Origin of the sequence: Erythrobacter sp. MTPC3, from assembly GCF_042854385.1 — a bacterium.
GTDB lineage: Bacteria > Pseudomonadota > Alphaproteobacteria > Sphingomonadales > Sphingomonadaceae > Erythrobacter.
The window spans coordinates 1-57,671 of the sequence record NZ_BTGP01000009.1 but is presented as its reverse complement, the minus strand read 5'-3'; the positions used below and the strand labels follow the sequence as shown (position 1 = coordinate 57,671).

Below are 57,671 nucleotides of genomic sequence, written 5' to 3'. Positions count from 1 at the left end.
TTTTCCAGCCGGATCGCCTCTTCGACGAGGTCGCGGGCGATCTGTTCGACATCGCGCCCGACATAGCCAACCTCGGTAAACTTGGTCGCCTCGATCTTTACGAACGGCGCCTCTGCCAGTTTGGCGAGGCGGCGGCTGATCTCTGTCTTGCCGCAGCCGGTCGGACCGATCATCAGGATGTTCTTGGGCGTAACCTCGTCGCGCAAATCCGCGCCCAGCCGCTGACGCCGCCAGCGATTGCGCAGCGCCACGGCAACCGCGCGCTTGGCTTCTTTCTGGCCAATGATGTGATCGTCAAGAGCGGCGACAATCGCCTTTGGTGTGAGGTTATCGGTCATAATTTCCTGAAGTTTGCGGGGTGGCGGAGAGGTTAAACCGTCTCAAGCGTCACATTGCCGTTGGTGAACACACAGATATCGGCGGCGACTGCCATTGCCTTACGCGCGATCTGTTCTGCATCGTCTTCGTAATCGGACAGTGCGCGGGCAGCCGCCAGCGCGTAATTGCCGCCCGAACCGATGGCCGCAATGCCGCCTTCGGGTTCAAGCACATCGCCATTGCCGGTCAGCACCAGCAGGCTTTCTTCGTCGGCGACGATCATCAACGCTTCGAGATTGCGCAGGTATTTGTCGGTGCGCCAATCCTTGGCCAGTTCAACAGCGGCGCGCATCAGCTGGCCGGAATACTGCTCCAGCTTGGCCTCGAGCCGTTCAAACAGGGTGAAGGCATCGGCGGTGGCGCCCGCAAATCCGGCAACGACTTTTCCGCCATCGCCGATCCGGCGCACCTTGCGCGCGTTCGGTTTCATCACGGTGTTGCCCATGGAAACCTGCCCGTCGCCTGCAATCACGGTTTTGTCGCCGCGTTTGATGCCGACAATGGTGGTGCCGTGCCACTGCGTAAGGCCGTGGCTCGCCTGATCATTGCTCATGCCCAGCGATATGGGCGCTCAAATATTGAGGTCAAGCGCGGCGCAGCAAGGACGTTATTGGCCGGGACCGCCGCCGCCGCCCAGTCCGCCGACCTGACCAATATTGCCGAACAGGTCTTCGAGGAAGCCGCGTTCCCGCCCAAGCGTCGGCGTTTTGTCACCATCGGGCTGCAGGTAGACCACCTCATCAAGGCCGCTGGTGTCGACTGTGGCAACATTGCCTGCCTCATCAAACCGCACGGCCAGCACCGAATGGCTCTGGATACGCGGGCGCACAAATGGCTTACGCCCCGTTACGCTGGAAATGTAATACCACACCGGCTCACCATACTGGCTGGTAAAGGTCGGACGGCCAAGCGTGCCTTCGACAGAACGCTGGTTGTCGATGCCCGGCTGGATGGAATTGAGCAACGTCGTGTCGATCACATAGCCGCGCGATTCGCGGATCGAAGAGCAAGCGCCCAGCGCCAGAAGCGCGCCCGAAAGCAGCGCGATCCGGGCGGTGCGTCCGCCTGAGAATTCCCAAACCCGATTACGTTGACCCATAGTGTTAGTCAGTTCCCGTTTGCTCTGTCATTGCCGCGGCGTGGCGGCTAACTATATCAATCACACACGGCCTTACGGTGAAGCCTGCGCCCTTGCAATATTGCAGGCGCGCAGAACTGGGGTGAACAGGTTGAATTGCGGCTGAATGGCCCTGCAATGCGTATCTGGTCCGTCATTCGCCGGAACGGGCGATCCGGTCGCGGGTTGGCCAGAGGTGTAACAGTCAACAGGCGCCGGTATCGCACCGCGTGCCGGATCAGAAAGAATGCCAGACCCAATGTCCTTCCTCTCCCGCATGCTTGGCACTGCCCCCGACCCGCGCGAAGGGCTGCGCCCGCTATGGCACCGCGTGATCGAACTGGCGCGAGAACCGTCGTTCTACAGCGATTGCAAGGTGGCCGATAATGTTGCGGGACGGTTTGACCTGATCACCGCGATCCTGTGCACCGTGATGGTGCGGGTGGAGGCGTCCGATATGCGCTCAGAAAGCGCGCTGCTGGCGGAATTATTCGTCGATGACATGGACAGCCAGCTGCGCGAACTGGGCATCAACGATGTCGTGGTGGGCAAACATGTCGGAAAGCTGATGAGCGTGCTCGGCGGCAGGCTGGGCGCGTATCGCAGCGCGCTGACTGCGGGCGACAGCGATAAAATGAGCGCGGCCATCAGGCGCAACGTGACTTTTGCAGAGGGCGCCGATGAGGAGGCAGGCGCGCAGTGCGTCACCCGCAAACTGATGGCCCTATCACAGCGGCTTGCCGGTTTCAGCGACGAGGAGATGCTGAAGGCGAGCGGGATCTGGTGATGGACGGCGAACTCACCCGCCTGGTCAAAGCCCGCCCACTCCCGGCAGAACCGGTCGTAATCGAAGCCGACGAGGCAGAGCGCGCCGCGCTGGCCAAACGCTTCGGCCTCGCCTCTGTCGCCAGCTTGCGCGCAGAAATCGCGCTGGAAGACAAGGCACAGGCGGTCCGCGCATCGGGCCTTGTCACTGCGCAGCTCATGCAGACCTGCGCGGTATCTTCCGAAGATTTTCCTGTGACCATTTCCGAACCGCTCGACCTGCGTTTCGTCCCTGAAAACCCTGCCCATTATGCTGAAGGCACAGAGTTCGAGATCGAAGCGGATGATTGCGACGAGATCGAATATGCAGGCGACATGTTCAACCTGGGCGAGGCAGTGGCGCAGACGCTGGGCCTAGCCATTGATCCGTATGCCGAGGGGCCGAATGCCGATGCTGCGCGCAAAGCTGCCGGTATCGTCGAGGAAGGCCAGCAATCAGGCCCGCTGGCCGATGCGCTGGCGGCGCTGAAGAAAGACTGACCGCGCGCCGGAAACGAGCCAGAAACGAAAAGGCCCCGCAATCGCTTGCGAGGCCTTTTTTGATATTTGTCCGATCAGGATACGCCGATCAAAACGGGAATCACGGGGACCCCGCTGTAACTAGCGATGTAACTCAGTAATTTCCTAGAGAAATCAGTGGGCTACAGAATTCTTCCTTTGTGGCCCTGTAACTTGTTGCCAGTCAGGTGCCGAGCTAGCCCATCGCAGAGCGATGGGTCCATGGCTTAACCTGCGAGCATTGCACAATGGCAGGTCCAGCGCTACGCGATAATGGATGGCTCCACGCTGGCCCTGCCTCTTCCAGAGCAGTCAGCTGAAAGAATTGTCCTAACCATAGGGTTCAGCGCGAACCGCGAGGCGTTTTTTGTGGGCTGGCCAACGAGCCCTCGGCCAGTCCCGTCGGCGCTTCGTCTTCTAACCAGCGATCGAACCTAGCCGCTGCCTTGGTTGCCATTGAAGCTACCATGTTACCGGCGAACCGCACTGGTCGTGAAGTTGCGACGCCCACTACACCCTTGGTGGCCATTTCTGCCATGTTTACCGTCGTTCTCGCAGTGTGGACCGTTGCAGTGCTGAGGCCTTCCGCCAGCGACTCTAGCGCATCACCGGTTTCCTTGTATTTTGCAGACGCGCTGCGCACTCCGCTCAGGATAGCAAAGATCCCAACGCCGCCGACGCCCGTAAGCACGGCATCCAGTGCTGTATCGCTAATGTCTAACACTGTCCCGCCAAGCGCGAGATAAACCGTATCGGTCAGATCCTCATTGGAATACCCTCCATCGAGTGAACCGGTGATACTGGCGACCTCTGTCGTGCTGATAACGGGGATCCCATCGGCGACGGTATCAATATAACTGGCGCTATCGGTGGCCTTGATCTGATAGGCGACACCGTCGATCACGATGTCCGTGTCGGGATGGTTGAAGTGTTCGTGAAGTTCCCCTCCGAAGCTGGATTCTACGTGGGCCTCGAAGAGGGCGCCTTTGGTGAGGTTGGCCAAGCCAGCAAGTTCGGGTCCTGCCATGGTCAAGGTATCGAACCAGATTTCGGTATCGGTCATATCGGCGTAATTGCCGTTTACAGCGCGCAAGCTGTCGAAGACGTTTCCAGCCTGACTGATATCGCCCCACGCAGAAATTGGCACCGATAAGGCCGAGAGCATGAGCGCACCTTGCACAACGCGCTGATCGTCAAACTTGTCATGAGGACGCGCCGGAATAGAGGCGATAGCATCCTTTTGGATATCGCGTGTTCGACGTTCGACGCGGTCGGAAAGATCGCGAAAATAGCTTTCGGTTTTGGCGATGTCGCCTGAGGCGATGAGTTTCTGGCGGGCTCTCCGCAGCTCCTCAATTTTCTCCTCAACTTCTTCGAAATCCGGACGAGTTAGGTCGAACCACCACTTGAGACGCCGACTTTCTCGCTCTTCGTCCAACCGTTTCTCCGCATCGGCCTTGAGCTTGACGAGATTTTCAATCGCACCACTGATTGTTCGCTCAGCCTTGATCGCCGGCGATTCCGAACGCTGTAGTTCGATTTGTTGCCGAACTATCGTTCTGGCATTTTCGCAGAGCTCACGGACCCTCCGGCTACGTTCATTGCGAACCTCAACTTCTAAAACTCGCTCAAGGTGATGGGAAATTTGCGGACTAGAAGCGGCATATAGGTCGCGAATTGCTGGATCCGTCTCGGCGGACCTCCGAAGATCATGAACTATGTTTCGGATGTCTACGGAAGAGATCGAGCCTATTGCTGTAGCAATATCTCGTTCGGCTGAAATGAAGCGCTGAAGCCTAGATCTCGAACGACTGGCAACTAAGAACGCGGCGATAAAGGCCAAGCTGAACAACGCGCCAAGGACAATGATCAGGTGGCTATCGAGCGAGGTCCAGCCGAGCAGGGAAGCCAACGCGATCGACGTCATAGTTACACCAGCGATCGACCACGTGACGCGCCTCCAAAAAGTAGCTTTGGTCTGCAGGGCAGAGCGCACAGCGTTTTTTGCATCCATCTGGTTCACCTGAGATCGTTGGTCAGAAGCCCACGACATACTAAGAGATAATAACTCTCGGGATGACCTTCACTTCGAAAGCTGCGAAGCTCCAGCGAGCCTTTTTCCGATCATAGCTTATTATGGCACGTCCCTTGATCTGCTCCCCATCAGAGATCTGTGAAGCCGCAATGAGCGTCGGAGATATGAAGGTTCCGTCCTCCATGAAGCCCATTCCGTTACTTACGCGAACCGGCCCGCTGAACTCCTTCAAGAGATGCGCTGGGGCTGGCTGATCCGATGGTTCAATGGTGAGAAGGTTGGTCTTTTTTGTTCCAGCACCGGCCACTTGCTCAACGCGAACGGCTACAACATCGCCAACCTGTGGCTTATCGTTGTATTTCGAAAAGAAGCAGATCCCATCGGTGGTCTTGTCGACAGTGAAGTGGAACAGTTTCTTATCGGTGTTCAAGCGATCGATAACCGCCAGGCGAACAGGAATTTGCGCAACCAAATAATTGTCGGCGGGCGCGACCAACTGTTCGTAGAAGGCGGCTGAAGGCTCAACAGCTTGGGCATCGGCAAACCATGACCGTTCAGAAAGCTCCTCAGCCTTCCTTGGTATGCGCTGCCCTTTTTGCTGTTTGTGGCGGATGACCTGCTCAATCTCGCCGCGCGCCTGCCCTGGGTGATCACGGCGAATGCACTCGGCAAACTTCAAGCGTAGCTTGCCGATAAACTCCTCTTTTGGAGAGCAGAGAAGCGCCTTTGCATAACAGCCTTGTTTGATATCAGGATCCGGAACCAGATCTCCGAGAACCTCCCACGCCCAATACTCGCGCGACATGGAGCGAACGAAGGCCACCGCGCGGTCGCGAGCTTCATCGCTTCGGCCAATCGTGTGGAGAAGTTCGGCTTGGTATCTCTTCAGGTGCGCGTTATCGGGGAAGCGATCGGCAACCTTCTCCAGATGAGGAAGAACGAAGTCGACGCTGGCTTGATGCTGTGATCTGACAGCTTCCTTAGCCGCACGAAGGAATACGCTTTCTGCCAGAGCGGGAAGGGTTCGTTTTTTTCCTTGGACACCACCGCCACCGTCTTCCGCTTCCAGAACATCTCGCTGCCAATCTTCCGGTCGAAAGGAATCAACGCCCCACAGCTTAAGGAATGGGATGATGTCGAGTTGTCCCTCTTTGGCGAGCGCAAGTGCTTGCTGAAGTATGATGCTATGGAGAAGCTCCGGTCCGCTCAATCCAATCTTAAAATAGTAATTCAGGAATTTCTTAGCGCGCCCCACAGGAACGTCGGAGAAGTTTCCCTCTTTGCCGCGGTTCAAGATTGCTTGAATTGCTCGGGACAATGCCCATCCGAAAGAGAATGAATCCTGATCCTGAAGGTGGCCATTTTTTGCCAACTCCAGATAGAGGGAGATGGCATCTTCGTAATGGCCGGCTTGATAAGCATCCCGCGCTGCAAGCCGCTTGTCATTGAATTTGCGTCCCTCATCGCTGGTGAGCGCGAGAGCTTGTGAGCGATGCTCTGTCAGAAGCTCATCTGTAGCAGGGATGTCGAGTTCTCTAAGCTCACGTGCGAAACGCTGGAAGCTATCTGATTGAGGGTTTCTCGCCTCTCGCTTGACCAAGCCGATTAGGACCCAGCCCAGCGCCCCGATATTCCATTTAGTCGGATCGTCGGCAACCGTTCGGATGCCCAGGTCATAGGCTTCCTCTAGCTTGCCTTCCCTGCGTAGCGCCGTGATTTGCTTGTCGGGATACGAAGCGGAGCTTCTTCTCGAGTTGTTGAGAAACGTCATCGTCAACCCTCGGGTGCAGTAAACGGTGCGCGAGGGTGGGCAGGATGTCTGCAAACGAAAGCAAGGATCATACGACTATTTCCGTCGTCATGACCTTAAGAACATCGTCCAACAATTCGTCATCCCTAGGACTGGGAAATCCGCCAGAACGAAGAGGGACTACCTTTGTAAAGCGCTCTCTCCCGTCAAAATATATATCGACCGTCGCAGAGGCCTGATCACGCGAGGTGACATAGCGCAGGTTCCATTGCTTCTCGGCCACGGAGATAGTGTCGATGCCTCGATGTGTGAGCAACCCTTTCAGGCGAGTATCGAATTCGGCGAGAAATGGCCTGCTGAGCCTAGCCCCAGGTTTATCCTCATCCAAGCCCGTTGCTTCTTGGGCCGGGCTTCGACCAGCCAAAGATACAAGGCGCTGACGTAGCTCCTCCGCGAGATCAGTTTCGGACATGATAGAGACCGAACCCACCTGGAAGTTCTTATTGTAGCTGACGTTGACGCGACACTCGTGAACCCCTTTGCCGCAGTAAAAGACCTCCTGATAAGGCTTATGCGCAACGTCCTCGATCGTGATGTCACTACCCTCGAGGCGCTCACGAATTGCATTCCGAAGAGCATCTCTGAACTGGCTAATGGGAGATTTATTCGAATTCTCGAGACTGCCTTCGGGCCTCTTTTGCTGTTCGCGGAAATCTGCGCCAGATACTTTGAGCCGAACTTCAGGAGGGTTCACCAGAAATAGCATCGAGCTCGAGCGGGTCATTGCGGTGTAGAGCCAGCGGAAATAATCTTCGTTTCTGGGATCGCCTCCGCTCGGGCAGATCACAAATACGTTTTTCCACTCTCCCCCTTGAGCCTTATGTCCTGTCACTGCGTAGCCGAATTTGACCCGCATAGCGTTAAAGTAGGGATCATTATGAAGTGCGACGTGAAACTGGTGCGGGTCTTGGCCGCGCAGAACTGGGTGCCGTTTTAGGAAATCGACGTAGAGCGCCCGCTGTTCATCCGCCGAAAGATTGGCCTGACCATCGTGCAAGAGAGTGTCGAGCACCTTCACCCTCTGAACAAAATTCTCTTCGCCCTCAGCTCTTAGGGCAATTTCCAACTCCCTGAAAACCAGCGTTACCTCGCTAGTTTCTACTTCATCGGAATTGCCTACACGGGTGCGAAGCCTTACGCTTCGCCTTTCAACCATTGGCTCTGCGAAAACGACATCGACGAATTCGCCATTTGCCACGAAATGGCCGCCAACAATCGTGTTACTCGTAACGAGCAGCCTATCACCGGCGCAAACGGATCCGCGTCCGGGAAAAATCTGCGAGTGAACCGCTTTATTGAAATCGGCAGCTTCCGCATTGGAACGCGCAATCACAATCGGAAGCTCGTCGGTCTGATCGCGCACAATTTTCAGATATGCGGGAAGAAGATCTTCGGAGTCCAGGCGCACCACGTCTTCTGAAAAATTGAACTCCAGACCGCGGTAGACGCCTTGCTCCACGCCATCCCGCAGCTGCGCGACATTTGCAAGGATGCCGCTATCGGACTTCTGCCGAACGACTTCAGTCAAGCGATACTGGTCAGCTTCAAGGCCGAATTGTGCTTTAAGGTATTCCCGGTCAAGCGCCGGCGATGTGTTCATCCCGACGGGGGGAATTTGGACGGGATCACCGATGAAGATGATCTTTCGGTCATTCTCGCTCGCATTGAAACCGGCGAAGTTCATGATGTCGCGCAGGAGATAACCACTACCCGAGCGAAAGAAATCTGACTCTGAATAATCGTCAGAGACCAATGATGCCTCATCGATTAGGTATACAGCATTGGCAGGATCACGGTTTGCCGTGACATCCGCATAGAATTTGAACGTGGCAAGATCGGCGCCATCTTCACCATCGAACTCCCGCAAATTTCCGTAGTCATAAATGAGGCTATGGAGTGTGCGCGCATCCCGGCCGGTCTTATCAGCAATTATCTTGGCCGCTCTACCGGTGGGTGCGGCCAATCGATACCCACGACCTTGCGCGGAAAGATATTCCACCAGACCTTTCGCCATGAAGGTTTTACCGGCGCCGGCATCACCTTTAAGCAAGAACACTCGCGCGGATGGGTCTGCCAAGAACGCTTCGAGCTTATCTGCGCAGGCTTGCTGATCTTCGTTGAGATCCTCCAGAAACGCCTCACGCAATGTCATGCGTGTCCGCAGCTGTCTTACTCTGAGATCCACCTGAGACAGGGCGTGATTTACCTCGTCCTGTATCCGGCGAATCCGTTCTTCCGGAAAGCGAAATACGTTAGAAGGCGCCTCATCCTGATCGTTCTTTTCGGGAACAGCCTCTTCGGCCCCCTCCTGTGGGGTATGAACACCAGGACTGCCTTGCCCATAAGGACGGATAATCCAGTCAACGTCAGGGCGCACCAGTCTGGCGAACCAGCAACCCAGGGACCAGGCATCGATTGTCAGATCTTCGGCCTGAGAGGTTGTCACCTTGCGTCCGTGCGCACCCCGGTTTCCAAAGTTTCTGATGGCCTGAAGCTTGGCAAGCAGACGGCGGTTCAAGAAACCGCTTTTCTCGAGAAGATTTAGACGCTCTGAATGAGTCTGACTTGTCTCGAAAGTGAGGCCGTAATGATCGAACAACATCTCGACCATGCGCTCGGTATATGATCGTAGTCTGACCGCCGTGATATCCGGCTCATTGTGAGCAGCACTTTCGGCGCGCGAACCGAGATCATAAAGATCTGGCCAAACGCCTTTCAAAAATGCGAAATTATCAACGTTTTCAGGAGTCATTCACTGCTTCTAGGATGACAACCTTCCCTCGCCAACAGTTAACGCTCCAATCCCCATCGATAGCCCCTTTGAGCGGAGCATCACCGTCCCAAGCTTCCCGCGGGCATGAAGCCTCCGCTGTGAAGCAGTGATTACGTGAAGGGCTGGAGGTGCTTTACGATTGTAGCCTCGATGCGCGCGCGCTTGAGGAATAGTTGCCGCATACGCTGATTGTATTCCGCTCGAACTGTCTCACTTGCGGTGCCTCCGAAATGCGTGGACTGCCAGAGAAAGTCACCGTCGAGCATCAGACGCAAGCTTCGCTTGAACTCGGTGGATGAGCCAGCATAACGAAGATCATCGACAAGCAGCGGTTCAAGACATCTCAAGTCGACGCCCCTCCAGGATATTTCTCCGACGGGCTGACCGTCTGCGGGCATCTGAATGCTTTCTCCTGGGTCGACAGGCAAGCGTAGCTCCGTTGGGCCGAAGCGGGTCAACCTGTAAAGGGCGGCACCGCCGTAGATTGCGAGCGCATCTATGAAGACTTCGTCATGCAAGCTGACGCCAGAGACCCACTGCAGGGTCTGTGGGGGACGCCGGACCCCACGCTGGGAGGCAGGCGACTGTTTCATCGTTTCAGGCAAAGCGAGATCAGATTGCCACTCGTGGGCTTCGCTCCAGCCTTCGTGCAGATCAACTGGATCCCACACGGCATCAATGAATTCTTGTGGGTCGGTCTTGCTCGCGTAGAGCAACATAGCGGTAAGCTGATTGGTCTTGAACAGGCCGGCATCGGGCGCAGGACCGCCCCTCGTCCTCCACATTCGATCGCGGACGAGGAGTCCGAGCATACGATGTAGCTGAGCGATTGCCGATCCTGGTCCTTTGCGCCGATAATCCTTGTCGGGCAACGACAAGAAGGGAATGCCATTCGCCGTGGTGTTTTCCGTTCGGATGACCAATTCCCAGTCATTTTCCGATACTGAGATTATTTCCTCGTCACCGAATTCCAAGACCTTAGGGACAATCTGCCGCAGTTCATCGAACAGCGCCTCGCGGGCAGCCGCATAGCTTGAGGGCATAATACCTCCTTGGGCGCAGAAGCACCGGGTTGAAAAACGAAGATGATTTGTTGGGCGGGCGAGCTAACCTACCGCTGCGGGCGGCTAGTTACTCGCTGCTGGTGGCCGCAGCACGTGTTGGCAGAGTCGCTGCGGCTCAATTTGGCGCGTGAACGCCAGCCTTTTTCAGGCCGAGTTTTCGGTGTGAGAGATGAGGGGTGCGATGGGTCTTTCCAATCGATCAGCTGGAAATCCCATCAGTTTGGCATTGTGGCGAAAACGGATAACCATCTCTTGTAATTGTTCGACCTGAGCCGTCTTGTCAGCAAGGAGCTGCTCAAGACGTTTTATCCGCTGTTCTAAAACCACCGCTTCCGCTGATTTTGACTTGGCTGGCTTGCCCGCTTTCGCCTTGCGACGGTCGAAAGCGGTCTTGATAGCATCCTTCTTGAGCAAGCCCTGTCGGGTGCACCGAATACCGAGGCAACTGGCGACTTTTCTTTCAAGTGCCGAGGCGCTGAATGCCCCCCATTCCTCTTTCCATTCGTCGATGAGGAGGACGACACGATCTTGCACACCCTGGGTGAGGGCATCGCGCTTACGTCCTTTTCCGGTAGCGCTCATACTGTGTCCTCCAGTCCGGGGCCATCGAAGTGGCGGGGTGAAGCTGTTGTTGGTTGAACCAGCGTCCCGTCGGGAATGTCGGGATCCTGGTGAACAGCAAGGATGCGCTCGCAACCGGCAATCGATTGCTGAAGTGCATTACGGTGGTTGGATGCACCGATTGTGTCATCTTCGACTTCTGCCTGCACACGTTCCAGCAGCCAACGGTTATCGGCCAAGCGTTGCTCGGTTCGCAGCTTGCTATCTTCGTTGCCTTTTTCGACCAGACAGAACTCGCAGGTCTCGCAAGCCTGGAATTCCGGGCACGTGGAGCTGATCCAGTCAAGGTCGCAAAGCCCAATGTCCGTTACGTGCGCCGTGGCGAGCACCGTATCGCGAAAGGATGCTCGGTCTGCAGGCTCCTTTCGATCGTGTAGGTCTGCAAGTGCTCCCTGTATTTTCCCTTCATCCATCATTCCTCGAAACCGTTCTGCGATTTCAAGTCCAGTCAGATGATCGTATTCGCTGTTCTGTTGGATATCGTCTCGGCCGGACCATCTGGCCACCAAAGCCTGATCCAGCCCGCCAGCCTGCGCAAGGGTATTGAGCCAGTGCCTGAATTGGTGACTGGTCATACCCATTGCCGAACCGTCTTGCTGCAGCGGGCTCTCGAACTTTTCGAACACCGAAAGGGTGCGTCCACGTGTCGATCTGCGACCTCCAAGGAAATCGGCAAGGTGCTGGTCGCGGGTCAACGACAACAGGCAGGGATTGGTAGCCTTACGGCTATGGTGGAAGTTGAGATGCACAAGGAGGAGATGTTCGCTGAGCTTCATACCGCGGCGATCTTCGGTCACTTTCACGACTTCCTTCAGGAGGGCCTGCTCTAGATCCTGTCGCGAAATGCGAACGTCGCGTCCGCTTGCGTCGATGCCTCTCAACATTAGCCACTGACGTCCGGACTTGGCACACGAACCCATCCCGAACATTTCAGCGACCTCGGTCTTTGTATAGGTCTGCCACGGGCCTAGATCATAGCCGGGAAGCCAGGCGCGACCGGGATGCTCTTCCAACCAGCGTGCGAGCTCCCTTGCCGGCTCGGTATGACGACGAACGTCAGCAATCGCCCCGCGAGCGACATCGACCATCACAGTCGGGATCCATTTCACGTCGGAGTCGGAGGACTTCTCCTTCCAGTATCGCAGGCCGTAGCGCATGACTGGCTTGCCATCCTTGTCGAAAACGGGGCCGTTCTCGTCGACTTTCTGTTCCTCGACCTCGCAATCGGCATGGAGGGCAAGCACCTCGCCGATGCGCCAAGGCGCGCAGTGAAGCAGCTTGATTACGCTCATGCAGACCACATCACTGGGGTCTGTCACCAAGTGCGAGAGGCGGGCAAGTTCGTCGAGGACGTCGGACGTCGGCAGCTTGCTCTCGCGCGCATCGTTCGCGTGTTTGCTGATCCGGCTGAGTGCGTTGGTCTGGCGCTTCAACGGGTTGCGCCAGTTAAGGCGAGAGGCCGACAAGCTGTGCCGATCAATCGTGTCTGCGATCGTCTGAAGCGCGCAACCGAGCCTGTAAGCGGTCGTCGGGGATGAGCGTTTCTGAACTGCAACGACAGCCGCTGCGAAATCCGCGTGCGTCAAGCGGACCGGATCGTGCCCGCGATCACCGAGTTGGTCGTGGAGATCCCGCGCAGCGTTGATGATGCGGCTGAGCGGCCCATCTCCCTGCGGTCGACTATCCTGCTTTCGGCGGATGAGAGCCTTGATGAAACTGGCGAAAGGCTCGGCCATCGGCACGCGGCCTTCGATGCTTTTGGCCTCACCGTTAGCATGCGTGGTGAAGTAGAGGACCGCTTTCTGGGCCGCCTTACTCACCGGCCGGGGACAATGCGTCGTTACATCCCAGTCCGCACGATCCCATTCGAGGTTGGTGCCGAATGCGGCACAATCGTAGCGAGCCTGCGCGATGAAGGCCTCCAACCGTTCAAGCGCGTTGCGCTCGGGCCGGGTAATTAGCCGCTCAGCCATGCTGCTCCGCGCGCTTGTCAGCGATGCGCTGGATTACGCCCGCGACCTCAATGATGACGTGATCGTTCATTGCGATCACCTTCTGATTGAGTCCCTGCTCCACACTCTTTTCCCTTCTCCTCAATAGGCTCTCTAAAACCAAGTCATGAGGTCCATCCATCCACGGCTGAAACATTGGACAGGTGTAACATGCCAGCGGTGCCGCGCTGACGTTGCAGAAGCTGTGATTACCGCAGGTGCCGACAGGCTCGGTTAGATCTCTCTCACGGTCACCGTGGTAGACCCGGCTCCCGCTCACATCACCGCGGATTGCACTAGCCTCGTTCTCGACCAGCTTGGCGAAAGCCTGGGCGCGCGGTGCGAGCGCGACGGCCATTGTCTGGTCAAGGTGCTCAACAATGTTCGAATGCACGTCGAAATAGACACCGACATTCTGGAGGTCGGAATGGTCTAGGGCATCGGCCACCTCGTATGCTGAAGCCCCGGAATCGACCGCCCGGGTAGCGAGCGTATAGCGGAAGCGGCGCGTGGTAACATGCAACGGTTCGCCGGTCCGTGAGAGCACTCCTAGCTTCTTGACAGCACGCTGGAGCATGTTGTTAACGTCGGCAGCCTTTAGGTGCCATGCCCATTCGGCCAGCAGCTGATTGTGACCGTAACAAGGGCTACTGGAACGTAGAATTGGCCGTGCTGCGGGATTGCTTTCCATATCGGGGTAGTTGGCGCGGTTTTGAGCGATCAGATCAGCTAGTAGTTCGCCTACAAAACGCGTCAGCCTCCGCTCCTTAAATTCGGCGCGATGGTGCACGTGACCTTTTTTGTGCCGCGGCATTTGCAGAATGTATGCAACCACCTCATCCCCTAGCTTTTCTGCCCTAAGATCTTCTTCCCGAAGACAAGCATATTGAATCGCGTTGCTCCCCGTAGAGAGCGCAAGCCAGACCAGTGCTTGTTCTGCTAGCGGAATGGCATTGGTTAGGCGGGCTGCTCTCAATGCATTCGTCAGGGAAGCCACTTCCTGCGCATCGAGAGGGCCTTTTTTAGGGTTCTTCGACCTAACAGCCTGGCCTTTGGTGTTGCCGCCAATGACTAAGTCGTCGAGTTGGCAAGAAACTTCGAAATCGAAGTGGGGATAGCCCTGTGCCTCACACCAACGATAGAGCTGACGTGCGTAATGCAATTTCCAGCGGTCCGCTTTCTTCAGTGCGGCACTGGCTTCGCTGAACGCTAGATACGGGATCGCGATCGAGGCATCCTCTGCTGCGCGAAAAGCCGCAGTTCGTGTGAAACACGGAAGAAAGTGAAAGGCATTGCGCACACTGACCGGTGATTGCGTGGTGATAAGCCAGCCGAAATAGCGCTTGAAGGCATTTTCGATTTCCACATTGCGCAGCGCCAAGACTGACCAGTCCAAGACGATCTTCGAAGTGGGTTCATTGAGCTCCCAGCGATCGCCAGAGACATCTACCGGGAACCCTCGCCGATCTATAACGATGGGCCTTTCGTTCGGATCGACGGCCCGGCCGAAAGGCCTGTTCGGAAGAACGGCATTCATAAGGCAATCTCCGACAGTTGCTGTTGCATCCCTAGGAGGAGCTGCGATGCTTGGCGCTCAATTTCACGCTGCGAGTATTTGACCGATTGCTGCGACGTCTTCGCCCACCCCATGATGTAGTTGTTCACCTGCTGAGCGAGAGCGTCTTTCAGTCCGCTTGCCTTGGCATTTGCCATAAATCGGTCGTTCCAGGTATGGCGAAGAACGTGCGTGGAGAAGTCGGATGGAAAGACATCCGGAAAGCGCTCCCTAATGACAACGAACATATCGTAGACGCTTGCGAGCGAAAGCGGCTGTCCGTTCCGGCTTTCGAGGACGATGAAGGGTGATTTCTTGGCGCCGGGCACCTGAGAGCGGTGCTTGGTTATGTAGGTATGGATGGTCTGAGCAAGTAACTTGCTTATCGGCAATGTTCTGCCTGCCGTCTTCACAAGAGGCTGATCCTTTCGAGGATCGCTGGGATCTCCAGGATTTGGTTCGATTGTGATCCTGGTGTTTTGATGTAAATTTACATGGTTGGCCTTCAAGACCAACGACTCCGCTCGCCTTATCCCGAGTTCATAGAAGAGCAGGAACAGCATGAAATTGCGGTAGCGCGTCTCGGCATAGAACGGATTCTCAGGCGAGTCAGGCCGGACGATCTCGAACAGCCGGACTTGCTGCTCCTCCGTCAACCCGAGCCGCACTTTTCCAGCGCCCTTTCGTTTTAGCGCCTTCAGTTGCTTCTCGATCTGCAGAAACCGTTGGTTGATGGCCGGGACGCGCGGGTCATCTATCTTCATGGCCTGCGCAACGCCGGTCGCCCGCCAGCGGATGTAGTCTGTGACCCAGTCTACCCTGTTGGCCTGGGTATCACCGAGCACGTTGCCGGGCAGGACTTGGTCGCCAACAATTACCTTTTTACGCTTGCTCTGCCCCAAGGCGGTGGCAAGGCTCTCGATCTCAGCTTGACTAAAAAGATCGCCGCTTCCGAAACGCTCGTCGATGTCGATCAGACAAGCTTCGGCCCACTCGAGGAAAAGACCGATAGCTCCCACGCGGCTTTTGGTGGAGTTGATCGATTTAGTCCGATGGTAAGCGAGGCTGAAGTCAACGACGTCGAGCACCGGCAGTTCGGACTCACAGTCGACTAGCAGGGGAAAGCGTTCGCCACTGTCTAGGCGGATGGCTTTGGTGCGGTAGATCGTCTGCATTGATGTTCCCCCAATGTTCTGAATGACATGGGAGATTCATCAATGAACTTCAAGCGCTTGTTGGAAATGTCCCAGTCAAAGACATAATACAAGAAGGGCTTCCTACAGTTACACCTGCAGGAAGCCCTTACTCATTGATACTGATGCCGTTGAATTAGTTACAGTCGATTTGTAAGAATTCGTATAATCCTCAGGCCCTTACCTCAGGATAGTTACCGAACCTCACATACCCGTCGCTAAAACGGGATGTCATCGTCCAGATCATCATAGCCGCCAGCGCCGCCTTGGCTGCTGCCGCCTTGACCGCCGCCGCCGGAGCCTCCGCCCCCTTGGTTCCAGCCGCCACCGCCGCCGCCGCCGCCTTGGCCGCCGCCGCCACCGCCACCGCCATAACCGCCTGAGCTACCTCCGCCGCCACCACCACCGCCGCCGCCTTGCGCGCCGTCGAGCATGGTGAGCGAACCGCCAAGGCCGCGGATCACGACTTCGGTCGAATACCGGTCATTGCCGCTTTGATCCTGCCATTTGCGGGTTTGCAGCTGGCCTTCGATGTAAACCTTCGAACCTTTTTTCAGGTAGCGTTCGACCACGCCGACCAGACCTTCGGAAAAGATCGCGACCGTGTGCCATTCGGTGCGTTCCTGACGCTCCCCGGTGTTGCGGTCCTTCCACGTCTCGCTGGTGGCGATCCGCAGATTGGCGACCTTGCCGCCGTTCTGGAAGCTGCGGATTTCGGGGTCCGCCCCGAGATTGCCGATCAGCATTACCTTGTTGAGCGAACCCGCCATCGAAATATCCTCTTCGTATTCGTGCTGGCGCGGATGATCCCGCGCGATTCTCTGGGATGTAATAGGGCAGCACGGCAATTAGCGCACCAGTCAGAATAACCGGCGCGCAGCGTTTTCCACCTTTGAAATACGGGTTCCTACCGCGAAGGGTAGCGCAGCCGCCCCAAAAAGCGCGTCAGGCTGGGCAATTCGACATCGCGGCCGGTGAATTTCGCTTTCGCCTTTTCAAACTTCATCACGCCGTCGATCCGGCGGTCGAGAAATTCGTAGGTCTTTACCTTGCCCTCGCTATCGTCGTTGACGAACACGGCGAGCGTCGCGCTGTAAATCCCGGCGAGGATCGTGCGTTTTGTATAATGGTTGTAATCCGTCGCGGTGTCGCCTGCCAGCCGCCACATGATGTCGGCGGAGCGCCAACCCAATTGCAGCGATCGCGGCGCGTTCTGCGGCATTGCCATAATCGACATTGCACGGCGCACTGCCTCGTCGACATCGGTGACCGCTTCCAGCCGGAACGCGACCAGCGTGCGAATGCGCTCGCGGATTTTTAGCTCGGCGAGCTTTTCCTTGGGCCAGGCGGCTTCCATCTGCTGGTCAACGCTGGTGATCCACGCCTCGATCATGTCCATCGCGCGCCCGCCAAGCGGTTTGTCCGGGAATGCCAGCTTGGCAATGTCTGGATCGGCGCCTGCCATGTCGGCGGCGGTGACCAGCGCGGTTTCGTTCCACCCGTCAAAAATTGCAGAGGCTGCGATTTCGGGGGCGAGCGCAATGCGCAGCTCGTCGAGGGTCATGTCGGAAAAATCGGGAGAAGTGTTCATCGCAGGGCCCATATATGAAAGCTTGTCTTAGAAAGAAGGCCCGTACTGTTTTTCCGTTCCCTTTTCGCCGCGTTCCTCGTCCGCTTTTTCCAGTTCCATTTTCAGCAAAGTGTTCTGGCTCATCAATTCGATGTAATCGCGCGCAGAACGGCCTGAATTGTCATTGCGATCCGGGTCTGCGCCCTCTGCCAGCATCCGGCGGACAAGCGGCAGGTTGCGCTGGTGCACAGCCGAAATCAGCGGCGTTTCGCCCTGGCTGTCAGCCACATTGATCCGCGCGCCGCCTTTGATCAGTTCCTCGACACCGTCGACAAAGCCCAGCCGCGTCGCGATCTGGATCGGGGTTACACCCTTGGCATTGCGGATGTTGGGGTTTGCGCCGCGCTGGACCAGAAACCGGATCCACAGCGCATCGCGGCGTGCGGTCACGATATGCAGGCCGGTGTCGCCGCTGGTGATGTCGCGGGTGTTGACCAGGGTTTCGCCCGAACCGGGTTCATTCAGCATCTGGGTAACGGTGTCGCCGTCGCGGTCATCCACCGCTTTCAGAAATTCATATCCGGCCGAATACATCTGCGCCGCCACCGGCGACAGCGCCGCGCCCGCAATCAAACTTGCCAAAACCGCACTGGCAATTGCCCCTGTGCGTCCTATCTTGCGCCGAAGATTGGCGAGCGCGTCTTGAACCATCGTCATTACCTGTCACACCTGTTGTGAGAGCCCCGTTTAACGGCCCTCTTGGGTCACAGCCAGTTAGCAGAGCATGAACCGCATAGCCAAGCCCTCTCGCCGCAATCGTTTTGTAACCGCCATCGCCTGCGCGGCGCTGTTCGCTGGGTCCGCTTGCAGCGAACCAGAGGTGACGGACGGGCCGGTCGGCCCCTCGGCTGATGGGGTCGATTTGCGCGGTTCATCGCTCGGCGGCGAATTTGAACTGACCTCGCACACAGGGGAGACGGTGAAGTGGTCGGATTTCGACGGGCAATACCGGATGATCTATTTCGGGTTTACCTCCTGCCCCGCCATCTGCCCGACCGATGTGCAGCGCGCCACGCGCGGCCTGATGGCGTTTGAAGAAGCGCACCCGGAACTTGCCGGGAAAGTGCAGCCGATCTTTGTCTCGATCGACCCGGACCGCGATACGCCCGACGCGCTGAACCAGTTTGTCAGCGCGTTTCATCCCCGGCTGATCGGCCTCACGGGATCGCAGGAGGAAGTGGATGCGGTCATCGCGAAGTTCGGCGGGTCCGCTGAAAAGCTCCCGGCGCAGGAAAACGGGTGGTACGACATGCAGCACACCAATTTCACCTATCTGTTTGCGCCCGACGGCTCCCCGCTCGGCATCATTCCGACGGACAAACGGGTTAAAGGCGTCACCGCAGAGCTTGAACGATGGATTCGCTGAGGCCGGAATTCTGGAACCTGCCGCTCGCTGATCTGACGCGCGCGGAGTGGGAGGCGCTGTGCGACGGGTGCGGACGGTGCTGCCTGCACAAGATCGAGGATGCCGATACCGGCGCCATCGAAGACACCAATGTCGCGTGCAAACTGCTTGATACCGGGTCTGCCAAATGCAGCGATTATCGCAACCGCAAGGCTTTCGTCCCGGACTGTCTGCGCCTGACGCTTTCCATTGTCGAGGACGTGCCGTGGCTGCCATCGACCTGCGCGTATCGGCTGCGCGCCGAGGGCAGGCCGCTGCGCAGCTGGCATTACCTGATCAGCGGCGACCGCGAGGATGTGGTGCGCGCCGGTGTCTCTGTCGCGGGGCGCGTCGTTAGCGAACTGGATGCGGGACCGATAGAGCATCATATCGTCGAATGGGGCGAAGGCGCGGCTAGCTCGGCGGGCGGATCGGACACCGCAGACACGGCGAGCGAGCACGCATGATCGACTGGCTGAAGCCTGCGAGCGAGCGCCCGCCAGAGCCTCAGCCCCGGATCGATCTGGGCGGAACATCTGTGCCTATTGTCATTCGCCGCCATGCCGCGGCAAAACGGCTCACGCTGCGATTGTCGCCCGACGGCAGCGAAGTGCGCCTCACCATGCCGCGCTGGGCGCGCACGGCAGAGGCGCTCGCCTTTGCTAATTCGCGCGCCGAGTGGCTGGCCGCACAGCGCGCCAAAGTGCCGCAGCGCACCGCGCCAGTGCCCGGCTCGGCGATCATGATAGAGGGCGAAGAGGTGCGTATTGCGTGGGAAGAAACCGCGCCGCGCCGCCCTGCCCTTACCGGCGGCGAACTGCGCCTTGGCGGACCGGAAGCAGGCATTGCATCGCGTATTCAGCGATGGCTGGAACGCCGCGCGCTCGCTCATTTCGAAGCTGATGCCGTGCATTATTGCAGCCGCGCGCAGCTTGATCCGGTGCCCGTCGCGATTTCCCGCGCGCAAAAACGCTGGGGCAGTTGCAGCGAACGCGGCACGATCCGGCTCAACTGGCGGCTGGTGCAGGCGCCGCATCATGTCCGCCGCTCTGTCGTCGCGCATGAAGTCGCGCATCTCGTCCATTTTGATCACAGCCCGGCATTTCACGCCTTGCTCGCGGAGATATACGACGCTGATATTGCGCGCGCGGATCGCTGGCTAAAAGAACGCGGGCGCACGCTTTACGCCAGCTTTGGCTAGGATGCGCAGCTGACATCTGGCGCTGGCGCGCATTGCCCCCTATATTGGCGCGATGTCTTCACTGTCGCGTTTCAATCCCACTTCGGGCGTGCTCGATTTCTGGCAGGAATTTCGCAAGCCCAATCCGCTGCGCTGGCCGATCCTCGCCGCTTCGATGATCCCGTTCGGCATCATCTTTTACTGGCTGGGAGGAGAGACGGTCTACAAAGACCCCGAACGCCCGACAATCGCCTATATCACCACCTTTGAGCCGGGCCGGACCGATGCCGAAATCATCGCCACGAACGAGGCAAACCAGGAGGTGAAGGAGCTGCGCGAGGCACAGGCTGAACGGCTCGCCCAGCGGAAACGCGATCTTTACATGGCTTTGGGCGAAGCTGCCGGAATGGACGTGGACGAAATCGCGGCAGAGGCCGATGCCCGCCGCGCTGCAGAAGAAGCCGCCGAGGAAGAGCGCCGCGCCGAACTGTTCGGAGCCGACAGCGAAACCGGCGAAACCGGCGAAACCGGCGGGGACGGCGAGAATGCCCGCACCACAGGCGTAGGAACATCCAGCGGGGATGACACCCCATAAGCTCGCGCTCGAGTTTTGATCCGCCCAGCGACCAAGACTGGATGGCCGCAGCCGCAAGGCTGGCGGCAAGGGCGCGCCCGCTTTCCAGCCCCAATCCCGGCGTTGGCGCGCTGCTTGTAAAAGATAACCGGCTTATCGCGCGCGGCTGGACCCAGCCGGGCGGCAGACCCCATGCCGAGGCCGGGCTGCTGGACAGCGCCGGCAAGGGCGCCGCGGGAGCCACTCTCTACGTCACGCTGGAGCCGTGCGCGCACGAATCGCAGCGCGGCCCTGCGTGCAGCGATCTGGTTGCAAAGGCCCGCCCATCGCGCGCCGTGATCGGCCAGCTTGACCCTGATCCGCGCACATCGGGCGCCGGGATCGCGCGGCTCAAGCGCGCAGGGATTGATTCGGCGGTGCTGGAAGATGCCGCTTCCGCCGCCAGCCTCGCAGGCTATCTGACGCGGCAGAAACTGGGCCGCCCGCACGTAACGCTAAAACTGGCGGTATCACTCGACGGGTGCATCGCGCTGTCTGACGGAACCAGTCAGTGGATCACGGGGGAGCACGCCCGCGCCCATGTTCACGCACACCGCGCGCGCCATGAAGCGATCCTGGTCGGAGGATCGACCTGGCGCAGCGACCGCCCGCGCCTCGATGTGCGAATCCCCGGTCTTGAAGAACGCAGCCCGCGCCGCATCCTGCTCTCCCGCGGGGTTGCCCCCGAAGGCGTGACCGTCATCAATCGCCCAGACCAGATCGGCGCGCTTGAAGGCGTGCAATACCTTTATGTCGAAGGCGGCGCGCAGACCGCGGCGAGCTTCCTCGCCGAAGACCTTGTCGATGAATTGCACCTCTACCGCGCGCCCATCATAATCGGCGATGGGCTCCACGGTATCGGCGCGCTGGGACTAACCGGCGAAGCGGGCCTTGCCAGCGCGCATAAACGCTGGACGCTGGCCGAGCGGCGGCAGCTTGGCAGCGATGAATTCACCGCCTATCAGCGGACCCGCTAACAGGAGCACGCGCGATATGTTCACCGGTATTGTCACAGCCATCGGCACCATTTCCAGCATCGAGAAACGCGGCGATACGCGGGTGCGCATCAACGCCCCGCTGGACCCGGCACGCATCGATATCGGCGCGTCCATCGCATGTTCCGGCGTGTGCCTGACCGTCGTCGATCGCGGCGGCAGCGCAGGCGATGCGTGGTTCGATGTCGATGTTTCGGGCGAGACCATTTCGCGCTCCGTTTTCGGGATGTGGAAAGAGGGCCGCCAGATCAATATTGAACCTTCCCTACGCGTCGGAGACGAACTGGGCGGGCACATCGTAACTGGCCATGTCGATGCGGTGGGCGAAGTGGTGATTACAAAACAAGACGGCGATAGCTGGCGCGTGGTCATTCGCGCCCTGCCCAACATGGCGCCCTATATCGCTGAAAAAGGATCAATCACGGTCGACGGCGTATCGCTGACGGTCAACGACGTGCGCGACCAGCCCGACCGCACCTGCGATTTTGCGCTCAACATCATCCCGCATACCGGCGAAGTCACCACGCTCGGCTCGCTGAAGGAAGGGGACCAGGTCAATCTGGAGATCGACGTCCTCGCCCGGTATCTGAAACGGATGCAGGGTTTGGCATTGTAGGCAGCGCCATCGCTTCGTAGGCTTTGTCCGGCGCACGTGGCCGCCGGAGGGCAATATGAAGCTGATACGCACACTCGCGATTTTCATGGCAATGGTCTTGGCGGCCGCCGCGCCGCCTGTGACCGCGCAGGATTATGACGATCTGCTGGAGGTCCATGCGGAGCTGCGCGAATTCATGGTCCCCGGCTTCACGGCAAGTGTAGTGTTGGACAGCGGCGCTCGCGTTGGCGAAGTATACGGCGATGCGCTGATGCAGGAGAAGCTGGCCGGGCTTGATCGGTTCGAGGCCGATCTTGCCGCGTTGGACGTTGCAAACTGGACCCGCGCGCAGCAGGTCGATTATCTAGCCGTCAAATCGCTGCTCAATGGATACCGGTTCAATCTGGAGGTGCTGCGCCCGTGGAAACGCGATCCGGGCTTTTACCTCGATCCATTGATGAAAGTGGCCTTCACCGATCTGTCCGGCAGCGAAGACGATGTCGCCGTCCTGCGCGCCCGCCTGATTGCCGTGCCGCAAATGCTGGATGCCGCGCGCGCTAACCTGACCGAAGTTGCAGGCGATTTTGCCGATCTGGCGCTTCACAACCTCGAAAACAGTGACGGGGTGAACCATTATCACCCCTACCGCGCGGTGCCGCCGCCCGGAATTATTGGCTGGTATGATGACTTGCTTGAACGCAGCCTTACACAGCGCCCGGACCTCGCCCCGGACGTGCGCGCCGCCCGCGATGCGTTGACCGCGTTCAGGGACTGGCTGCGCGCAGACCGCGCCGCCATGACCGCTGCCGCCGGGGTCGGCGCGGCGCGGTATGACTGGTATATCCGCCATGTCCGCATGATCCCGCTGGACGCAGCGACCATGATAACGCTGGCCGAGCGCGAACATGAACGGATGACCGCCGCGCTCGCCCTGCTGCGCCATCGTAATCGCAATGAACCGGAACTCTCCCTTTCCGCCACCGCCGAGGAACAGCGGGCCAAAATCGCTGAGACGGACCAGATCGTGCGCGATTTTCTGGTGCGCGAAGATATCATCACGATCCCCGATTATGTCGGCGCGCTGGGCAGCAACACGCCCTTTATCGAACGCCCAGGCGGCCCCAATTTCTGGGAGCAGATCCAGTTCAGGGACCCGATTCCCGATCACCTGCACGCCGTCATTCCCGGCCACCGTTTCGATGCGGCTGTATCGGCGCGCGATGATCGCCCGATCCGCAGCCAGTACAGCGATGGCGGGCGCGCAGAAGGTTGGGCCACCTATCTGGAAGAGGCGCTGTCGATCACCGGAGCCACCGCGCATTCACCGCGCGCGGATGAATACATGCAAATCTTCGGCATATTCCGCGCCGCCCGCGTCCCCGCCGATGCGCGGATGCAGCAAAATGTCTGGGATGTGCGCGAGGCGGTCGATTACATGAAGGCCAAGACACCGTGGCTCGATGAGGATGTCGCGCGCGTCGATGCGGAGATTTATCTGCGCCGCCCGCCCGGTTACGGCGTCGCCTATACCATCGGCAAATTGCAGATGGATGCGCTGCTGGCGGACCGCGCCGTGCAGCTGGGCGAGGAGTTTTCGCTGCGCGAATTTCACGACCGGTTCCTCGCCAATGGGAGGCTCCCGATTGCGCTGACCCGATATGAAATGACGGGTGAGGCCGATGAGGTCGCGGCGTTCTGGAACACGCCGCCAATTCCGCAGCCATAGCGGTTCTTCGTAGCGGTCAGTGGGCGGGCGCAAACTTTCCTACAGGCTGCAAAACGAATAGCGGCAGGGTTGCTCTTTCCCATTGTCGATCGCCCATTTGCCGCAAACGCGCGCCTTTAAGATGCGCGCACTATGTTGGACAATTGTCACCCAGATCATACAACCACTATTCTGATATATTTCATAAGCTTAAGCCAAAAGGCCACGCATGACACCTGCGCCGATTTGTCACGCGTTCCCAACGGCGCAATGCGCTATGCGAGCGGGCCGGCCTCAAAACCGTCGCGCGTGATTTCGAAGATTTTGTGAAGCACCCGCGCGCCCTGATACCGCGTCAGCTCGGTTCGCCGCGTGCGTTCGGCTCCGATATTTTCAAGCGCGATTTGCGAGCGGTAATTCGTCTCGCCGACGCGGAAATCCACCCGCTCTACAAATTCGAAGGCATGGGCCAGCATCGCCCGTTTCACCTCGGCATTAATGCCCTTGCCCCAATATTTGCGAGCAAGAAACGTCCAACCGATCTCGACCGAGCCGCCCTCGTCCGCGTCATAATCCTGAAAGCGCGAAGATCCGATGATTTCGTCCGTCTGCTTGTCAATGATCGCCAGCGCCCCGCCCTTGGCCAGAGCGTCTTCAAAAAACGCGCGAAACACGTCGACCCGCCAGCGGTCATGCATGGGGTGCTGTTCCCAGATCGCTGGATCACTCGCCACCGCAAACAGCGCGTCCCAATCATCGGGGGTCAGCGGACGGATCAGCAGCCGCTCGTTTTCGAGGACCGGCTGGCGGTTCACGCAGAACCGGTTACGTCCGCCAAGGCGTCCACGAACTTGTCGATGTTGTTCGTGGTGAGGCCCGCAATGTTGATGCGGCCCGATCCGGCCATGTAAATGCCGTGCTTCTCCCGCAGCTCTTTGACCTGATCCTTGCTCACCGGAAGCGTGGAGAAAAGGCCGTTCTGGCGGCCCAGCGGGGTCAGATCGACGCTGCCCGCCGTGCCTGCATCGGCCAGCGCAGCGCGGACCTGCCGCATGCGTTCGCGCATCTGGTCAAGCTCGTCGGTCCACATCGCGGTCAATTTGCTATCCCGCAGGATCAGCCGGACCGCCGCTGCTCCGTGATCGGGCGGCATTGACCAGCTGGCGCGGGCCAGCGCGTTTGCGTTGGTAAACGCCTTGTCCAGCGTCTCCCCGCCATCGGCGAGGATGTAAAACGCGCCCACACGGTCGCGGTACATGCCGAAATTCTTGTCGCAGCTATAGGCGATGAATGCCTCCGGCACCTTGGCCAGAACGCTGCGTAGGCCCGTCACGTCTTCGTCCAGACCGTTGCCAAGGCCGTGATACGCTGTGTCGATAACCGGGAAAATACCGGTTTCCGCGATGGCATCGCCCAGCTTTTCCCAATCCTCTGCCGTGTAATCAATACCGCTCGGATTGTGGCAGCAGCCGTGAAGCAAAATCGCCTCGTCCGGCCCGGCCCCGCGAATTGCCGACAGCGCAGCCTCGACATTGGCGGTGCCATCGGGATTGGCGTGGTCAAACGTTTCGAGGTCGAGCGCAATATCATTGATAATCTGCGCGTGATTGGGCCAGCTTGGCGTGCCCATGTGAAGTTTCTTCAGCCCGGCCTTCTGCGCGAGCGCAAGTGCCAGCCTGACCGCGCCAGTCCCGCCCGGCGTCTGCATCCCGGCGATGCGTCCACCCATCGTCGCGTCCTCGCCGAAAATATACGGCATAAGCGCGTTGACGAAGCCCATGTCGCCTTCCGGCCCGAGATAGCTTTTGGAATCCTGCTCATCAACAAGCTGCTGCTCGGCCGCCTTGATCGAACGGAACACCGGCGTGTCGCCCTGCCCGGTGCGATAGACGCCAACGCCCAGATCAACCTTGTCGGGACGATCATCGGCGGCGTGCATTTTAATGAGCGCGAGCAGCGCGTCGGGCGATTGTTCTTCGAGTCGGTGCAGCATGATGCTCGCCGAATGCCGTGCGAAAGCGTGGGCCGCAACCGCCTTTTGTCAGGTAGTGCCGAATTCGCCCGCTTTTTGCAGTGCGATTATCGGCGATTGTGCAACCTCAGAAGGGCAACCAGCGCTGCTTCTTTGAGAATTTCATGTAGCCCGCATTGATACCCAGACGCACGCCCGCGCCCATGCGGATCGGGATCAGGACGATATCTCCTTTGCGCATGTAGCTCGCATGCACCCCGCCAACCAGATAGGCCTGACCTTCGCCCGCCGGAAAACGTTCAAACAATTCTTCGGTGTCGAAAAGGTTGTAGACGAGCACGAATGTGTTGGCGGCATTTGCGCCCGCATCAAAGCCGACCGACGGACCGGTCCAGTAAACCTTTTTCTCGCCCTCAACCTTGTGAAACAACGTGCCCGAACCGTACCGCGCGCCAACGATGAAGGCGCCGCCAGCTTCACGCCCCACGATATATCCGTTGGGTTCACCCTGTTTGCTGAGCAGGTCCTCGATCATCCGGGCAAGACCCTCGGCCCCCTTGCCAAAGACGCCTTCGGCTGCGCCGATCAGATCGTCTTCCCCGTAAGTGCTGGCCTCATCCACGCTGGAAACAGCGTCTGTCCCATCCGCCGGAGCGGCTGGATCGTAAGCGGGCGCAATGTCTGAAGCGGTGCCGGGTGTGGTGACGACCTCGGCAGGTTCGCTGCTTTCTGCCGGAACAGGCTGCGGGCCGCCGAGCGGCGGCAAGTCAGAGGGCTGACCGGAACGAAGCTCGCCCTGCTGGAGATCGGCGTCGATCGCGCCGCTTTGATCCTGGGCCGAGGAATAGGCCTCGTCAGGGTCGAAACTTTCCATCTCTTGCGCGTGGGCCGGGGAGAATGCGAGCGCCGCAGCGCCGATAGCGGCCGCCACATGGCCTGCCAGTTTCCTGTTCGCTGCGATGATGGTGCGGATGGTCATGGAAATCTTCCTTAAGGCGCGGACCTGATTGCCCGCACATCTCTCCACCGGAAAGAAGACGCGCTATGCCTGCGCACGGCAAGGGGGCGAGCGGCAGAGCGAATCGAAAATGCGGTGAAGCGAATCGCGGGACTAGGCTCACGTGCCTGCCAGCAAGCATCTGAACACAAGCGGAATCGCATAAAGAAAGCCGCGCAAATGCAAAAAGTGTCGCATCCGCGCTTGCCGCTGCGCATAACGCCCATTATAGCGCGCGGCTCGCAGTCCGAAAGCTGACGCGACATGCGGAGACGTGGGTGAGTGGCTGAAACCAGTTCCCTGCTAAGGAACCATACTCTTTAACGGGTATCGAGGGTTCGAATCCCTCCGTCTCCGCCACCTATACCATCCCAAGAGATCCCAGAAAGTCCCTGAAAGCCGCAGAATTCTGCGGTTTTCTGGACTTGCATCGGAATCTCTAGTTCTTATTTTGTTCTAACCCTTCCCACACTTTCTACCCACCATTGTGGGAGCAGATGTGGGAAGAGAACCAGGATGGATGGCTATGAGAAAACTTTCCGCTGCTCAGATTCGAGCTCTCACTAAACCTGGCCGCTACATGGATGGCGATGGCCTATCGCTGCTGCTCACCGCCCCAAAAAAGGGGTATTGGGTGCTGCGCGCGACCATAAACGGGCGCCGAAGGGACATCGGCCAAGGGCCACTAGACTTAGTTACATTGGCTGAAGCCCGCGAACGCGCGATCGACATGCGCCGCGATATTCAGCGAGGCATTGATCCGATCGAAGAGCGCAAGCGCCAGAAAATCGAAATCCTCACGTTCAAGGCCGCTGCCGAGAAGGTCCACTCCGAGCAAAAGGCGGCCTGGAAAAACGGGAAGCATCAGGATCAGTGGATCAATACGCTCGAAACCTATGCTTTTCCCAAGCTCGGCGACCGGCTCGTAAATGACATCGAGGGCCCACTCATCCGAGAAGTGCTCCTCGACATCTGGCTGGAAAAGCCAGAGACAGCTCGCCGCGTAAAGCAACGGATCGGCGTTGTGCTCGATTGGGCCTATGCAAACGGAATGCGCGCGACCGAAGCGCCGATGCGCTCGCTGAGTCGTGCGCTGCCACGGCAGCCCAAGCAGGACGGCCATTTCGCTGCGATGCCCTATGAGGATGTCCCAACTTTCTTGAAGCATCTGCACAAGCGAACGAGTGTCGCACGGCTCGGGCTTGAGTTCCTGATCCTGACTGCCTCTCGATCGGGCGAAGTGCGGGGTGCTAAATGGGCGGAGATCAATCTGGACGCAAAACTCTGGACTGTCCCAGCGGAGCGTATGAAGGTCGGCAAGGAACATGTGGTCCCGCTGACCGATGCGGCAATCGACGTGCTCGAACGTGCCAGACCTTACTACGCTGAATGCAGCGATCTGGTCTTCCCCGGTCGCAACGTCTTGCGCCCGATGTCCGACATGACGCTGCTCAAGATCCTCCGATATGCAAAACTGCCCTTCACCGTGCACGGCTTTCGATCTGCATTCCGAGATTGGGCGGCGGAGAAAACCAGCTATCCTGGCGAGGTCGCGGAAGCGGCGCTAGCGCACTCGGTCAGCAACAAAGTGGAAGCGGCCTATCGCCGTACCAACTATTTGGACAAGCGGCGTGAGCTGATGCGCGAATGGTCAGACTTCTGCGTCGGAAGGTGAATAAGCACTCGCGAAAGCACGGCGGCATTGCGCCCCATCCCGGTCATTCGAGTAGTCACGATTTTCGCCCAAAAGCTGCCGTTGGTTCAGACTAGCGTCGATGGCAGCTATGCGCCCCAATAGCGGCCATAAAGTCAGGCGAGGACACGCTTGAAAGCTGCCGTTCCAAAGTTTCGTCTGATTGAGGAAAATAAGCCTTCAATCGCAATAGGTCGAAAAATTTTCTTCGCGATGCGTCTTGGTCGCTGAAGTGAGGCGCATGAAATCCTCGTTAAGTTCGGCTTTGCCGTATCGTGACCGTGCACGAATTAAGTTGCTCCTTCATTATGACTTTCGGATGAGCACCACCCCAGCAATCACAAGCGCGCCGCCAGCCAGAAGCCAGGATTGATCGACAAGCAACGCGCTAGCTATGATCAATGCGGCAGCTAGAGGGCCTTTCAAGGACTGACGCTCATTGCGAAGTCCAGCGAGCTGCTCGATACTGAGCGGATCGAGCTGAACCGGCACATATCCTGACTTTGCGATCGAGTTCGCAGTGGCAAGTATGTCGGGCAAGGACGCCGACAAACCCAGCAGCTGACCGCGAAGTCTCTTCAAACCCGACCGAGCGCTGCCGAGCGAGAACCGCTCGGCGAGAAGCTCCGTGATGATCGGCCGGGTCTCTTCGGCGATGTTGTAGTCCGGTGCCAGCGATCGGACGAAGCCCTCTGCAGTCAACAAGGTACGCAGAAGAATGGCCAGATCAGGTGGCAGAACCAGTCGATAATCCCGCAACAGGTCGAAAGCGCGGGAAAAAATCTGCGAGAACTCGATGCCAGATAGCACGGTCCCCCTGAACTCTCCGATCAACTGATCCAGATCCACCGCGAGCGCATCGCGATCCACCTTCGGCTCCCCCGCCCATGCGAGCAGGACATTCGCGACATCGCTGGTTTCCTCACCAGCGATCGCAAGGACGAGGCGGACGATCTCGTCGCGCCTGGCCTTGGTGAGCGTCCCGACCGATCCAAAGTCGATGAAGCCGACATCCTGCTCGCCGATCATGAAGACGTTACCGGGATGGGGGTCGCCGTGAAATTCGCCGTTCAGGATGATCATCCGCAGGACAGCGTTGGCATAGCTTTTAGCGAAAGCCGCCACCCGCGGGTCGCCCGATGGGCTGCCCAGCGAAGACGCGGGCCTGCCGTACAGGCGTTCCTGAACGTTCACCCGCAGCCCGGTCAGTTCCCAATGGATGGCCGGGGACCTGACGCCGATGGTATCGAGATATGCGCCGATCCGCTCGCAGGCTCGGGATTCCGCAGCGAGGTCCATCTCCCAGGCAAGATTGCGGCCGAAGGTCCGCAGAAACTCGACTGGCCGGTAACGCGCGATGTCCGGCGACCGTGCTTCCACGATCCCGGCAAGGCGTATAAGGAGGCGCACATCAGCCTCCATCCGAGCGGCAGTGCCTGGCCGCCGAACCTTCACGATGACCTCGCTTCCGTCCCGCAGTCTGGCGGAATAGGTTTGCGCTATGGAGGCAGAGGCCAAAGGCTTTTCGTCGAACTGCGCAAAGTCGCTCCGCCAGTCCTCACCCCAGCTTGAAGCAAGTACGGGCTCGATATCTGCGAAGGGCACTGACGACACCTGATCGTGCAGGGTTGAGAATGCCGTGATCCAGTGTTCGGTAAACAGATCGCTTCGGGTGGCGAGGAGTTGCCCCAGCTTTATGCCGACTGGCCCGATGTCACGGAGGAACGCCACAACTGCAGCCGGATGAAATTCGCGAGGATCGATGACATTGCTCGAAGAGGGAATAAATCCGAGGGCTCCGGCGAGATTCTTCGCGCCGTGCCTCATTAGGATTTGGCCGATCTCCGCGGCGCGAGCGATGCTGCTGATAGGCTTTTCCGGGGGCGATGCCATGATTTTACTCAGCCTCGGCCCGGAGTTGGTCCAGATTTTCCGATACCCTTTCAAGAGTCTGCTGCAACGTTTGCTTCTCGTCGGCGGCAATGTCGCGCCAAAGCAGACCATGAAGCCTATCCGCGGAGCCTCTCAGTTCGGGCAGCAGATCGTCAAGCTGCTCCGTGAGGATGAGCTGCCACGCTCGCCGATCCGTCTCAGCTCGAAGCCTTTTCATCAGCCCGCGTGCGCAAAGACCTGCAACCGCCAGGCCGATGGTCGCCGATTCCAGTTCCAGTTTCTTGGCGATTTCAGCCTGCGTAAGGGCAGGATCGCGAAGAAGTTGTCCGATGATCCTCCACTGTGTCTGATTGAGACCGATCCTGGCGACCCTCGCATCGTACACTCTGCGCGCGCCGCGACTGATCTCGTCCATAAGATAGAGAATGCGGTCATCATCGGTGATGACCTTCTGCCGACGCTGAGACCGTGACATGGTATCTGGTTTTTCATCCATAGCGCTGTGTAGTCGGATAGCCTCGGATGCCCAAATGCAAACTGCTAAATGCCTTTACTATCTGACTCACGGCTCATAGGGCGCGAGACGCGTTCACCTTTTACTGAGGCTGCCGAAAGAGTCAGATGACCGATAACTCCAACCAACCGGAGCAGGAGGGCACAACCCCAACGAAACCGCAATCGCGGCGTGGCTTGCGCATCGTGCTAATCATCGTTGGTCTTGCCGTGCTGCTTGGCGGGATCTGGTGGTACTACCGGCACGTAACCTACGGACAGTACATGCAGACGACCGATAACGCCTATGTCGCTGCCGACAGCGTCGTTATCTCTTCCAAGGTAGCGGGATACGTCGAAGAGGTCTTCGTGGGGGAGAACGAGCAGGTTGCTCGCGGCGGAGCCCTCGTACAACTGGATCTGCGGGATTATCAGGCGCAAGCGCAACAGGCGCGCGCACAGATCGCTGCGACCCTGGCCGGTGCCGACACAATCCGTTCTCAGGTAGCCGAACAGGATGCAGCCATTCGCCAGGCGCGGGGCCAACTCGCCGCCGCGCGCGCAGCACTGGACCTCGCGAACGACCAGGTGGCGCGATATCGGCCCCTTGCCGCGACAGGAGCCGAACCGCGGGAAAAGCTAGACCAGTATGAGGCGCAGGCGCGGCAAGCGCGGGCCGAACTCGTCGCCGCGCAGGCGGCGGTGGCTGCCGCGACCGCGCGCCGAGGGACCCTGTTCGAGCAGATCAACCAGACCCAGGCGCAGGCGGACGCTGCTCGCGCTCAGCTGGAAACAGCCGACCTTACGGTTGAATCGACCTTGCTGCGCGCCAGCAAGGCCGGCCGCGTCGGCGATCTCTCGGTGAGGGTGGGCCAGTTCGTGCAACCGGGTCAACGTTTGATGACGGTGGTTCCGGTGAGGGCGATCTACGTGACGGCAAACTTCAAGGAAACGCAGGTCGGCCTGATCCGGGCCGGCCAAAGCGTCAGGCTCGAAGTTGACGCCCTACCCGACCTTGAGATCGCGGGACGAGTGGTCAGCATATCGCCGGGAACGGGCGCGGAATTTTCCATCCTCCCCCCCGAAAATGCCACCGGCAACTTTACCAAGATCGTTCAACGGATACCCGTCCGCATCGGTATCGATGCTCCCCCTGAAGTGCGGCGTCTGCTCGTTCCCGGCATGTCGGTAGTGGCTACGGTCGACACCCGGAATGCTGCCGGCGAATTGGAAGAGATCTCGAGTCGGACTCAATGACCGAGATACTGGCAGCGCAGGACACTTCGATCGGGCCGGCCGGGGGCCGAAAGAACGCAGACGTGACTGCCTGGGTCGCTGTGGCCGCGGGCGCGCTTGGCGCCATGCTCGCGACGCTGGACATATCAATCGTCAATTCCGCACTCCCCGTCATTCAGGGCGAGATCGGTGCCACAGGCGCCGAAGGCACCTGGATTGCTACGTCATTTCTCGTTGCTGAAATCGTCGTCATTCCGCTGAGCGCTTGGCTCGAACGGCTGTTCGGTCTGCGAACCCTCCTCATCATCGCGGTTAGCGCGTTCACCGCATTTTCGGTGCTATGCGGGATTGCAACCGACCTTACGACCATGATCATCGGCCGAACGGGTCAGGGATTCACGGGCGGAGTCCTCATTCCGACCGCAATGACTATTGTGGCTAAACGATTACCGCCGCACCAACAGCCAATCGGAATGGCCCTGTTCGGCATGACTGTGGTTCTTGGCCCCGTGATGGGGCCATTGATCGGCGGCTGGCTGACCGAGAACCTGAGCTGGCACTATGCCTTTTTCGTCAATGTGCCAGTCTGCGCAATCCTGCTGCTCTTGCTGTTTATCGGGCTGCCTCACGAGAAGCCCAAGTGGGAATATCTCACGGACGCCGATTGGGCTGGCATTCTCGGGCTGATCCTCGGACTGGGCGGTCTGACTGTTGTACTCGAGGAAGGGCACCGTGAGGAATGGTTCGAGTCCTCACTCATTCGCTGGCTAACGGTGGTGACCATTATCGGCTTTGCCTGTTTGATTTACGGACAGGTGAAGGCACGCAAGCCAGTCTTGAAGTTGCAGCTCCTGTTCAATCGACAGTTCGCCAGCGTCGCGATCATGGCGCTCGCCCTGGGCGTGGTGATGTATGGTTCGACCTATGTCATTCCGCAGTTTCTGGCGATCATCTCTGACTATAATGCTTTTCAGACGGGACTGGTCATCTTCTGGATGGGTGTCCCGGCCTTTCTCCTGATGCCGGTTCTGCCCCTGATGATCCGCAAGGTGGACATCCGCATTGCCGTCGGCACCGGAATGCTGCTGATGGCGATCAGCTGCTTTGTCAGCACGAGTCTGACCGCCGAATCCGGCGGCGCTGTCTTCACTGAAAGTCAGCTTATCCGCGGGGCCGGAATGATACTTGCGATGATGTTCCTGAATCAGGCAACGGTTGCGTCGGTGGCCAAGGAAGACGCGGGCGATGCCTCGGGCATTTTCAACGCGGCCCGCAATCTTGGCGGATCATTCGCCCTCTCGGCCCTCGCTTCGTTCCAGGACCAGCGAATTTGGCACCATACGAGGCGCATGGAAGAAACGCTGAATGCGAACAGCGTTTCGCTGCAGACCTATCTCGACGGACTGGCGCGAAGCTTGGGCGATATGGAACGAGCGATGGCGGCACTCGGCGGCACTCTCCAGCGCGAAGCGTTCATCATGACCTACAATGATGTCTTTCTGGTGATGGGACTTCTCACACTCGCGACAGTCCCGCTTGTTCTGTTCCTCAAGCCGCTTCCGGAAAATGTCTCCCTTTCGATGCACTGAGCCCGAGATTATGCGCCACTTGCTACCTCCGATTATCACTATCGCCTTGCTAGCTGGATGCACGGCTGGGCCCGATTATGCAGGCCCCCCGGAAGTTGTGTCAGCAGACACGGGCACTCGCTTTGTGCGCGCTGGCAGTGATGTGAGCGCATCTGATCCGGTTGTCGCTCAATGGTGGCTGCTGCTCGGCGATCCCGAGTTGACGCGGCTGGTGGAGGCTGCGCTGTCCGGCAACCCTTCGCTCGCCGCAGCGCAGGCGCGCATTGCCCAGGCACGGGCATCCATCAGGCAAGACCGTGCGGGTCGAATGCCATCGCTTGGGGCACAGGCCACCACCGTGCAGGGCCGGCTTCGTGGTCTCGACATTCAAGGCGGGGCGCCCCCCCCGTCAGAGCAAACCAATTCCGACGCAGAAACCGATGACTCGCTCAGCTTTTTCAATGTGGGCCTTAACGCCAACTGGGAGCTGGAGTTCGCCGGTGGCTCGCGCAGGCGCATTGAAGCCAGCAATGCCCAAGCTGCTGCAACGGTGGCCAATGCAGAGGACGCAAAGGTCCAGTTGACTGCCCAAGTGGCCAGCACCTACGTCAATTTGCGGGAGGCCCAATTCCGCGCAGAGCAATTTGAGGCGCAGATTTCGTTGCAGGAAGAGATCCTGGCGCTGACATACCAACGCTATCAGCGCGGTGCATTGCCGCTTTTCCCGGTAGGCACCGCGAATGCCGAACTGGAGATGCTCAAGTCACAACTTGCCGAAGCTGAAGCGGATATCGCAGTCCTGTCTGATGCACTCGCTATACTGACCGGACAGGTGCCGGGATCAGTTGATGCAGCGCTCACGACTGCGCATTCCATTCCCATGCCGCCAGAGCAGGTCGCGATCGGCGATCCGGCAAGCCTGGTGGCGCGTCGGCCTGACATAAGGGCGGCCGAACGGTCTCTTGCCGCGTCGACGGCGCGGATCGGGGTGGCCGAGGCGGCGCGGTTCCCGAAATTGTCCTTCACGGGGATCCTGGGCCTCGGCGGATCCTCGTTGGACGACGTTGTCGATGTCGGCGATTTCTCCGCACTCGCGATCCCACGCCTCCAGTGGAATTTTCTGGATTTCGGCAGGGTAGACGCTGCGATCGACCAAGCCGGGGCGGCGCGCAACGAAGCAGTCGCCAATTACCAGCAGACGGTGCTTCTGGCACTGCAAGACGCCGAACGTGCCTTGGCTCGCTTCGGCCAGCAGCGTGTGGCGCTCGCTGCCAGTATGCAAATCAAGAAGCAGGCTGACGGCGCGGCGGACCTGAACCGCCAACGTTTTGCCGCAGGAGCGATCTCGAAGGCTGACCTCAACCGGGCCCTGCGAGAACAGCAGCAGGCCTCAGCAGACCTCGTCCGGGCAAAAGGTGCCCTTACGCTGGCGTGGATCGCGCTGCAGAAGTCGCTGGGCCTTGGGTGGCAAGAGCCTGTTCGAGATCAATAGTCCCGCCGCGCTGATCAAGTGATCCGGTTGACGAGAAGTAGGCGCCCCTGCCGCTGGCGACCAACTTGTCGTCGGGCTCGAGAACCCGGGTTTCCGCCACCGGAATCTGTCGCCCGATCTTCACGATCTGTCCGTGAGCAGTGAGAGGTCCTGAGGTTGCAGGACGGTGGTAATCGACATGCAGATCGGCCGTCGCTCTCGCCGCGACTCCCCCGGCAAGCAGAGTATAAAGCCCGGTGAGGTCGACCAGTGAAGCCAGGATCCCTCCATGCGCCGACCCAATCATAGGGTTCGACACGATCTCTTCGCGCCATGGCATGGTGATCGCGATTCCCTGGTCGGAGCATGTTGCAATCTCCAGCCCAAGCCATCGATGAAACGGCGCGATATTCAGCATTTCCTGCAAGCGCTCTCGATCGATCATAGCTCCCTCGTCCCCTGTGGTTGAGCCGTATCGCAAGAGTGATGGGTTCGTAGGAAATCGACGATAGCGGCGGAGAAGGCATCGTTCGCATCGCCCACGACCATGTGCGTGGCATCGGCAATATCGGTGTATTCTGCATGGGGGGCGAGTTGTCGCAGATGCAAAACGGCCTCTTCGGAAACAAGATCGCTAGAGCCGCCTCGGATGAGGTGAAGCGGAAGCGTGAGATTCGCCGCAGCTTGGCTCAGCATTGCCGATTGACGTTCTTGGCTGTCTGGGTCGCCTTGTCTGGCTGACATTATATTACGGATAAACACCGGGTCCCAGTGCCAATAGAAGCGCCCATCCGACTTCTGCCGCAGATAGTTTTTCAGACCATCGCTCGCGCCCCGCTTGGGACGATGCGGCATGTAGCGAGCGATCACGTCGGCCGCCTCCTCTGGTGAGGCGAAGCCGCTATCGACATGCTCTTCCATGAAACCAACCACGCGCATCACACCGCTGGGCTCCATGCGCGGGGCAATGTCGACCAATGTGAGTGAAGCAAAGCTACCTGGAGCAAGCTCCCCTGCGGCAATCAGTCCAGCGAGCCCGCCCAGTGAAGCGCCAACCAGCGCTGGCTTCTGGTCCAGGCGCGACGCTGCAGCGACCAGATCCGCCGCGAAGTCGCGCATTTCATAAGCTCCGCATGGCGACCAATCGCTGTCTCCGTGACCGCGCATGTCGAAGGCGATTGCGCGAAAGCCGGCTTGAGCCAGCTCGCTGACCACCCTTCTCCACGCGCGCCGTGTCTGCCCGCCGCCGTGCGCAAGAAGGACGGGTTTAGCGTAGGCATCCCCCTCAGCCTCGGCTGTAAGAGAAATCGCGCCTGCGCCCTCAATCGTAAAGGTTTCTCTCGCCATCTCCGGATGGTAGGAAAGGCGCGCTAAATAGTAAACCAATTTAGTTTGTGGCTCTCGGCTCCGTGTTGGCTGTCCTGCAGGGGCGTTTCAACGACGGCAAAAGTCTATGCCAAGAGGGGTTTCTCCAGACCATTCTCTAATGCACCGGCTTGCGATTCGGTCAGCAGTCGCTGTCCGCTTAATCCGCTCAAAGATATAAAAGCTGCCTTTCCGCTTCCGGCCCAGTTTCAGTCATACCATCATAACCCAATCTCGAACGGCTTGATCCGCTCCTTAGTCAGGTCTGGTGCCTTCTCTCGCTCGACCTGCTGCTCTTTGTTAGGCGCTTGGATTTGACCCGCCTTGACTCCCTTGGCTGCCGCAGTCCCAAGCCGTTCGGTTGTCTCGGCTGCCGAAGACTTCTCGCCCAGATTGGTCGCAATCCCTCGCCCAACCTTGTCCCGATTGTCGACAATCAGCGTGAGCTCGTCTCGCAGACGTGTGATCGTGACGAGGAAATTGCGCTGCGAGAGCAGTCGCCGCTCGCGGCTGTCGAGCACGGCAATGCCCTTATCTGCTGTGAGGCCCTGCGCCATATGGGCGTTGAGCGCATAGGCGAGGTCGATCCGCTTCAGCATCGGGTCGTTCGGCTTCAGTTTATGCTCCATGCCGCTGGAGCTCGTGACCATCACGCCGTCCTGGTTGATCGCGGTCACTATTGCCCTGTCGGCATTTATCAATCCGCGTTTATGGTCGCTCGCCGTCCAACGGATGGCGTCCCCGTTATAGAGATCGAGATCCTTCTTCTCGAACAGCTGCAATGTTTGGTCGCTGCCCTTCGACGACAATTTCGCTGGCACGAAGCGGAGCAGATGCCCTCGCTCATCGCGAAGCGTAACAACACCCTTCTCAGTATCGACAGCGGCGACCTCATGACTTCCTCGTCCGAGACCATGCCGCGATTGGCGGCTTGCCACTTCGAGCACCATGCCCGGCGCGTAAATGCGCGCGTAGCGCAATTCCTCGCGTGTCGCGTTCACACGGGTTAGAACCGCAAGCCTTGCGCTCGCTGGTCCGATTTCGCCATTGGCGGCAAGCCCGGTTTGAACAGCGGTGTTGATCTCAGAGCGCAAACGACGCCCTGCAGCGAAGATCGACGTGCGTTCGCGCTCTGCTAGCGGAAGGGAAAGCCAGCGTTCCGCCGCAACGATTGCACTGTCCTCCTGGACCTCGACAATGTGATCCTTGAGATGATCGAGAGCATCGCTGGTTTTGCCCGACTGCGCTGCTTGCTGAGCTCTCTCCAGGGTATCGGAGCGCGCGCGAAGATTGTGGTCCATGCGCGCCGTTTCGGTCCCTGCGCGCTGCGCCAGAGCAAAGGGCTTGCCCGCTTCGACAGCTCCCAGTTGCTTTTCGTCGCCCATGAGCACGAGGCGATCGACCTTGAGCAGATTGGCAAGCCGGATCAGCCGGTCCTGGTCGCGGGTAGAAACCATTGAGGCTTCATCGAGAACGAGGACAGTGTCGCGATAGTCTTCGCGCGCAGCGGCGATCTCGGCTTTGCCAACTGAGCCATCCAGCAACTTTCGATGCCCACCGAGAAAGCGGTGCAAGGTCATCGAAGGAATGCCCGTATCCTTCTCCAGCATGAGGACCAGTGTGTTCTGGACCCCGAGGCCGATCACCCTCTTTCCGTGCTCCCCCAGCAGCTGGTTCATTGGCCGCAGCACGCTTGATTTGCCGGCCCCTGCCACACCCTGGACGGCTACAACGCGATTGGTCGAAGACAGGATCAACCGGCCTGCCGCTTCCTGACCGGCGTTGAGCTTCATTCCGTAATTAAGCGCTGCCGACGCTTGCAGATATGGCCCAGCGGTCTCGGCATCGAGGATCGGACGAACTGCGCCATTCCCCTTATCGATCTCGGCCAGCATGCGGGTCTCCAGCGTCAATGCATTGGATGTCGTCAGCCACCCTTTCTGCGCGCCTCGCCCGCGTAACAGCGCGCCCTGCTGCGCGAGTTGCCCAATGCGTTTTTCGACTGACTTCATTGTAGTCGGCAGCCCGAAATCGAGCGACGCCTTGGCAAGATCAGTTGCCGTAAATGCCGCCTCTCGTTCGGACAAATGCCGCACCGCCGATGCAACCGCGTGAGCCGTCGCAATTTCTTCCCGGCCTTTCAAATGAAGCCGCTTGGGAATGAGCGGATCGCCCTCCTTGATGCCCATTCGCTCGGCGACGCTGGCGATCATTGCCCTGCCCCGTTCAAGCAAAGTGGGGCGATCATTTGCCCGCTTCATTGCCGCAACAGTCAACTCGTGTGAACGCAGCTTCGCGTCGCGCACCATGCCTTCAAGGTCGAGCCTCTGATCCCAGGCCTGCCCTTCCCATTGGGCCATCAAGGCACCGCGATCGACATCGCTTTGCTTGGCCTGCCGTGTCGCCAGCGTCGCCACGACACTCGACGCCAAAGCGTTTGAGGCGATTCTGCGCGGAGAATTGCCCAACGGCGAACGTATCGGACACCAGGGTCAGTATCACCGCGCCGGGACAGATCTGACCTTTTCGCTGCCCAAAAGCTGGTCGCTTCTGGCGCTCGTCGGCAAGGATCAGCGGATCATTGACGCGTACCGTTCAGCGGTCGTCGAAACGCTCCAATGGGCAGAGAAGAATGCGGCCCAGTATCGCACCGAGAAGGGTGGCAAAGAGCGACTTCATGCCAGCGATAACCTGACCGTCGCGCTGTTCCAGCACGACACCAACCGCAATCAGGAGCCGAACCTGCACTTCCACGCTGTGGTCGCCAACATGACGCAGGACAAGGACGGCAAGTGGAGAGCGCTGCGTAACGACAAGCTGTGGCAGCACAATACCTTGCTCAATGCCATGACAATGGCGCGTTTCCGGATTGAGGTAGAGAAGCTTGGCTACCGGATCGGCGCATTCGGAAAGCACGGCAACTTCGAAGCCAAGGGTATAGACCGTGATGCGGTGATGGCCTTCTCGACGCGGCGGCAGGAGGTGCTCGAAGCCCGACGCGGCGGCGGGCTTGAGGCGACCGTGCCTGAAAGACCCAAGCGTTCGGCGCCTTCACCGACCCAGATCCCGGATCGATCAGCGTCCGCCTTGGTGTAGTAATTGTCGTTGGCGAAGTAGTTCGCAGCACCGCCAGCCGAGCGCACATTGGCAACCGAAAGCATCGCTCAGCGCCCCTCGCGCTTCGCGGCTTTGCGCTCGCGATATTCACGAATGCGTCGTTGGTAAGCGACCACCACGCGGTCCCGCAGTTCCTTATCCTTGTGCGTGCGAAGCCACCCATCAAGGGCGATCTTGGTGAAGAGCAGATCGGCCAGAACCTGATCGCGGAACGCCTCGTCCTGGGATTCATCAAGCGCCTCGATGACGGTGAGCTTCAGCCACTGGCTGACGCTCATATGGGCTGCATCAGCAGCGGCTTTAACAAGCGCATGAAGGTCTTCGTCGACATAGCATTGAAGGGCAAACCGCACGGCGTCACCTAACGTTTGGCCGCCCCTCCTCGGCCCAATGACCCCTCTCGACTGACATCAGTCTACGGCAGCGACCACCCTGTAGGAAAACGCTAATTTTCGATTTCAAATTAATAGCTTAGAGCCGAGCAACTCACATGTGAGTTGCGGATCGCGGAGTGACATCAGATGACATTACTTGGCGACAGATGCCGAAATATCGGCGAAACCCGCAGAAATCCTCGCCTTAAAGACACCGGATCTCCGGGTACGGTGTGCGCGAAGTTGTTCCCCATTTGGACCGTTGTGATCGACTAATTCCCCGACCGAATTTCGACGATAAAGGCATTGGTTTCACACGGATTCTGTAGCCCATCCGGCGCATGAAGGATAGCTAATCCTGCAAAGAGCCCCATTCGCAAACTGGCGTATTTGTAGCAGATGGCCATCGGATTGAGCTGATCTCACGCTCTGCATCTACGACACCCTACGGCGCTGGCAAAGTGGGTTGATCATCGGTCAGCGAACCTCCACAGATGCGAAATGCCTTATGCGGATGGGCGAGCGCTTCAGCCGATATGGGAAGTCGAACTAGTCCATTCGCTCGCCTCCCGTATGTGATCATTAGCAAATCCGGGATTGGTCAACATTTACCGGACTGAGAAGGTCGGGACGGACCTCTGATTCAGTCTTAGTATTGGCCCCATAAGGTCATCCTAAGCACCGATCCCTTCGCATGAAGCTCCAATATGTATAGAGCTTCCGAACACCCCTCACTCTTCCTTCATTTCCAGAACAGTTAGGCATAGCTCACCCAGTTTGTCGGCAGCTTTGCGCCCTAATTTCGGTCACTGAGACTGGATCGACTGTCTGTTGTGAGCTGACACTTGATTGCTAAGTATTGCACCACCGGCGCAACAGGAATTGGGGGACAAAGTGGTGCTTCAATTCCGGACAACTGAGCGAACGGATCTGAGGCACACGATCTTAGCTGATCCGCATGCGGCGATTAATCTGTGCTTCTTGGTCTTCTCGCTTTGCATCCCAAAGATAACGTTCCTCCATGTATCGTAAGATATCTGACACCCTCGGGTGGGTGTATTCGACAGCATCTGCCCAACGGCCATACTTGCTTGCCAGTTCTCTCTCTTGATCGCCACCTTCGCCGCGCCAATGCACGCCGCGTGAGTTAAATAGCGCAACAGTCATACCAGCCTTGATCTGTTCATTGGCGACCTGCTCCAAAGCATCGCAGACGACTGTGCATGGCCATGTCCCGTCATCATTAGCGGGTGAATGAGACAGCAGTTTGCCAATGCATTGGTCGCCCATGTCCGACCGCGAAAGTTCGCCGCATTTTTCTCTTACGTTCTCAATCCAATCTAGAAGGATTTCAGTTCTCAGATTTCCGTCTTCGTCGTGCCCAGGAATTCGCTTGATTGTATCGAGTAGGGTATAGCTCTGACGAGCCATAGCCATTCGTTGCTCTTCTTCCCCAATGCGAAGTTCAAGCGGATCTTGTCCGCCATCTTCACGTTTGAATGCCATTGCCACCGATTGAACGAACAACTCTGGGTGTTGCTCGATCCACTTCTCCAGGTTCTCAGGCCTGCCTTGATCGAGTCTAAAGATCTCAAGAAAATGGAATTCGATGACCGAAAGCTCCTCGACCGAGGCTGCCCCGCTATTCGTTACAATCTCAATCGCATCGCGGAGATAGTGGCCGTCCAATCTGCTGTGACCAGAAGGTTCTTCTGAACTCGATATGATTGCTCTGAGCAGTCGATATACTGTGCGAGGCTCCAGAGCCTTTAGCTTCCAATGCGCGAGGTCAAAAGCAAGACGCGGGCGTCTGGCTTCTACCAGTCGCGCAACGGCAAGACGGAGATCATCATCTTCGAAGCACATCCCCGGGACAATTTCCTTCCAATACTGCTCGGCGAAATCATCGCCCAGCTTGTCCAGAGCATCCCACGTTGATTTCTCAAAAGGAGCTATCAGCAAGACTGCGAGCTTTTTGGTCTTGTCCAGCTTTTCAACGAGCGGTCCGAGGAGCGGCCTTTTCTCCCAGTCGGAAGTGTGCAAAGCTCCTGCAACAATCTGCGCGATGTTCCCATCGAGTTTCTCTTGGTCTTGTACGAGCGTCAGCGCCTCTTTGAGCAAGTTTTCCTCGTTGAGGACTTTCACCAAGCAGCGCCCAATCGTCTGTGCGGCTTGCCCCAAATTAGCAAGTTCAACCACGCGATTGATACCCCCGTTTTCATATACCTCTTTGAGGGCCGACACTCTTTGCTTCTCAATTCGCTCGTCGCGCTTTTTGAAATCGAAGTCCTCGTCTTCAATTTCAAAGGCGGATTCGTCCACCCAAGTGGTTCGGAATAGCCACTCATGACGATACACAACGTCTGATGGCGCAAGCGCTTCATAAGCTGAAATTGCCCTGGCAAGGGCTTCTTCTTTCGGAGAGCACGATTGGCTGCGCTTAACCGCGCGCCGACTGAGGGCCGCCGTGCGAATCCTTTCGCGAAGCCACGACTTGTCGGCCTCACTTGCAGATTTCGCGAACTCATCGACTAGGTCCCAAACTCGACCTTTCATCTCATCGCTGACACCCGATAGACTTGTGACGAGATCAGCGAGAGTCTCGCGCGTATGATGGGGCCAATTCACGGCAATTTCAAAGGTCTTCAATGCGAAGTCGTTAGCCTCGCGATTAGTCGTCACACCGCCATATCCATGGCCATCAGGTCGCCACTTGGGTTTATGGGAGTAGTGGCCGGTCCGATGACCCGACTCAAACTGTGCCAGACCGATTGGCCAAGCAACCTTTGGGTGCTTCTCTACCAGTTTTTCGAACGCGGCGATCCTTTGGTTCAGATTCGCGGCTGTTTGCGGCATCCAGTTGCGGAACATCGCTCCTAGGCTATTCGACGGCTTGTTGAGCAGGTTATCATCAAGCGGCTTCTCGGCCAGCTTCCCAAGCACCAAGATTGTTCGCAAAAACCGCCTCGGAGACCATGCCAGTCCCTCTAGTGCCCAAAGGAGACCAGTCCTCGGAGAACTACTAAACATCGATGAACTCGAAGGCCTCATCAACGACATTGCATAAGAGTCGTCGGATTCAAGATCCTTCTCAATGATCGACAAAAACCTATCAGGCGCAGCCTCTGCATAGAGGGCGAGATTATCGATATGGGTTTCGAGCGTGGTGTCAGAAAGAGGCGTTAGCAAGCCTTCGACCAGCCTGTTCGCGCGAGACTCGCAGTCGAAGTTCAGGCGGTTCTCGAACAGTGAGTTGCCGTAGACCGCAAGGAGAACCAATGTCTCCGCGACGCCTTCTCTTATTGCGCCAGAAAGCTCTCTCGTTTTCCCATGAATGCCTGCTGCCCATCGCTCATCTTCTGGTAGCTCAAGGGACGGATCGGGTTCCGACAAAATGATTTCTGCCACATCGAAAAACCGCTCGAGATCAGCGGCAATTATTGAATTGTGGATCGCAAACAGGACATCGATCTTCGATACTACCCCATTAAAACTTCCCGCCGACCAGACAGGAGAAGAATCGAGCGGAAGTAGCTCATTGAAGTGCCTATTGACGGTCTCAATTTCTTGATCGGCTGCAAGGCACTCGATCATTGCGCAATCTGCCTGATTGTCAGTTCTCCAAACACCGGCAAACAATGCGGGCACCAACGTGCGGGCAACCTCTTTGTCGGTTGACCAGTCCGGCTTCTGAATGGCATCGAGTTTTGAGAGCCTACGCCTTAGCACAGTCAGGGAGCGTCCAGACTCACGCCCCAACTGGTCAATTCGATCCCGCTCCAATCCAAGGTCTTTGAGCGCCTCATCGAAATCCTCGTAGTTCAGTGTGTCCAGAAGGACGTCTGGCTCTTTGGAGGTCGCGTTCCGCGCATAGACAAGGAAGGACGGCAGTGAGTTTCGATATGGGGCGAGTGCTTTTTCGACATCACGAGACATCACGACAGGCACGAAGTTTGACACCTTGTTCGCCAATTTCGTCAGAGTTTCAGCGTTCTCAAAGACCACCACTTGGTCTCTTAGGTGGCCTAGGTCGTCGTCGTCATGCGAGAATACACAGCTAAGGAATGCCAGAGCCTCATCTCTCGAATCTGCAAGAATAAGCCCTGAGCTATATGGCTTTGTTTCGACCAATCGCTTCACCGAAGCCCGATGGGCTTTGACTGCACTTTGAAACATGGAGGGCTTGAGTTCAGGCTCGCAATCAGCAGACCAATCCCGCCAGATTTGATCAAGCGACTTGCAGCCTTGAGCAGACTGGTTCGTTTCATTCGCGAACCACACCTGAGCCGGAATAGATTGTTCCAACCATTGCTCTAGGTCGCTGGCATCGAGGGCACGAACGTCCTTCCACAGCTTCTTCTTTTGCTGCGCTTTGGCCCACTCAGCCTTGCCCGACCAGCGGCGCGGCGTCACAAACACAAAGGTGATGGCTTTTCGTTCAGTAGCATCGAGGGCTTTGACGCTCTTCGCGAAATCACCGTCAGCCTTGCCTTTGATGTCCTTATTGACACCGAATTCCCACACGGATTGTCCGTGGGGAATCCAAGGAGTGGCCTCACCTGACTCTACCTCGCCATCTGCTCCGGGAACTTCGCTGTCATCATTGCCAGGAAAGCTAACTCTTGAAAGCTGCATGCCAGTCGAATTTACCAACAGCCTGAGCAACACTGCCAGCCTTTGGCGAGGCTTCAGTCCCGTCGAAGCCCAACTTTCAATCGTGATCGATTTGATCTCAAGGAACGGCGGGACGTAGGACTGCACGGCTTCTGTGACGGCCTTTCCCTTTGCAATCTTGGCATCAAATGCGCTTTGAAGATTGAGCAGATCGCGAGCATCCGCGCCAAATGCCTTGGCGAGTCGCCCCGCCATGTCCGGGGAAAGATCGGCGTTGCCGTTCAGTAGGTTTGAAAGTGTGGGGCGACTGACCTCAAGGCGCTTTGCAGCCTCTGTGACGTTCATGCCTTTGGGAATGATGTGCTCGCGAATGTGCGAACCTGGGTGCTCTATGTTGCTCATTTGCATATCATAACCGAACTTACTGTCGATTGCAATATTGTGTAGCGTTACGCACTACAAATGAATAGATGGTCGGCCCCTAGTCGAAGTTGTCAGACTTCTTACCCGGTCCCAGAAGCCGGGACCCGCCTTTGGTGCGGTGTGCGTGATCGCGTGTCCGGTTGGCTTGATCTTAGCTCTTCTCTCCGTCGTAATAATTGATTGATCCTGTCGGCTTTGACCTTGCAGAGCCTCACAGGCGGACAGTCAACTACCGGCCCAGTTTGAGCCATCGCTAAACGTCGTAATCTGGGGGTGAAAGCGGACTTCAAGACCCGCAGCTGTGGAGATGCGTAAAGATGCTCGATCATGCTTTTGCAGACGCCCTGATTAAAGCTTGCCAAAGACTTTCTCAGGGAATGCCTCGTTTATGTGAGGAAGATGACGATTGGTGTCGTCTAGGTCCCGATGCTATCAAGACCCATAAACAAGTTCGCCGTTCTCGCAGTTGGCTTGCTAGCGCTTACGAGCATGCGCGACGGCGATCAGCCGACTGCGCTTTGCGAGTCCACTGTTCAGCCAGAGAACGAAATTTCCGTGCTCACCTACAATGTCAAAGGCCTTCCTTGGCCATTAGCCTCCGGACGTGAAGAGCCCCTGCGACGCATAGCAAGTGGTCTGCACGAATTGTGCGGGACCGCTGAGCGTCCGCACGTTGTGGTCCTTCAGGAAGCCTTTGGTGAAGCTGCCGATGATTTCATTCGACAGGCTGGCTATCGCCATGTTTTGCGCGGGCCAAACGTGGATGATGCAGAGTTCAGTTCGTTTGTTGATTGGGATGAGCAGTTCTTTGACAACGCTAGCGCGGCACTCGGCGAAGGACTTGGTCGCTACCTCAATAGCGGACTTGTAATCCTGTCCGACCGTCCGATCGAGTTGGTCGCGAAGGGGATTTTTCCGCAGGAAGCGTGCGCTGGATATGATTGTCTGGCCAGTAAGGGTATCGTGCTCGCACGAGTTTCTCTCGGCGAAGACCTCCCAGCGTTCGTGATCGGCAACATCCATATGAACGCAAAGAACAGTTCAGGTGCCTCTCCCGAACGCCAGATCGAAGCCTATCGCCGGCAAGTCGACCTGGCGACAGAGTTTGTGAGCAACAGCCGGGATCCTCAGCTCCCCTTTGTGTTTGCAGGTGACTTCAACATGGGGACGGTCGAGGCACGGCGAGATCACCTCTTTGCATCCGGACTTCATGTCAGAGATGAAAACGACGGCCTTCGCGTTCTTGCCTCGCAAGGGCAGAGACCCGTCGGCACCGAGGAAGTCATTCGCCACGGTGCAGATTATCAGTTCTACTTTTCCTCGCCGCAATGGTCGCTTGAGCCTCTCACAACCTCCATTCCTTTCGGGCGAGCAAACGCAAACAAAGAACTGTCAGACCATATCGGTTTTATGGTCACCTACAGACTGACGCCCGCAACCGTCTCGCAAAGCATGGAGGCGCAAAATGCTTCTTGAGCGCAGCAGTCCGAGTGATCAGACAGAACAATTCTACGCCAGCTGCCATCCCCAGATTGCGGTCTTGCTCCCCTGCTACAATGAGGCGGGCGGCATCGCGAAAGTTATCGAAGATTTCCGTCAAGCACTACCCACTGCCTCGATCTATGTCTGCGACAACAATAGCTCCGATGAGACAGTGCAAATCGCTACCGATGCGGGTGCGATTGTTAGGCGCGAGCCCAGACAAGGCAAAGGCCACGTCGTTCGCCGCATGTTTGCTGACATAGACGCTGATATTTATGTGATGTGCGACGCCGACGACACTTATGATGCCAGTGCCGCCAGCGCGCTGGTTGAGGCGCTTGTGATACAAGGCCTGGATATGGTGGTGGGATCACGACAGCAAGAAAAAGCGGGGACCTATCGGCCGGGCCACGAATTCGGCAATTGGATGCTGAGCGTCCTAGTGAGAAAGATTTTCGGAGACCAATTCCGTGACATGCTAAGCGGCTACCGCGTGTTCTCTCGCCGTTTTGTCAAATCATTCCCGGTTATGTCTGGTGGTTTTGAGATTGAGACAGAACTCACGATCCATGCGCTTGAGCTCGAAATGCCAGCGTGTGAGATGCCTATTCGGTTCAGCGATCGCGCGCCTGGGTCAGAAAGCAAGCTTCGCACGTTCCGCGACGGTTTCAGAATTTTGGGGACGATTATCAATCTGCTGAAGCAAGAGCGCCCGCTGCAACTGTTCTCGTTTTTCGCCCTTTTGCTTTCGCTTGTTTCTATTGTGTTGGCGGTGCCAATTGTGATGACCTATCTGGAAACGGGCCTTGTGCCCCGCTTCCCAACGGCCATCCTGTCCAGCGCATTGATGTTGCTTGGATTTCTCTTTTTCTTCAGTGGGCTTATCCTGCAGACCGTCACGAGAGGCCGTCAGGAGGCAAAGCGTATGTGGTATCTAGCAGTGCCTGGCGTTCACGCGACATTGGATAGATCAGAAGGCGCGCGCTAAGGTGCAGATCCACCGTTTCGCGCGGTTTGCGCTGGTCGGAGCGGCCGGATTCCTGGTCGATATCGCTACGTTATACGGCGCTTTGGCTATTGGTTTAGGGCTCTATCTTGGCCGGGCAGTTTCTTATCTGAGCGCTGCGACTTTTACGTGGGCGGTCAATCGGCGCTTCACGTTTTCTACCAGTGCTTCTCCCAGTCTCGCAGAATGGTTTCGCTTCGTTCTTGCCAACGCTAGCGGAGGCTTGGTCAACTACATAACTTATGCGGCGCTTGTTACGTGGGCTGCTGGCTTGCTGGCTCATCCCGCGCTTGCGGTTGCCTGTGGCTCAGTTGCTGGTCTGGCCGTCAACTATGCTGCAAGCGAGCGCTTTGTGTTTCGTAAGGATCAAGACAGCGACGTTGGGCACGGCTGAGCTGTTCAGCCAGAAGACCGCTGTAATCGGCCAGCATCGAGCTTAGATCATAGTCGCGCGCCCGTGCGATAAGTGCGGCTGAACCGCGTGGCTGACCAAGCCGCCTTTCGATTGCCTGCGCCAACGCACTGGCGTCACCTACTGGGACTAATATATCCTCGTCCAAGGGGCGCAGAACTTCCGCAATGCCGGTCGGAGCTTTTGTGGCAACCAACGGTGTCCCGCAGGCTAGAGCTTCCAAAACTACATTACTGGCCCCTTCCCAGCGAGACGATGACACAAACAGGTCTGCTTGCCGCAAATGAGCGGTTACATCGTCAACATGCCCAAGTAGCTCAAGCTGATCAGCTATACCTTTGTTTTCCGCGTACCTTTTGAGACTGGCGATCCAACCATCGGTGCCTCTTCCAAGAATGCGGAGAACGGGTTTCGGGGTGATGCGGAGTTTGGCCAAGGCGTCAATTAAGGTGTTGAAGTCCTTTTGCTTCGACAACCGACCGATGCCAAGAATGATAGGGCGCTCGTTTTCCGTCTGCTTTCCATGCCCGCTCGCATATCGATCAATGTCGATCCCATTGGGAACGCACGAGACGCGTTCGGTGTCGAAACCGATACCATTTACAAGCTGGCCTTGAAGTTCCTCAGAGACCGCCACCACATGGTGCATCGCTTGGAATTGAAACCGCTCCTGCGGCTTGATGATCGCCCTAAATATGGGATTGGCATCTCCAAGCGAGACGACTGCATTGCTCGCTCTGCCAACGAAGCGAGGACGCGCATTGGCGGGAAGCATCTGCAGCGCCTTGGCGATATGCCAATGCATCTGGTTACCGGGCGAAAACAGCAATGATGGCGAGCGATTACCGAGCGCTTCAGCCAAGGCACTGTGATGGAGAAAAGAGTCAAGATCGCGCTGGTGGCTGGATGAAGCCTCTAGGACTGGATCGACAGGAGCGACATCCTTAGCCTGACCGAGAAACTCACCTTGTGCCCTGAGCGGCCAAATTTCGAAGTCGATGCCATCGGCGCGGGCGCGCTCTGCGATCCGCAGCAGGTTGCGAACCACACCGCTAGCGCGCAGATCGTAGACCACCGCACCGATTTTGCCCGACTGCGTCACTGGGGATCTGTGTCCTTCGTTCGCAACCAGAAAACAGCGTCTCCAAATGGACTTTCGATACGGCGATACCCATAGCTTCGAGCATAGGCCTCTATGGGCTCCTCCAACCCAAACGTATCGACATGATCGAAGTTCTCATATCCCGTGACAATCGTATCGGGCCGGGTTCGCTCTAGATAGGCGGCAATATCTGAGGTCGAAGTAATCCGCATCGCCCACTGATCTTCCGGTGCAACCATCGAGGCTGTGCGATATGCAAATGGGCCCGTCGCAAATGTCGGATCAAGCGGCAAGCCACTAGCAAGGACGACCTCAGGACTCAGGCTCACGCTCAGACCATTGAGCCCGGCTTTGGCCGCCTCGCGTGCCAGGTAATCACCTTCACTGCTGATGGTGAGAGGCGAGGTATCGCCGCCTATAGTTCCCTTCCAAAGCTGGAAAAGCGGCTGTCCTACGCCCACGAGCGCGGCGAGGAGCATGGCGCATTCGATGACGAACGGCGTCCGCGACTGTCCTTTGCCTGCTTCTTGCCAAACAACGCCAAGACCCACGAACAATGGTGGCAGTAGCGGCATGGCGTATTGCCGCCAAGTCGGTGTCGGTGCGATCGTTGCCGTCAGCCCGGCCAGGACGAGTACGTCGATCAGGATCAAGAATTGCGACTGAATCTGGCCATTTCTAAACGAACGCAGCCGCAGCCAGCCGTAGATCACTAGCGCAAACAGCGCAGGTCCTCTGATGAGCGTTAGCAACACGTCTCGAATTTTGGCCAAAACAGTAAGGCGGTCTTCCAGCCCATTGGCCGCATACCAGGCCAACGGCGCTTCCGAATGGTAGCCAAAGTTGCCATAATCAAACGCGAGAGGGCCGATGTCCCGAAACCAAAGCAGCGGCAAAAGCGCGAGGGCCAATCCAAGGCCGATCGTTGCGGATTGCGCTATCGCTTTGCGAATGGGATTTTTCTTCAGCACGAAGGCCCAAATCGGAAATCCTGCAAAAGCCAACGCCGGAGCTGCGAAGGAAATTTTTGTGCCTGCCGCGAGGCCGAGTACGGCGCCTGCAAGGAGCCACAAAAAAAGTCGGTTCTCCCTCGTTGGCTCATTAGAAAGCTCCCTTGCTGCGATCAAGATAGCCACTGCCATTAGGAGCGTTGGGAGCGCATCGTTGCGGACGACCGTCACGCTGAAAACAAATGTATGACAAAGCCAGAGCAGCATGCAGCAAATCGCTGCTTTGTCTTTGGTTACTTCAATTGCTCGCAAGGTCAGAAATACGACCGCGAGAATGCAAGCGCCAAGCAACCCTGTGAAGAATCGCGCGGCAAGAAACCCGTTCTCTTCGAATATGCCAAACAAAGGAGCGAAGAGATAGGCTTGGTAGGGGGTCTGCAGATAGAGAAAGTCTCGAAACGGCACCAAACCGTCGCTGACAAGCTGAGCAGCAGCAATATACTGGGTCTCGTCGTGATTGACAGGCGACACGATCGCCAAAAGTGGCAGGACGAGTGCAAGAAAACCGAGCCAGCCGATTTTGTGCTTTAATGAGGGGAAAAGATGGCTTTGAGAAGGGGCGAGCACGCTTTGCGATGCTGATGCTCCGGCATCCGTCTGCGCATGCTTGCTCATGATCGCGCACTGCCATAGTGCCGCAACACGCTTCGGGTTCCGGGATAATTGATGCGCGTTTGGCTACAAGATGATGTTTTGCGCAGAGTGCTGCGCAATACCGGGCAAATGGGAGCTGGCAAAATTGCCGGTGCAATCCTCCACCTTGCATCAATTGCCGTAACCGCCCGAGTTCTTGACCTGACAGACTTCGGCTTACTGATGCTGTTTCGCAGCGTCGCACAAATGGTTGCGGCGATCGCCAAGTTCCAATCCTGGCAGGCGCTGGTCCACTTTGGCGCTGATCCATATGAGCGCGATGATTTTGGTTCGCTCAGAAGCCTATGGCTTCGTCTCGCCCTGATAGATCTTGTTGTTGGAATTGCGGCGATGGCGCTGGGCGGTGCATTTGTGCTGAGCGCCGCATCGACCGTAAGCATTCCGACGGACTTCGCGTATCTTGCCGCTGCGTATTGTTTGATCGTGCCATTACAAGTCTCCGGAACACCCACCGGTATTCTTCGGCTAACAGATCGGTTCGATCTAATGGCATGGCAAAGCCTGGTGACACCGGGTGTGCGACTAATCGGTGTCTGTATAGCGTTTCTGGTTGGCGCACCGCTTTGGGCAGTTGTCGTGGCCTGGGTCGCATCTGACATTCTGGGCGACCTTTTCCTCTGGGTTTGCGCGATTGCAGTCGGCAAAAGCAAAGGGCTAGCAAAGAAAGTGGCAGCTTCGAGCGATAGAACTGTACCGCGGGCAATCCTGTGGAGATACTTGCTTGGGACAAACTTCAACGCCTCGCTCCAGCAAGGTGCATTGCCGTTAATGACGCTCGCGATCGGCGGGATCATGGGACCTTCTGCCGCCGGGGCATATCGTTTAGCCCAGACATTGCTGGACGCATTGCTCACACCCGCTGAGCTGGCAATGCGCAGTCTCTTTCCAGAGATTTCGAAGTTGAAAAATGCTAAGGGCGAACGGCTCAAGGAAATCATGCGCAATGTTGGTCTGACCTCGCTTTGGGTGTCCATACCTGCGGGAGCCATTCTTTTCGGCGGTTCCGGCATAATTGTGAGTGTTCTGGCTGGTGAACAGTATGCTGTAGCAGGATCTCTTTTGGCTGTGATTGCGTGGTCACTTCCCGCGCTTTTCCTCGGTGCTATTTGCGAGACCTTCATGCTTGGGAGCGGGAGAGCACTGTCACCGGTTCTGTCGCGCGCAACTATCGTTGGGTTGTCTATCATGGCCATTTTATTTTTGGGCGAACACATGAGCCTGTCGGACCTGGGCGTCGCGCTCCTGGTCGCTAGTTATGCTGGGTTGCTCGTCTTGGCTGTGCCAACTGTTATGGCCATGCGCCAGACACAGGAGGCAGGTCCTTCCGAATAGAGGAAACTGGCGCTGCGAGCGTGGCGGGACGTTGGGACAGAATTCGCTCGACCAGTTCCATGTCTTCTTTTTTGTCGACATCAATTGGTGCTTCGGCGTCAAGCACGACCACTTTTGCTTTGAGCCCCATCCTCTTTCCTGCACAGGCCAAGCCATCTTTAAGGCCAATCGTGCGCGTCAACGCGCGGAACAACAGGCTGGGACCAAAACTGGCGATGAGCTTCAAGCCCTTTTTTCGGTCCTGCTCGACCGCCTGCCAGTGCCGAACCGCTGGCACACAACGATCATTCCCGAGTGCGAAGAGATTGGCACCGGAAAAATGGCCGTCGGAAAATTTGAGCCAGGTCCTTTTGGTTTCCGGAAACTCCTGTTCAACAACAGATCGTTCTCCCAATCCGACAGCAACATCACAGCCTTTGGCTTCGCCGAGAAAATCATCCACGCGCTCTGGCGTTAGCAGGGCATTGTCCGCTGTCGTGACCAATACAGGCCATGGCGATTGAGATGTACCGATGACGGCTTCGATGCTGGTTGCAATGCCGTTTCCACTTATCGCAACCTCAACATTGGGATGGCTCAAAATGTCTGACGGTTCCGATCTTGCGATCAGCTCGATTTGTTGTGCGAGCACCAAAACTTGCTTGACCTTGGAGCTGTCCAATAATGCCCGAACCACTCTGGCAAGCATGGTTTTGCCCCCGATTTCGATCAGGGCTTTTGCCCGAACGCCGAGTTCCTCTGCTAGAGGATCGCCGTTAGGCCTTTCGCCAGCGAGAACGATCGCGGTCCATTCACCTGAATTTGGTTTGACTTGCGCTTGATTCGCCAAGTTCCGCTCCGAAAATCTTGTTTCGGAGCAAGGACGACACGGAGCAGAATTTACCTCAGCCGATCAAAGGAGAAAACTGAGCGCCAAGGTCGAATAGATCAGGCCCAGCGCGAAGCCCGTCAGGACATCGCTTGGCCAATGCACGCGAAAGATCAGGCGAGTGCTGCCAACGAGCACCCCCAGCACAGCGCCACAGGCCAAAGAAAGCCCAGCATCTCCGTGAGAGGCAACAAAGCCGATGCCGGTAAAGAGGCTGACGGCGCTCAAAGTGTGAATGCTCGGAAAGCTCGAGGTGAATGTCGCAACACCAGCGACTGGGCCCGAGGGTCTTTTCCGCTGAAAAATCGCCTTGAGTGCCCATCCTAGCGCGCGACCGATGGCAAGAAAGGTGAAGAGCCTCGCTGCTTCGATCGGGCCAGCCAACGAAGCCTGCAGCGAGCAAGCGAGCAAACCTCCAACGATAAGAAACGCGTCTCCGCCAAGGGCAGTGATGTCGCGCACAGCTGTGAAACGTTTGCGTTTTTCAACCAGTCGAGGACCATCCAGCCAATCCAATACGGCATGATCAAAATCGCCCAGTAAAGTGAACAGTCTGTTTGGCAATGGTGGCCCAATCTCGTTTGTTTCGCTAAAGCTCAAATAATGGCTTATCGCACACTTGATCAGGCCCCTAGGCGGTTTCGCGCAGCTTGCACAGGCGGGCGACTTTGAACGCGCCGGAAAACAGCCTGCAAGCACTGCTGCTCCAAAACAAAGACGCGATCTTGCGGTTTCTGCGCGTCCGTATGCGGGGGGAGACGCACGAAGTCGAAGACCGTTTTCATGACACCTGGATTAAGCTAGGTCGGATCAAGCCAAACGGTCCGATCCGTGATCCGATACCCTACATTTACAAGGTCGCCGACAATGTAGTGCTTGATGCTCGCAAGATGCGTCAGCGCCGGGAAAAGCGTGACGAGGTCTACGGTGAAGCCAAGATCGAGCCACAATCCGAATGCGCAGTCAGCGGTATAGAAGCGCATGTGGAACTGCGCGAAGTGGAACAGGCAATCGAAGACTTGTCTGAAAGAACACTGCTTGTGTTTCGTAGGGCGCGAATTGAAGGATACACGCAGAAAGAGATTGCTAAGCAGCTCGGCATCTCAGTCAGCGGTGTGGAAAAGCATCTGCTCAAGGCCTATGCGCGGATCGCAACTTTTCGCGCGAAGCAAGGTGAGGATTTGCCATCGTGACGTCGTCTAAAGGCACAGATATTGCTGATCAAAGACCATCCGATGCGGTTATGCTGAGTGCTGCCAAATGGCGCGCCACGCTTTATGCAGGTGACGCTTCGGCTGAAGACTGGGTTGCATTCACCGACTGGATGGAAGGCTCGCCCGACCACGCTACAGCGTATGACATAGTGTCGGAAAGCGAAGCTGAATTCGTTGACTACTTTGAGCGATATCCAGAAGAGCCGCTTGAGGAAAAAACCGTTCAAGCCCGGTGGCAGCCATGGGCAATCGCCGCTTCTGTTGCTCTCCTGATAGTCACTTCACTCTCTTTCTTACCTGGTGTTTTGACGTCGAATCCAGAGCCTATGCGCATCGCAACTGCGCCCGGAGAAACGCGAGAATTCGAGATAGCAAGTGGGCTGGACGTTACACTAAATGGTGACACGCTACTGGTCCAATCGGGAGAGGATCCCTCAAAATTTGAGCTCGTTAGCGGCGAGACGCTTTTTGCGGTCGGTTCTGACTACTCGTCCGGTATCGAGGTTTCTCTTGGCTCCTTGACGATCCTTGATCGAGGCACCGTATTCAATGTCTCTACAGGCCCACGAGAACACCGAATTTCTGTCTCGGAAGGTGCGGTGGAGCTCTTAACAACAAACCAAACCTATGTTCTCGAAGCCGGTCAAATCGGGAAGTTCGACATAGCTAACGGTGGGTTGCAAATCGAACCCTTTGATCCCGCGACGATTGGCAGTTGGACGGAGCGGCGCTTGCAATACACCGGAGCGTCCATTGATCAGGTCTTATCGGATGCATCGCGCATCATTGGGTCTACCATTGAAGCAGGCAGCTGTGCGCCTGCAGCGGACTTTGCTGGCACAATCCAACTTTCCGGCAATGCGGATGAAGACGTTTCGCTAATCGCTGACTTGATGGGTTGCACCGCGCAGACTACGCCCGGTGGATGGATCTTCGCCAACTAGCACTTGCATTTGTCAGCATTCTTGCGCTCTCGCTGACGCCAAATGCAGCATTTGCAGGTCACGATGCACCGCGCCAGATCGACATTCCCGCTGGCAACCTCATTATGTCGATTAACAATTTGGCGCGCCAAACAGGCGTGACCATTGGTGGCACTCAGTCCGGGATGAGCGAGATCAGGACTCGGCGAGTTCGCGGTCGAATGACTGCTCAGACCGCACTTCGCCAATTGCTCGAAGGAACGCCTTATACCTATCGAAGGCTGTCAGGCCACGCCTTCAGGATCGTTGAAGCTCCAAGACAGACTGAGCGCCGTCCATCAGAGCGGTCCAGTCCGAGCCTGCAGCCACGAAGACCAGCAGCCGTTGTCAGAGAGACTGTAGGCCCGCCCATCGTTGTGACCGCTTCAAAGAGCAATGCTGAACTGCAAACCTATCCAGGGTCAGCGACGGTGCTCAACGTCTCCAATATTTCCCCGGCGAGGATGTCTGGAGGCGTCGAAGATGTTGCTTCAATCCTTCCCGCCTTCACCACCACGAATCTGGGGCCGGGCAGAAACAAAATATTTATCAGAGGCTTTGCTGACAGCAGTTTTAGCGGCCCCAGCCAGTCGACAACTGCGATCTATCTCGACGAATATCGCCTCGTTTATTCGGCACCAAATCCAGACTTGCGATCCATAGATCTGCAATCGATCGAACTGCTCGAAGGTCCGCAAGGCACGTTGTATGGGGCTGGAGCAATCGGTGGCACGCTTCGAATCGGTCAAAATGCGCCTGCGACGAATGATCTTTCTGCTTTCGCGAGCGCGGAGCTGACAGCGGTCGAAAGCGGAGGAACTGCCGGATCATTCGGTGGCTCACTAAACCTGCCTATCGGCAATCGCAGCGCGTTTCGTTTGGTCGGATATCGTCAAAATCTGCCCGGCTACATTGATGATATTGGCCGCGACCAACAAGATGTGAACAGCAGCACAATCGCAGGTTGGCGCGCGAGTTTTGCTACGAGTATTTTCTCCGACTGGGATGTGCAGCTCGATGTCCTGCAACAAGATCTGGACACGGAAGACGGGCAGTATTCCCAGCCTGACCTTGGCGTTTTTGCGCGCAGCTCGGCAATCGCTCAACCTTTCAGCAGCGATGTCTCCCTTGCTGGCCTTACCTTGTCCCGAAGCTGGGATGGGTTTGATCTCGTGTCTGCAATCAATTGGACTGAAAGCGATCTTGAGACGCGGTTCGATCTCAATTCTGAAAGCTCAGAAGGAGTGCCAGAGCTGTTTGAAGAACAGCGCAACGTCCAACTCTTCAATCATGAAACCCGTATCACCGGGAGAGCCAGTGGCTTCAAGTGGCTGGCTGGGATATCAGCCCTTCAAAACGACGATCGTCGAACGCAGCTGATTGGCACCGAAACTGAACAGAGTGAATTCGAAGATCTCAACGTCGGAACGACAGAAATCGCGGGTTTTGGTGAAGCAAATTTTGAGCCCATGGATCGCGTCGACCTGACCCTTGGCTTAAGGCTGGTTCATACAAGAACAGCCACCGAGATCGACACGGAAGACGAAGGGGATTTTGAGCCGAGGCGTGAGCAGTTCCGTGCCCTTCCAACTCTCGCAGTTGGCTATCAATTGGGCGACGACTGGTACGCCTATGCGCGCTACCAAGAGGGATTTCGATCAAGCGGCTCGACAATCATCGTTGACGATGTCGAGGGCCTCGGCGTTGAAAACTTTGATGCCGATGAAGTGATCTTTTATGAAACAGGCGTGCGTGGCTCCATCCCCGCTTTTAGCATCACTCAACTGTCTTTTTCCCTTTCTTATGCGGAATGGGAGAATATCCAATCAGACCTTATCGATGAAGACGGCTTCCCTTTTACGGCGAATGTGGGAACGGGCGAGATATACTCGGCCAATCTTTCCTTCACTGCCGAGCCGTGGCGCGGTTTCGAGGTCGAAACGAGAGCGTTCCTCTCGCGCTCTGACACTGTTGCGACCGAGCAGGGAGTAGTTGGCGAAGAAGGAGAGTTTCCAAACATTCCAGAGCTCGGCATTACAGTGACCGCGCGCCAATCGTTGCTTGAACGTGAGCGTTCGCAGCTAAGGGTCGGAGCTGACTACACCTTCGTAGGCGAGTCGATACTCGCGATTCAGCCTGATCTAGAACTGGATCAGGGCAACCTGTCAGTGGGAAATGCGTGGCTTGATTATCGCTTTGGACTCAATCGGCTGACTTTCACAATCCGCAACGTTTTTGACGAGACTGATAATCGGTTTTCATTTGGAAACCCCTTCACGGTGCGGGACGAAGAACAAGCCACACCATTGCAGCCTCGGACTTTCAGCATCGCATTGTCCAGAGAGTTCTAGGCTGCGCTACGGTGAACCGTCAGTATTTGGCCTAGGCGGAGAAGCGATTGACCGATTATGGGTCGTTAGCGGAATGGCGGCTTTTCGACTTGAATTTGGCA

General features: G+C 57.5%; 49 protein-coding genes, 1 tRNA gene and 1 pseudogene (1 of these 51 running past the window's edge). 22 read left to right on the top strand and 29 right to left on the bottom strand.

The window, feature by feature from the left end:
* The 3 genes in view from hslU to ACGHU1_RS12820 are tightly spaced (at most 54 nt apart) and all read right to left on the bottom strand, a layout consistent with a single transcriptional unit that may run on beyond the window.
* Window positions 1–338: the beginning of an ATP-dependent protease ATPase subunit HslU gene (hslU, locus tag ACGHU1_RS12830; protein WP_390587531.1), read on the bottom strand. Its footprint begins 964 nt before the window's first position; the window shows 338 of its 1,302 coding nt (coding positions 1–338); it begins with the start codon at window positions 336–338; its stop codon lies off the left edge, out of view.
* 32 nt (window positions 339–370) lie between these two features.
* The gene (gene hslV, locus ACGHU1_RS12825) at window positions 371–931 is read right to left on the bottom strand and encodes an ATP-dependent protease subunit HslV (protein ID WP_390587528.1); all 561 of its coding nucleotides are present in this window, start codon (window positions 929–931) and stop codon (window positions 371–373) included.
* A 54-nt stretch (window positions 932–985) separates the two neighbouring features.
* Window positions 986–1,477: an outer membrane protein assembly factor BamE gene (locus ACGHU1_RS12820; RefSeq protein WP_390587525.1), complete on the bottom strand. Its 492-nt coding sequence runs from the start codon at window positions 1,475–1,477 to the stop codon at window positions 986–988.
* A gap of 277 nt (window positions 1,478–1,754) precedes the next feature.
* Here ACGHU1_RS12820 and ACGHU1_RS12815 point away from each other — a divergent pair, with 277 nt between their 5' ends.
* On the top strand, window positions 1,755–2,282 hold the full coding sequence (locus ACGHU1_RS12815) for a ubiquinol-cytochrome C chaperone family protein (protein ID WP_390587522.1): 528 nt from the start codon (window positions 1,755–1,757) through the stop codon (window positions 2,280–2,282).
* A complete protein-coding gene (locus ACGHU1_RS12810; protein WP_390587519.1) occupies window positions 2,282–2,800 on the top strand; it encodes a YceD family protein in 519 nt (172 codons plus the stop codon). The genes ACGHU1_RS12815 and ACGHU1_RS12810 overlap by 1 nt, the downstream gene beginning before the upstream one ends.
* 361 nt (window positions 2,801–3,161) lie before the next feature.
* On the opposite strand, the gene ACGHU1_RS12805 is transcribed toward ACGHU1_RS12810, so the two are convergent.
* The 11 genes from ACGHU1_RS12805 to ACGHU1_RS12755 form a co-directional block, all read right to left on the bottom strand.
* Complete coding sequence (locus ACGHU1_RS12805) at window positions 3,162–4,841, bottom strand: hypothetical protein (protein ID WP_390587516.1); 1,680 nt, start codon at window positions 4,839–4,841, stop codon at window positions 3,162–3,164.
* 31 nt (window positions 4,842–4,872) lie between these two features.
* Window positions 4,873–6,624, bottom strand: a complete 1,752-nt coding sequence (locus ACGHU1_RS12800; RefSeq protein ID WP_390587513.1) for a DUF7017 domain-containing protein — start codon at window positions 6,622–6,624, stop codon at window positions 4,873–4,875.
* A gap of 67 nt (window positions 6,625–6,691) precedes the next feature.
* Window positions 6,692–9,415 carry an AAA family ATPase gene (locus ACGHU1_RS12795; protein WP_390587510.1) on the bottom strand — a complete coding sequence of 908 codons (2,724 nt, stop codon included), beginning with the start codon at window positions 9,413–9,415 and terminating at the stop codon, window positions 6,692–6,694.
* Window positions 9,416–9,546: 131 nt separating this feature from the next.
* Window positions 9,547–10,479, bottom strand: a complete 933-nt coding sequence (locus ACGHU1_RS12790; protein ID WP_390587507.1) for a hypothetical protein — start codon at window positions 10,477–10,479, stop codon at window positions 9,547–9,549.
* Between the two features lie 165 nt (window positions 10,480–10,644).
* Window positions 10,645–11,082, bottom strand: coding sequence for a hypothetical protein (locus tag ACGHU1_RS12785; RefSeq protein ID WP_390587504.1), 438 nt, complete (start codon window positions 11,080–11,082; stop codon window positions 10,645–10,647).
* Window positions 11,079–13,094 (bottom strand): hypothetical protein, encoded by a 2,016-nt coding sequence (locus ACGHU1_RS12780; RefSeq protein ID WP_390587501.1) that lies wholly within the window; start codon window positions 13,092–13,094, stop codon window positions 11,079–11,081. Before ACGHU1_RS12780 ends, ACGHU1_RS12785 begins: the two co-directional genes overlap by 4 nt.
* On the bottom strand, window positions 13,087–14,649 hold the full coding sequence (locus tag ACGHU1_RS12775; RefSeq protein ID WP_390587498.1) for a site-specific integrase: 1,563 nt from the start codon (window positions 14,647–14,649) through the stop codon (window positions 13,087–13,089). The genes ACGHU1_RS12780 and ACGHU1_RS12775 overlap by 8 nt, the downstream gene beginning before the upstream one ends.
* Window positions 14,646–15,842: a tyrosine-type recombinase/integrase gene (locus tag ACGHU1_RS12770; protein WP_390587496.1), complete on the bottom strand. Its 1,197-nt coding sequence runs from the start codon at window positions 15,840–15,842 to the stop codon at window positions 14,646–14,648. The genes ACGHU1_RS12775 and ACGHU1_RS12770 overlap by 4 nt, the downstream gene beginning before the upstream one ends.
* Window positions 15,843–16,078: 236 nt before the next feature.
* Window positions 16,079–16,630, bottom strand: a complete 552-nt coding sequence (gene ssb, locus ACGHU1_RS12765; RefSeq protein ID WP_390587494.1) for a single-stranded DNA-binding protein — start codon at window positions 16,628–16,630, stop codon at window positions 16,079–16,081.
* Window positions 16,631–16,767: 137 nt separating this feature from the next.
* Complete coding sequence (locus ACGHU1_RS12760; protein ID WP_390587491.1) at window positions 16,768–17,451, bottom strand: COQ9 family protein; 684 nt, start codon at window positions 17,449–17,451, stop codon at window positions 16,768–16,770.
* Between the two features lie 27 nt (window positions 17,452–17,478).
* Window positions 17,479–18,147 carry an ankyrin repeat domain-containing protein gene (locus ACGHU1_RS12755; protein WP_390587489.1) on the bottom strand — a complete coding sequence of 223 codons (669 nt, stop codon included), beginning with the start codon at window positions 18,145–18,147 and terminating at the stop codon, window positions 17,479–17,481.
* A 67-nt stretch (window positions 18,148–18,214) separates the two neighbouring features.
* On the opposite strand from ACGHU1_RS12755, the gene ACGHU1_RS12750 reads away from it, so the two are divergent.
* Genes ACGHU1_RS12750 through ACGHU1_RS12720 form a run of 7 tightly spaced genes read left to right on the top strand, consistent with a single transcriptional unit; the run spans window position 18,215 to window position 23,983 of the window.
* Window positions 18,215–18,856, top strand: coding sequence for an SCO family protein (locus ACGHU1_RS12750; protein ID WP_390587487.1), 642 nt, complete (start codon window positions 18,215–18,217; stop codon window positions 18,854–18,856).
* Window positions 18,844–19,341: a YcgN family cysteine cluster protein gene (locus tag ACGHU1_RS12745; protein WP_390587484.1), complete on the top strand. Its 498-nt coding sequence runs from the start codon at window positions 18,844–18,846 to the stop codon at window positions 19,339–19,341. The genes ACGHU1_RS12750 and ACGHU1_RS12745 overlap by 13 nt, the downstream gene beginning before the upstream one ends.
* Window positions 19,338–20,075 carry a M48 family metallopeptidase gene (locus ACGHU1_RS12740; protein WP_390587482.1) on the top strand — a complete coding sequence of 246 codons (738 nt, stop codon included), beginning with the start codon at window positions 19,338–19,340 and terminating at the stop codon, window positions 20,073–20,075. Before ACGHU1_RS12745 ends, ACGHU1_RS12740 begins: the two co-directional genes overlap by 4 nt.
* Before the next feature lie 52 nt (window positions 20,076–20,127).
* Entirely contained in the window at window positions 20,128–20,649 is a 522-nt protein-coding gene (locus ACGHU1_RS12735; RefSeq protein WP_390587479.1) for a hypothetical protein, read from the top strand.
* A complete protein-coding gene (ribD, locus tag ACGHU1_RS12730; RefSeq protein ID WP_390587729.1) occupies window positions 20,646–21,644 on the top strand; it encodes a bifunctional diaminohydroxyphosphoribosylaminopyrimidine deaminase/5-amino-6-(5-phosphoribosylamino)uracil reductase RibD in 999 nt (332 codons plus the stop codon). Before ACGHU1_RS12735 ends, ribD begins: the two co-directional genes overlap by 4 nt.
* A 16-nt stretch (window positions 21,645–21,660) precedes the next feature.
* Window positions 21,661–22,278 (top strand): riboflavin synthase, encoded by a 618-nt coding sequence (locus tag ACGHU1_RS12725; RefSeq protein ID WP_390587476.1) that lies wholly within the window; start codon window positions 21,661–21,663, stop codon window positions 22,276–22,278.
* A gap of 55 nt (window positions 22,279–22,333) precedes the next feature.
* Window positions 22,334–23,983, top strand: a complete 1,650-nt coding sequence (locus tag ACGHU1_RS12720) for a DUF885 family protein (protein WP_390587474.1) — start codon at window positions 22,334–22,336, stop codon at window positions 23,981–23,983.
* 254 nt (window positions 23,984–24,237) lie between these two features.
* Here the strand turns inward: ACGHU1_RS12720 and ACGHU1_RS12715 are convergent, their stop codons facing one another.
* The 3 genes from ACGHU1_RS12715 to ACGHU1_RS12705 form a co-directional block, all read right to left on the bottom strand.
* Window positions 24,238–24,777, bottom strand: a complete 540-nt coding sequence (locus ACGHU1_RS12715) for a GNAT family N-acetyltransferase (protein ID WP_390587473.1) — start codon at window positions 24,775–24,777, stop codon at window positions 24,238–24,240.
* Window positions 24,774–25,955 carry an aromatic amino acid transaminase gene (locus tag ACGHU1_RS12710; protein ID WP_390587470.1) on the bottom strand — a complete coding sequence of 394 codons (1,182 nt, stop codon included), beginning with the start codon at window positions 25,953–25,955 and terminating at the stop codon, window positions 24,774–24,776. The genes ACGHU1_RS12715 and ACGHU1_RS12710 overlap by 4 nt, the downstream gene beginning before the upstream one ends.
* 106 nt (window positions 25,956–26,061) lie before the next feature.
* A complete protein-coding gene (locus ACGHU1_RS12705) occupies window positions 26,062–26,913 on the bottom strand; it encodes a DUF1134 domain-containing protein (protein WP_390587468.1) in 852 nt (283 codons plus the stop codon).
* 286 nt (window positions 26,914–27,199) lie between these two features.
* Between ACGHU1_RS12705 and ACGHU1_RS12700 the strand changes: the two genes are divergently transcribed.
* Both ACGHU1_RS12700 and ACGHU1_RS12695 read left to right on the top strand, forming a co-directional pair.
* Window positions 27,200–27,291 (top strand) — tRNA-Ser (locus ACGHU1_RS12700).
* 160 nt (window positions 27,292–27,451) lie between these two features.
* The gene (locus ACGHU1_RS12695; RefSeq protein WP_390587465.1) at window positions 27,452–28,606 is read left to right on the top strand and encodes a tyrosine-type recombinase/integrase; all 1,155 of its coding nucleotides are present in this window, start codon (window positions 27,452–27,454) and stop codon (window positions 28,604–28,606) included.
* Window positions 28,607–28,930: 324 nt separating this feature from the next.
* Here the strand turns inward: ACGHU1_RS12695 and ACGHU1_RS12690 are convergent, their stop codons facing one another.
* Together ACGHU1_RS12690 and ACGHU1_RS12685 are read right to left on the bottom strand one after the other, a co-directional pair.
* Window positions 28,931–30,355, bottom strand: a complete 1,425-nt coding sequence (locus ACGHU1_RS12690; RefSeq protein WP_234029455.1) for an AarF/ABC1/UbiB kinase family protein — start codon at window positions 30,353–30,355, stop codon at window positions 28,931–28,933.
* A 166-nt stretch (window positions 30,356–30,521) separates the two neighbouring features.
* Window positions 30,522–30,932, bottom strand: coding sequence for a MarR family winged helix-turn-helix transcriptional regulator (locus tag ACGHU1_RS12685; RefSeq protein ID WP_390587727.1), 411 nt, complete (start codon window positions 30,930–30,932; stop codon window positions 30,522–30,524).
* 206 nt (window positions 30,933–31,138) lie between these two features.
* Here ACGHU1_RS12685 and ACGHU1_RS12680 point away from each other — a divergent pair, with 206 nt between their 5' ends.
* The 3 genes from ACGHU1_RS12680 (at window position 31,139) to ACGHU1_RS12670 (ending at window position 35,305) form a co-directional block, all read left to right on the top strand.
* The gene (locus ACGHU1_RS12680) at window positions 31,139–32,266 is read left to right on the top strand and encodes an HlyD family secretion protein (protein WP_061926347.1); all 1,128 of its coding nucleotides are present in this window, start codon (window positions 31,139–31,141) and stop codon (window positions 32,264–32,266) included.
* Window positions 32,263–33,834: an MDR family MFS transporter gene (locus ACGHU1_RS12675; protein WP_390587461.1), complete on the top strand. Its 1,572-nt coding sequence runs from the start codon at window positions 32,263–32,265 to the stop codon at window positions 33,832–33,834. The genes ACGHU1_RS12680 and ACGHU1_RS12675 overlap by 4 nt, the downstream gene beginning before the upstream one ends.
* Window positions 33,835–33,931: 97 nt before the next feature.
* Complete coding sequence (locus ACGHU1_RS12670) at window positions 33,932–35,305, top strand: efflux transporter outer membrane subunit (protein ID WP_390587459.1); 1,374 nt, start codon at window positions 33,932–33,934, stop codon at window positions 35,303–35,305.
* On the opposite strand, the gene ACGHU1_RS12665 is transcribed toward ACGHU1_RS12670, so the two are convergent.
* The 3 genes from ACGHU1_RS12665 to ACGHU1_RS12655 all read right to left on the bottom strand — a co-directional run bounded on the left by ACGHU1_RS12665 (window position 35,235) and on the right by ACGHU1_RS12655 (window position 39,066).
* Window positions 35,235–35,729, bottom strand: a complete 495-nt coding sequence (locus tag ACGHU1_RS12665; protein ID WP_390587457.1) for a hotdog fold thioesterase — start codon at window positions 35,727–35,729, stop codon at window positions 35,235–35,237. The two genes, ACGHU1_RS12670 and ACGHU1_RS12665, sit on opposite strands and share 71 nt — an antisense overlap.
* Window positions 35,726–36,631 (bottom strand): alpha/beta fold hydrolase, encoded by a 906-nt coding sequence (locus ACGHU1_RS12660; protein WP_088713301.1) that lies wholly within the window; start codon window positions 36,629–36,631, stop codon window positions 35,726–35,728. Before ACGHU1_RS12660 ends, ACGHU1_RS12665 begins: the two co-directional genes overlap by 4 nt.
* A gap of 239 nt (window positions 36,632–36,870) precedes the next feature.
* Complete coding sequence (locus ACGHU1_RS12655; protein ID WP_390587454.1) at window positions 36,871–39,066, bottom strand: AAA family ATPase; 2,196 nt, start codon at window positions 39,064–39,066, stop codon at window positions 36,871–36,873.
* A gap of 16 nt (window positions 39,067–39,082) precedes the next feature.
* On the opposite strand from ACGHU1_RS12655, the pseudogene mobF reads away from it, so the two are divergent.
* Window positions 39,083–39,649 (top strand): annotated as a pseudogene (gene mobF, locus ACGHU1_RS12650) (MobF family relaxase); the annotation flags it as partial.
* Here the strand turns inward: mobF and ACGHU1_RS12645 are convergent.
* From ACGHU1_RS12645 to ACGHU1_RS12635, 3 genes are all read right to left on the bottom strand, one after another.
* On the bottom strand, window positions 39,538–39,810 hold the full coding sequence (locus ACGHU1_RS12645) for a relaxase domain-containing protein (protein WP_390587451.1): 273 nt from the start codon (window positions 39,808–39,810) through the stop codon (window positions 39,538–39,540). The pseudogene mobF and the gene ACGHU1_RS12645 sit on opposite strands and share 112 nt — an antisense overlap.
* Window positions 39,811–39,813: 3 nt before the next feature.
* A complete protein-coding gene (locus ACGHU1_RS12640; RefSeq protein WP_390587449.1) occupies window positions 39,814–40,044 on the bottom strand; it encodes a hypothetical protein in 231 nt (76 codons plus the stop codon).
* A gap of 1,041 nt (window positions 40,045–41,085) precedes the next feature.
* Complete coding sequence (locus ACGHU1_RS12635) at window positions 41,086–45,156, bottom strand: HigA family addiction module antitoxin (RefSeq protein WP_390587446.1); 4,071 nt, start codon at window positions 45,154–45,156, stop codon at window positions 41,086–41,088.
* Window positions 45,157–45,666: 510 nt separating this feature from the next.
* Here ACGHU1_RS12635 and ACGHU1_RS12630 point away from each other — a divergent pair.
* From ACGHU1_RS12630 to ACGHU1_RS12620, 3 genes are read left to right on the top strand one after another with little or no spacing between them, the layout of a single operon-like run.
* Window positions 45,667–46,653, top strand: coding sequence for an endonuclease/exonuclease/phosphatase family protein (locus ACGHU1_RS12630; RefSeq protein WP_390587444.1), 987 nt, complete (start codon window positions 45,667–45,669; stop codon window positions 46,651–46,653).
* Complete coding sequence (locus ACGHU1_RS12625; protein WP_390587441.1) at window positions 46,643–47,647, top strand: glycosyltransferase family 2 protein; 1,005 nt, start codon at window positions 46,643–46,645, stop codon at window positions 47,645–47,647. Before ACGHU1_RS12630 ends, ACGHU1_RS12625 begins: the two co-directional genes overlap by 11 nt.
* Before the next feature lies 1 nt (window position 47,648).
* The gene (locus ACGHU1_RS12620) at window positions 47,649–48,059 is read left to right on the top strand and encodes a GtrA family protein (RefSeq protein WP_390587438.1); all 411 of its coding nucleotides are present in this window, start codon (window positions 47,649–47,651) and stop codon (window positions 48,057–48,059) included.
* Here the strand turns inward: ACGHU1_RS12620 and ACGHU1_RS12615 are convergent.
* Together ACGHU1_RS12615 and ACGHU1_RS12610 are read right to left on the bottom strand one after the other, a co-directional pair.
* Window positions 47,992–49,179 (bottom strand): glycosyltransferase, encoded by a 1,188-nt coding sequence (locus ACGHU1_RS12615; protein WP_390587435.1) that lies wholly within the window; start codon window positions 49,177–49,179, stop codon window positions 47,992–47,994. The two genes, ACGHU1_RS12620 and ACGHU1_RS12615, sit on opposite strands and share 68 nt — an antisense overlap.
* Window positions 49,176–50,804: an ArnT family glycosyltransferase gene (locus ACGHU1_RS12610; RefSeq protein ID WP_390587432.1), complete on the bottom strand. Its 1,629-nt coding sequence runs from the start codon at window positions 50,802–50,804 to the stop codon at window positions 49,176–49,178. The genes ACGHU1_RS12615 and ACGHU1_RS12610 overlap by 4 nt, the downstream gene beginning before the upstream one ends.
* Before the next feature lie 51 nt (window positions 50,805–50,855).
* On the opposite strand from ACGHU1_RS12610, the gene ACGHU1_RS12605 reads away from it, so the two are divergent.
* The gene (locus ACGHU1_RS12605; RefSeq protein ID WP_390587430.1) at window positions 50,856–52,175 is read left to right on the top strand and encodes a lipopolysaccharide biosynthesis protein; all 1,320 of its coding nucleotides are present in this window, start codon (window positions 50,856–50,858) and stop codon (window positions 52,173–52,175) included.
* Here the strand turns inward: ACGHU1_RS12605 and ACGHU1_RS12600 are convergent.
* Window positions 52,132–53,004 (bottom strand): nucleotidyltransferase family protein, encoded by an 873-nt coding sequence (locus ACGHU1_RS12600; RefSeq protein WP_390587427.1) that lies wholly within the window; start codon window positions 53,002–53,004, stop codon window positions 52,132–52,134. The two genes, ACGHU1_RS12605 and ACGHU1_RS12600, sit on opposite strands and share 44 nt — an antisense overlap.
* 63 nt (window positions 53,005–53,067) lie before the next feature.
* On the bottom strand, window positions 53,068–53,643 hold the full coding sequence (locus ACGHU1_RS12595; protein ID WP_390587424.1) for a phosphatase PAP2 family protein: 576 nt from the start codon (window positions 53,641–53,643) through the stop codon (window positions 53,068–53,070).
* Window positions 53,644–53,711: 68 nt separating this feature from the next.
* On the opposite strand from ACGHU1_RS12595, the gene ACGHU1_RS12590 reads away from it, so the two are divergent.
* Genes ACGHU1_RS12590 through ACGHU1_RS12580 form a run of 3 tightly spaced genes read left to right on the top strand, consistent with a single transcriptional unit; the run spans window position 53,712 to window position 57,570 of the window.
* The gene (locus tag ACGHU1_RS12590; protein ID WP_390587421.1) at window positions 53,712–54,236 is read left to right on the top strand and encodes a sigma-70 family RNA polymerase sigma factor; all 525 of its coding nucleotides are present in this window, start codon (window positions 53,712–53,714) and stop codon (window positions 54,234–54,236) included.
* Entirely contained in the window at window positions 54,233–55,201 is a 969-nt protein-coding gene (locus ACGHU1_RS12585; RefSeq protein ID WP_390587419.1) for a FecR family protein, read from the top strand. Before ACGHU1_RS12590 ends, ACGHU1_RS12585 begins: the two co-directional genes overlap by 4 nt.
* The gene (locus ACGHU1_RS12580; RefSeq protein WP_390587417.1) at window positions 55,183–57,570 is read left to right on the top strand and encodes a TonB-dependent receptor domain-containing protein; all 2,388 of its coding nucleotides are present in this window, start codon (window positions 55,183–55,185) and stop codon (window positions 57,568–57,570) included. The genes ACGHU1_RS12585 and ACGHU1_RS12580 overlap by 19 nt, the downstream gene beginning before the upstream one ends.
* Window positions 57,571–57,671 lie beyond the last annotated feature (101 nt).

Bases quoted from the DNA above. Each gene is read 5' to 3' on its own strand.
- ACGHU1_RS12820 (WP_390587525.1), bottom strand. From the start codon at position 1,477: ATGGGTCAACGTAATCGGGTTTGGGAATTCTCAGGCGGACGCACCGCC.
- ACGHU1_RS12705 (WP_390587468.1), bottom strand. From the start codon at position 26,913: ATGACCATCCGCACCATCATCGCAGCGAACAGGAAACTGGCAGGCCAT.
- ACGHU1_RS12725 (WP_390587476.1), top strand. From the start codon at position 21,661: ATGTTCACCGGTATTGTCACAGCCATCGGCACCATTTCCAGCATCGAG.
- ssb (WP_390587494.1), bottom strand. From the start codon at position 16,630: ATGGCGGGTTCGCTCAACAAGGTAATGCTGATCGGCAATCTCGGGGCG.
- ACGHU1_RS12665 (WP_390587457.1), bottom strand. From the start codon at position 35,729: ATGATCGATCGAGAGCGCTTGCAGGAAATGCTGAATATCGCGCCGTTT.
- ACGHU1_RS12635 (WP_390587446.1), bottom strand. From the start codon at position 45,156: ATGAGCAACATAGAGCACCCAGGTTCGCACATTCGCGAGCACATCATT.
- ACGHU1_RS12660 (WP_088713301.1), bottom strand. From the start codon at position 36,631: ATGGCGAGAGAAACCTTTACGATTGAGGGCGCAGGCGCGATTTCTCTT.
- ACGHU1_RS12770 (WP_390587496.1), bottom strand. From the start codon at position 15,842: ATGCAGACGATCTACCGCACCAAAGCCATCCGCCTAGACAGTGGCGAA.
- ACGHU1_RS12580 (WP_390587417.1), top strand. From the start codon at position 55,183: ATGGATCTTCGCCAACTAGCACTTGCATTTGTCAGCATTCTTGCGCTC.
- ACGHU1_RS12750 (WP_390587487.1), top strand. From the start codon at position 18,215: ATGAACCGCATAGCCAAGCCCTCTCGCCGCAATCGTTTTGTAACCGCC.
- ACGHU1_RS12735 (WP_390587479.1), top strand. From the start codon at position 20,128: ATGTCTTCACTGTCGCGTTTCAATCCCACTTCGGGCGTGCTCGATTTC.
- ACGHU1_RS12685 (WP_390587727.1), bottom strand. From the start codon at position 30,932: ATGGACGAGATCAGTCGCGGCGCGCGCAGAGTGTACGATGCGAGGGTC.
- ACGHU1_RS12785 (WP_390587504.1), bottom strand. From the start codon at position 11,082: ATGAGCGCTACCGGAAAAGGACGTAAGCGCGATGCCCTCACCCAGGGT.
- ACGHU1_RS12800 (WP_390587513.1), bottom strand. From the start codon at position 6,624: ATGACGTTTCTCAACAACTCGAGAAGAAGCTCCGCTTCGTATCCCGAC.
- ACGHU1_RS12710 (WP_390587470.1), bottom strand. From the start codon at position 25,955: ATGCTGCACCGACTCGAAGAACAATCGCCCGACGCGCTGCTCGCGCTC.
- ACGHU1_RS12745 (WP_390587484.1), top strand. From the start codon at position 18,844: ATGGATTCGCTGAGGCCGGAATTCTGGAACCTGCCGCTCGCTGATCTG.
- hslV (WP_390587528.1), bottom strand. From the start codon at position 931: ATGAGCAATGATCAGGCGAGCCACGGCCTTACGCAGTGGCACGGCACC.
- ACGHU1_RS12630 (WP_390587444.1), top strand. From the start codon at position 45,667: ATGCGCGACGGCGATCAGCCGACTGCGCTTTGCGAGTCCACTGTTCAG.
- ACGHU1_RS12640 (WP_390587449.1), bottom strand. From the start codon at position 40,044: ATGAGCGTCAGCCAGTGGCTGAAGCTCACCGTCATCGAGGCGCTTGAT.
- ACGHU1_RS12780 (WP_390587501.1), bottom strand. From the start codon at position 13,094: ATGGCTGAGCGGCTAATTACCCGGCCCGAGCGCAACGCGCTTGAACGG.
- ACGHU1_RS12760 (WP_390587491.1), bottom strand. From the start codon at position 17,451: ATGAACACTTCTCCCGATTTTTCCGACATGACCCTCGACGAGCTGCGC.
- ACGHU1_RS12815 (WP_390587522.1), top strand. From the start codon at position 1,755: ATGTCCTTCCTCTCCCGCATGCTTGGCACTGCCCCCGACCCGCGCGAA.
- ACGHU1_RS12675 (WP_390587461.1), top strand. From the start codon at position 32,263: ATGACCGAGATACTGGCAGCGCAGGACACTTCGATCGGGCCGGCCGGG.
- ACGHU1_RS12775 (WP_390587498.1), bottom strand. From the start codon at position 14,649: ATGAATGCCGTTCTTCCGAACAGGCCTTTCGGCCGGGCCGTCGATCCG.
- ACGHU1_RS12625 (WP_390587441.1), top strand. From the start codon at position 46,643: ATGCTTCTTGAGCGCAGCAGTCCGAGTGATCAGACAGAACAATTCTAC.
- ACGHU1_RS12755 (WP_390587489.1), bottom strand. From the start codon at position 18,147: ATGACGATGGTTCAAGACGCGCTCGCCAATCTTCGGCGCAAGATAGGA.
- ACGHU1_RS12610 (WP_390587432.1), bottom strand. From the start codon at position 50,804: ATGAGCAAGCATGCGCAGACGGATGCCGGAGCATCAGCATCGCAAAGC.
- ACGHU1_RS12790 (WP_390587507.1), bottom strand. From the start codon at position 10,479: ATGCCCTCAAGCTATGCGGCTGCCCGCGAGGCGCTGTTCGATGAACTG.
- ACGHU1_RS12605 (WP_390587430.1), top strand. From the start codon at position 50,856: ATGCGCGTTTGGCTACAAGATGATGTTTTGCGCAGAGTGCTGCGCAAT.
- ACGHU1_RS12680 (WP_061926347.1), top strand. From the start codon at position 31,139: ATGACCGATAACTCCAACCAACCGGAGCAGGAGGGCACAACCCCAACG.
- ACGHU1_RS12810 (WP_390587519.1), top strand. From the start codon at position 2,282: ATGGACGGCGAACTCACCCGCCTGGTCAAAGCCCGCCCACTCCCGGCA.
- ACGHU1_RS12645 (WP_390587451.1), bottom strand. From the start codon at position 39,810: ATGCTTTCGGTTGCCAATGTGCGCTCGGCTGGCGGTGCTGCGAACTAC.
- ACGHU1_RS12695 (WP_390587465.1), top strand. From the start codon at position 27,452: ATGGCTATGAGAAAACTTTCCGCTGCTCAGATTCGAGCTCTCACTAAA.
- ACGHU1_RS12720 (WP_390587474.1), top strand. From the start codon at position 22,334: ATGAAGCTGATACGCACACTCGCGATTTTCATGGCAATGGTCTTGGCG.
- ACGHU1_RS12740 (WP_390587482.1), top strand. From the start codon at position 19,338: ATGATCGACTGGCTGAAGCCTGCGAGCGAGCGCCCGCCAGAGCCTCAG.
- ACGHU1_RS12795 (WP_390587510.1), bottom strand. From the start codon at position 9,415: ATGACTCCTGAAAACGTTGATAATTTCGCATTTTTGAAAGGCGTTTGG.